Raw genomic sequence first — 57,671 nt, 5'->3', positions numbered from 1 at the left:
AGAGCCCCTATGTAGTGATCATTTCCGAATCAGATTCTGCAAAGGTTGATTCCATCTGGATGACTGCGGATACTTTATATAGTAAGGTTGTCTTTAACAGGGATATTGAGCCGTATCGTAAACAGGAAATGCTGCCTGATGATCAGCTTGTGGCAGAGAAAGCTGATACTGCTGCAATTAGTCAGGATGCTATAGCACCGGGTTCAAAAGCTGTCCCGGATAATGAGCCGCTTAAACCTGAGGTAAAAAAAGCACCCTTGAAGGATGAGCCTCCCGCAAAATTGATTGCCCGGACTGATAAGCCTGAACAGCAAGCCAAAATTCCTCCTTCAAATCTGAAACAAAATGACGGCAAGGCCGGACCAGATACATTGAAAAGCAAAGTGAATCTTAAAGTTGACTCTGCAAGTACTGATACTGCAAAGTCCAGAATCATTATTGCTTATCATAAGGCGAAAATATTTAAATCTGATCTGCAGGCAAGAGCAGATTCCATGTTTTTTAGCTATTCAGATTCAACTGTAAGGTGCTTCACGAATCCTATGATATGGGCTCAGGGCTCTCAATTGTCGGGCGATACAGTTTTTCTGCAGATGAAAAATAAAAAGCTGGATAATATGATCCTGCAGCAGAATAGTTTTATTGCGAATACGGAAGATGCGGATTCAACTAATTTTAATCAGATCAAGGGTAAATTGATTACGGGCTATTTTCTGAACAATAAGCTGAGCAGGATGTTTGTAGATGGAAATGCAGAGAGTGTTTATTATCTGAAAGAAGATACTGCATACAGCGGACTGAATCATCTGATCAGCAGCAGACTTAAGATCTTGCTGAAGGATAATAAACTACAGGGAATTACAGCGATACGTTCTGTTGAGGCCACAATTACCCCTATGGAGGAACTTAAGGAAGAGGACAGGGTGCTGAAGGGATTTATCTGGAAGCCGCGTGATCGTCCGAAGTCAAAGGAGGAAATTATTCCTGCGCTGGTGGAAGATAAATCTGACAAGCCTGCAGCAGATAAAAGTAAAAGCACAAAAGCCACAGGCGGAAAAAGTACAAAACCTGCTCAAAATGGGTCAAAGATGCCTGAAAAAGGCCCGGCAGCCACAGTTGCGCCTAAACCCTCAAATAAAACGACAACTAAAGCCGGTAAAAATTAGTAGCGGCTTTTCAGGAAGGAGATTAGCTTTTCAGTTGCTTTAGCCCGGTGACTGATGCGGTTTTTTTCATCCGCACTCATTTCTGCGAAGCTGATATCGTATCCATCAGGTTTGAAAATGGGGTCATAACCAAAACCTCCTGTACCTGTTCTGCTTTTTGTTATTCTGCCTTCAACACTGCCCTCAAAAAGAAACTCCTCACCTTCAATAATTAAAGAAATTACTGTTTTAAACCGTGCTGCACGATTTTCTGAATCGCCCAATTTGTCCAGTACCAATTGCATGTTCTGTTCAAAGTTGCGACTGCCTGAATAATGTGCAGAATCAACGCCAGGCTCACCTCCAAGGGCATCTATTTCCAGACCAGAATCATCGGCAAAGCAGTTGAGTCCGAATTTTTCATAAACGAAACGGCTCTTCTGTCCTGCATTTTCTGCAAATGTCCGTCCGGTTTCAGGAATCTCTTCAGTACAGCCAATATCCCTGAGGCTTTTGAGTTTGATCGTGCTGCCGATCATTGCCTGTATTTCTTCTACTTTATGCTGATTGTTGCTTGCAAAGACCAGTTCCATATTAAAATTCTTTCATAACAGCCCAAAACTCTTTCTTTTTTGTCACATCATTGATCATTTCATCAATACCGAATGTTGCCAGAATCTTCACATTCATGTAATTTTCAACTTTGTTTGAGCTCATGGAAGGCAAAGCGATTCGCTTCGGGTCAATGCCAAATAAAGCGATTCTGCTGCAGCTGAAATAATCTTTTAGTTCGCTGAAATTTACACTCTGATGCTTGTCAAGGTTGAGAATTGCCAGATCCCTGATTTCGAGCCCTTTGGCAGACATGATCTTAAGCAGGGTTTCTTTATGTAATCCGCTGATTTCAGTACTTTTGCTGTCGTCAATCAGAATAAGAAAATATTTATTGTTATCTCCGAGATAGGAGAAATTAATAGTTTTTTTTATTTCTTCGGCAGGAGCCTTAATTTCCTCTGCTACTGCTTCGATCTTTGGTATTTGTATCGTCTCAGGAATTTTTACCGGTTCCGGAATTGATAATTCTTCTGTTTTATCAGCAGGCTTTAGTACTTCTTTTTCCGGAAGGATATATAAGTCTTCGGTCATGAAGAATTTCAGGGCATTATTATCTTTTACCAGCAGGTTTGACATCGAAAATTTTTTAAGTCGTGCTTCTTCTGCAAACTTAAGAAAGCATCTGTTAAATTTAGTTAAATGATCGGGGCTTCTTTGTCAAAAGCTTAACTTAGGCCTTAGAATTATTGAGACATCGTTCTGATCTGAAAATGAAGGTAATTGCTTATAATTGTCTGTTTCAGCTTCAAAATGGAAGCTCTTCATTTTAATGATTGAATTGTGAATTATAACTGATAATTTTGCAATATTCAGATAATGAACAGGCTCTTTAAGGGGCTTGTGTTTTTTATAGGGAATACAAAAGATATTGCAGAGGTAATCTGCTCATAATAAGAGAATTAATAGAGATGAGAAAAACCTTAGGGATATTGACAGGACTACTTTTTTTTACCTTTGTCCAGGTAAGTGCGCAGAAGAAATCCCTTGATAAAGTTGCAGCAGTTGTTGGAAGTTCGATCATTTTACAATCAGAAATTGAATTGCAGTATGCACAATATCTTGCACAGGGAAATCCTGCAAACCCGGAGGTGAAATGCAGCATATTACAGAGTTTGCTATCACAGAAGATTCTTGGGCAGCAGGCAATAATTGACTCTGTTACGGTTACTGACGATCAGATTGATGGAGAAATAGAAAGACGTTTAAGGGCCATGACGGGCAGGGCTGGTGGGCCGGAACGTCTTGAGGAGTTTTTAGGCCGTTCATTGATCCAGTATAAGGATGAGATCAGGCCTGATATTAAGGAAATGCTTGTGGCTCAAAAAATGCAGGCTAAGATCACAGAAAATGTTGCCGTTACCCCTCTGGAGATAAAACGTTATTTCGATGCAATTCCTAAAGACAGCCTTCCTTTTTTTAATACAGAAGTAGAGATCGCAGAGATATTTTTAACTCCAAAGCTGAATAAACAGGAGAAGGAAGTGTTTCATGATAAGGCTGAAGTATTGCGTTTAAGGATCAAAAATGGTGAAGACTTCGCTACACTGGCAAGATTATATTCACAGGATCCGGGTTCGGCACGTGAAGGCGGAGATCTTGGATTTATGGATAGAACCAGTCTGGTTAAAGAATTTGCAGCAACAGCATTCAAGCTAAAACCGGGCGAGTTATCACAGGTTATCGAAACCGAATTCGGGTTCCATGTGATGCAGTTGGTTGAGCGCCGCGGTGAGCAGGTTAATGTCAGACATATCCTGATCAAAACAGAGCCTACTCCTGCAAGTCTGGAGCGTGCCAAGGCTCATGCCGACAGTATTTATCAGCAATTGATCGATAAGAAAATTGATTTTGCCGCTGCAGCTTCACTTCATTCTGATAATAATGATACCAAATACAATGGTGGAATGATGCTTAATGCAGAGAATGTTCAGAGCCGTACAACTTATATTCCCACAGATAAACTCGATCCTCAGGTATTTCTTGCTGTTGATACCATGAAGGTTGGGTCAATATCAAAGCCATTTCTTTTTACCGGTGCAGATGGTAAAAGTGGCTACCGTATTCTGAGTCTGAAATCAAAAACTGGTCCGCACAGGGCCAGCCTTGAGCAGGATTACCCCAAAATTAAGGAAGTAGCTTTTGAAGATAAGAACAACCGCACCATAAGTGAATGGTTCGAAAAGCGAAGAAAGATTACGTATATTAAAATTGATACAGAATATCAGACCTGTCCTGAGCTGAGCGGGTGGACAACTGCTAAAAATTGATAGAATGAAGACCTATAGTTCTGATGTTGAGGCCCTTGATGCACTTCACCTGTCGTATAAAAAGATAAGGGAAGAAATTTCACAGGTAATCGTTGGTCAGGATGAGGTTGTAAAATCTGTTCTTATTTCAATTTTCAGTAACGGGCACTGCCTGTTGGTAGGGGTACCCGGACTTGCGAAAACGCTTCTTGTACAAACTGTGGCACAGGTGCTCGATCTGAGCTATAACCGTATACAGTTTACACCGGATCTGATGCCCTCAGATATACTTGGCTCTGAGATTTTAGGAGAAGATCGTACATTCAAATTCATTCGTGGTCCGGTATTTTCCAATATCATTCTTGCCGATGAGATAAACCGTACCCCTCCAAAAACTCAGGCGGCACTGCTTGAAGCGATGCAGGAAAAAATTGTAACAGTTGGCGGACAAACACATCACCTGCCACAGCCTTTTTTTGTGCTTGCAACACAGAATCCGATTGAACAGGAGGGAACATATCCATTACCTGAAGCTCAGCTCGACAGGTTTATGTTTAATGTATATCTCACATATCCCACTTTTGAGGAAGAGCTGATGGTAGTTAAGAATACCACAGCAAATCGCAAGGTAGAGCTGAATAAGATATTGGATGCTAAGGAGATCAGTTATTTTCAGCAGTTGGTAAGAAATATTCCGATTACTGACAATGTACTCGAATATGCAGTGTCAATAGCAGCGAAAACCCGTCCCGGAACTGCAACAGCCAGTGATGAGGTAAACAAGTTCCTGAGCTGGGGCGCTGGTCCGAGAGCTTCTCAGTTTCTGGTTCTGGGTGCAAAATGTCATGCAGCAATTTCAGGCAAATACTCTCCCGATAAGGAAGATGTTCAGGCTGTTGCTGAGTCTATTTTAAGACATCGTATTGTAAGAAATTATAAGGCAGAAGCAGAAGGTATCAGTACTGAGCAAATCATTAAAAATCTGCTTTAATCATCCACCTTAATTTCTGACAGAAAAGCTGATTTATGCTCATCTGAATAGGCTCCGTAGGCATCTATAATTATTCCCTTATTCCCGTTTTTACTTTCAATAGCATATACTACTGCATTGTCTTCGGGGTCGCTCATGCCTTCAAACCTGTAATATTCAGTTATCCTAAGATCCTTGGCACTGTACGATTCACTTATTTTAGCACAATGCAGGCATGCATCTTCAAAGTGAAAGTCGTAGTTATATCCTCTGTTGCGTAAACCGTTTACAGCTTCAAGAAGATTGTGATAGTTATGTGGACTTGCGCTCATAGGAATTATAGGTTATGTGTTATTAACAGAATTTGTTCGGGCGTTTAAATTAAAGAGCCTGTTTTCAACCCCAGGCAGAGTTTACTGTTAATAAAATTACAAAAATCTACTGTAATTAAGATAGTTAGAGGACAAGATTTTTCCTGTTGGCTTTGTGAAGATACCGGGGTATTCAGTAATTTGTACTAAGCCTCATGTCAACTTTATTTCAAATCAGCATTTTTGCAGGCAGACAACAGGTAACAGACAACGGATAACAGATAAAGCCAACAAGAATCAATTCTCAGCCGGACTGAATATTTCCAGAATCACATTCCATTTAAACTCCTCCTGCGATTCCCAGATTCTTACGTAATAGTATTTATTTTCGGTATTATTTCGGCTAATTAATGCAGTACCATAGCTATAGGCCAGATCACTTCCTAATGCTCTGTTGGCGGCAAGTGGGATTGTTGAAATGCTGATCTTATTTTGATTCAGAAAATTTATGACTTTTTCTTTCCCGATTATGGGTTCGTATCCCTGGAGCAGAAGCCTTGTATCTTTTGCCAGAAAGTTTTCAAGAGCCATATCCTGATTCCTCAATAAAGTGTTCGAGAAGAGTTTATCAGTGGTGGTGATCATATCTTCCCTCTGTTTTAATCTGTTAGGGGATAATTGTCTGAAGAATCTGTAATTATTGGGGTCAGTAATATTCTTCTCCTGATTTTGAATTGGCTTTTGATGTGAAATACGTGTATCGAGGCTTAATTTCCACTGTCCTTTATTATTAGTATGCCAAATTGATAAATATTGCCCATAAATAGGAGATGCAGAGTTTGTTGAATAGCTAAAAGGCCCGCTTGTGAATCCCCAGTCTCCGCTGCGGGATATTTTTGCAAAGAAAGGTTCCCATTTTAATGAACCTGCATCATTACTTGTCGTTTTGTAATACAGCTGCTTTGCATTAATGGGATGAGGCCTGAAAACGATAGTTCCCTGATCAGAAACTTTTAAAATAGCTTCTACTGTTCCTTTTTCCTGAGCTTGTTTAGCAAAATAATTTTCTGCTGCTATCAGAGAATTGACCCTGCCATTACTTAACTGGCCGAAGCTCTTAAACGCCGGAGAAATAAGAATAAGTAATAAAATATATCGCTTCATCAATCTTTGACACCGTCTTTGCTGCTATACTGCTTAAACGGGATCTTTTGGCTTATATGATATTCTGTTTTAGAATATGCTGAATAACTTGCAAAATAATTAGAATAGCCGGGATCTAAAGTATAAAGTCCCGGCTAAATTGTTTAAACTCAGATCTTATTCCAGGTTGTTCCTTCTTTATTATCTTTTAACTGAATTCCTAAAGCATTTAATCCGATTCTGATCTTATCGGATGTGGCATAATCTTTATTGACTTTTGCTTCAGACCGAAGTGAAATGATAAAATCAAGTAATTGTCCCATGTCATCTGTCTGATTACTTTCTTCCTTCAGGCCAAGCACATCAAACACAAAGTTCTTCATCAGAAGTTTAAGATCTTCAAGATCCTGTGCTGTTGCGGCGGTTTTACCATCGTAAATACTGTTAATTATATGAACTGCTTCGAAAAGTTCGGCAATGAGAACCGGACTGTTAAAGTCGTCATTCATTGCAGCATAGCATCTGTCTGAAAGTCCTTTCAGGTCGATGTCAGATTTTTGCGATGGGCTTAGTTTATCCAGTAAACCGTAGGCATTCATCAGGCGTTTAAAGCCTTTATCTGAGGCTTCAAGTGCATCGTTAGAAAAGTCGAGTGTGCTTCGGTAATGTGCCTGAAGCATGAAGAAGCGTACAGACATTGGGGAGAACCCTCTTGAAAGCAGGGGATGATTACCGGTAAACAACTCGCCCGGCAGGAAACCATTGCCTTTTGACTTTGACATTCTTGCACCGTTAACAGTAAGCATATTAGTATGCATCCAGTATTTTGCAGGTTGTACATGATTACATGCCTGCGACTGTGCGATCTCATTAGTATGGTGGGTAGCGGCAAGGTCCATTCCTCCACCATGTATATCGAAGCTGTCGCCCAGATATTTACTGCTCATTGCTGAACATTCAATATGCCATCCCGGGAAACCAACACCCCAGGGTGAAGGCCAGCGCATGATGTGCTCCGGCTTCGCCTTGATCCATAAAGCGAAGTCGAGACGGCCTCTTTTTTCATTCTGACCGCCAAGTTCGCGGGTATTCTCCAAAAGTTCTTCCAGCTGTCTGTTGGTTAGTATAGTATAATTGAACTCTTTGCAATATTTCTCTACATCAAAATAAACTGTTCCATTCACTTCATAGGCATATCCGTTTTTCAGGATTTGCTTAACCATCTCGATCTGCTCAATAATATGTCCGGTAGCAGTTGGCTCAATGCTTGGAGGAAGGGCGTTGAATAAGCTCATCATGTCACGGAAGCCCAGAGTATATTTCTGGACGATTTCCATAGGCTCAAGCTGTTCAAGCTTTGCTTTTTTTGCAAACTTATCATCCCCTTCATCCATGTCGCCCTCAAGGTGGCCCGCATCAGTGATATTACGGACATACCTCACTTTATAACCTAAATGAAGAAAGTAACGGTAGATCAGGTCGAATGAGACAAATGTGCGGCAATTGCCCAGATGTACATCGCTGTAAACGGTAGGACCGCAAACATATAAGCCCACCAATGGCGGATGAAGCGGCTCAAATTTCTCTTTGGTTCTGGTAAGGGTATTATAAATGATCAGGTTATTATCCATGATGCAAACTTAAAAATTGAAAATCGATTTTTCGGGGTAAATAAAAGCTTTATTTTAATTCAAGATCGGCCCTGACCGGGTAATGATCAGACAATTTTTTATTAATAATCAGGTAGTTTCTGACCTCAAATTCTTTGGAGCTGAAAATATAATCGATCTGGAAATTCGGGAATGCCCCGTTATAAGTTATCCCGAATCCACTGCCCTTTTCACGGAAGCAGTTATTCATATCACGGGAGATGGTTTTTACAGTGTATGAGATGGGAGTATCATTGAAGTCGCCTGCAATAATATGGGGTATTGGGCTTTTTTCTGCATGTTCCTTAACCATTTTTACCTGATTACTCCTTTTAATGAAGGCTCTTTTCAGTCGGTTTCCTATTTTTTTTGACGATTCAACATCCGTATTCATCATCTCGCTGGTTACCTTTTTAAGATACTGATAATCTTCAGGCTGAAAACTTACCGATTGAAAATGAACATTGTAAACCCGAAAGGTCTTAGCCCCTTTTTTAATATCAGCAAATACAGCTTCATTCCAGTTCATCTTTTTTGCGAACTGAATATTGCCATGATTAACAATTGGAAATTTGGAGAATATGGCCATACCGATAGCTTCATATCCATTATCTGTAGAAGGTTTAAAATAATAGTGCTCAGTTTCCATTATCTGTTTGATATGCTTCCTGAAATTATATTCTCCACGTTTTCTGCTGAAGAATTCCTGAAAACAAATTACATCCGGCTGCTCTCTTCGTATAATGTCGAGGATCTGCTCTTTTGTAAACCGGTCATTATTGTCGCCAAACTGTTTGAAATTATGAACGTTATAGCTCATTACCCTTATGAAGCTCCCGGATGATTTTGGTACCATGATCGCGGTGCTTTCGCGAAAGCCGATATAGTTCAGGATAACACTCCATCCGGCAAGGATAGTAAGCCCTGAGATAAGAGCCAGTTTAGGCATTCTTAAGAGCCAGTAAATAACAAATAAAATGTTGGTGATCAGTATTGCGGGATAGGCCAGACCAAAGAATGATATAACCCAGAATTTTCCGGGATCAACATAGGAAGCCAGATAACTAAGAAGCAGCGCAAGTACAGCCAGTATGTTCACGCTTAAAACGAACTTACTGAAGAAGTGAATGCCGCTTCTCTTTTTTCTTCTTCGCCTCATTATTTCTTACTTGCCTTAAACAGTTGCTCTTTTTCAGTTTTACTCAGACTGTCATAACCTGATTTCGAAATCTTATCAAGAATGCTGTCAATAGTTGCCTGGTCAGGTTCTAAGTTATTGGCACTATTGCCCGAGCTGTTTTTAACAACCTTGAGTTTCGTTTTTCTTTTCAGAAAATTACTCAAATCGCGGCCGCTTTGCAATTGTTTAATAAATATGAATCCTGTGATAGCGCCGCCAATATGAGCAATACTTCCTCCCGGATTTCCGCCTCCCATGCCTATAATATCAAGTACGAAATAGGCAATGGCAAGATATTTGAGCTTTACAGTGCCAAAAAGCAATAATCGCAGCGTGTAGTCGGGAACCAGAGTAGCTGTAGCCACAACAATAGCCATAACACTTGCTGATGATCCCAGAAGATAGGATGAAATATTTGTGAATACCGGTATGGTATTATAGGCAATCAGATAAGTCAGTGCACCCAATAATCCTCCTGCAACATAGGTGAAGAAGAATTGACGTTTATTCAGGAAATCCATAAAGATCTGTCCCATCCAGAACATCCACAGCATATTAAAAAGTATATGAAAGAAATCGCGCTGAACAAACATATAAGTAATGACAGTCCAGAATTTCAATGGAAGATCAGACAGGGCAGAGGGCACAGAAAGTATTCTGGTAATCTGGTCGGCAATCGGGCTGCCTCCGATGCTCAGTAATTCGGCAACCGCAATTAAATTAATAAGGAGGAAAACAAGAATGTTAATCCCCATTAACAGAAATATTGGATTTCCTGATTGGAAAGCTTTGAAGTATAAGTCTTTTAACAGCGATCTATTCATAAAAATTATCCCGGCGTTTTAAGCCCCATATTTTTACTAAGATAAAACCAAAAAGGGCTCCTCCCAAATGTGCGAAGTGTGCTACTGAGTCGCCTGAGAATTGCTTTACCCCCAGGAATAGCTCAAGAAGCACATAAATGGGAATGATATATTTGGCTTTTATGGGTACAGGAATGAACATAATGAACAATTCTGCATTGGGGAAAAGCATTCCAAAGGCAATCAGTAATCCGAAAATTGCTCCCGAAGCTCCAACCATCGGTGTGAGGTAAATACCTAATAATGTTGAGGCATTTTCCTTGCTGATCAGATCCGGATTGAAGGAAATGGTTCCTTTAAATGAATCGATCAGAAATGAACCGTTATTGATTGCGCTCCCGGTTATGCTGTAAACTTCAAAACTTTGAACCAGTAACTGAAGCCCGAGTGCACCCAGTCCGGTGATCAGATAGAAGTTCAGAAAGCGTTTTGAGCCCATGATATACTCAATGGATGATCCGAAAGTATAGAGGGCAAACATATTGAACAGAATATGGAACAGCGATGAGTAATCATGCATGAACATGTATGTAATTACCTGCCAGATCCTGAAATCAGGACTGTCAAAATAATGAACCCCGAGTACCTGAGTCATCATTGGTCCGCCGAACATCAGAGTGGCTATATAGAAAATGATGTTAATGATCAGCAGATTCTTAACAACGGGCGGTATATGTGCAAGCGGGGAGTTTCCGAAATTCATGTTTTGATTATTCTGATGGTATTATTCAAATCTTTTTAAGAGTTCTTCCAGGGTAAATGTACTGATTACTGGTTTTCCGCTAAGGGATGTATTTGGCATTTCGCAGGCAAACAATTCATCTATCAGATGATTCATTTCATCAACCGATAGCTGCTGACCTGATTTAATGGCGGTATTACGGGCCAAAGCACGTGCCAGGCTTTCGCGTTTACTTATTTTCAGAGTGTTTTGGTTGTTTTTAAATCCTTCAATAAGATGTTCCAGAATTTCCACTTCGCTGATATTTGCTCCCAGATCTGCCGGAATACCTTCAATAATCACGGTGTTTTTCCCGAATTCCCTGATTTGGAAACCCAGCGATTGAATATCGCCAATCAATTCTTTGACCAGTTCAAAATCTGAAGCATTCAGAGTTACGGTTTGCGGAAATAAGCTTTGCTGGCTTGCTCCCTGACGGCTTTCAAGATGCTGCAAATAACGTTCATACAAAATTCGCTCATGTGCAGCCTGCTGATCGATCAGCATAAATCCTGATTTGATCTGTGAGATGATGAATCGGTTATGAAGCTGATATATTTGCTTGCCAACACTCTTTAATGCCTGATTATTTATTTCTGTCTGCGGATCAGCATCCAGTTCAAAATTTTGTTGTTGCGACTCAGGCTGAACAATTTCATATAATGATCCCCAGTTCTTGGTGATACTCTTTCTTTCTTCAGCACTGTTTCTCAGAAAAGGGATCCCGCTATCTTTCTTAGCTGTTTGAAATGGGTTAAAATCAGGGTTGAATGAAATTGCCGGTGGTATAATGTCTTCATGCGCTTTCGGACTGATCATACGGCTGAAGCCTGTTTCCTGGTTAAAATCCAATGTCGGACTGATATTATATCGCCCAATTGAACGTTTTACTGCAGAGCGTACGATCGCATAAATGGCTTTTTCATCCTGGTATTTGATCTCTGTTTTTGTTGGATGCACATTGATATCAATTTTAGCAGGATCGATCTCGATGAAAAGCACGTAGAGCGGAAAACTGTCGGCACTTAAAACTTCTTCATAGGCATTGATTACAGCATGATTCAGATAAGGATCTTTAATGAAACGATTATTTACAAAGAAAAACTGTTCCCCTCTGGTCTTTTTAGCAAATTCAGGTTTACCGATATAGCCCTTTAGACCAATGATAGACGTTTCTTCTTCTACCGGCACCAGTTTTTGGTTGTAGGCATTGCCAAACAGATGAATAATGCGTTGCTTTAAACTTCCTTTTGGCAGATGAAAAACTTCATTTCCGTCGTGATGAAGAGTGAAAAATATTTCCGGATTTGCCAGTGCAACGCGTTGAAACTCATCATTCAGATGGCGCATTTCCACAGCATTTCCTTTCAGAAAATTTCGTCTGGCAGGGGTATTGTAAAAAAGATTTTTAACACTGATACTGGTTCCGGGCATTGCAGATACAGGTTCCTGGCTAATGATCTCAGAACCTTCAATTCTTATATGGGTACCCAGTTCATCTTCATGGCGGCGTGTTTTTAATTCAACCTGAGCAATTGCAGCAATAGAGGCCATCGCTTCACCTCTGAATCCCATGGTTCTTATGGCAAAAAGATCTTCAGCCTGCCGGATTTTGGATGTTGCATGCCGCTCAAAACACATCCGCGCATCAGTCATACTCATCCCGCAACCATTGTCAATTACCTGAATCAATGATTTACCGGCATCTTTGATCAATACCTGTATCTTATCTGCTCCTGAATCAATTGCATTCTCTATCAGTTCTTTAAGGGCAGAAGCAGGCCTTTGCACTACCTCGCCGGCTGCAATCTGATTGGCAACGGAATCAGGTAAAAGCTGTATAATATCAGACAAATTTTTATGAATTATGACACCGCAGTGTAAGCTGTAAATATATATTAACGGAATATCCTGTACGGAATTTCATTTCAAAGATAAGGTGTTTTACTTATCGGGAGGAAGGTAAAATGAAACAGGCGATATTGTTTTAGCAATATCGCCTGTACAGTATAATTCAGAGTTTTGCCGGCTTACTCTGCAGTTTTTTGCTCTGCAATAAATTTAGTGACCTTGTTTTTTACGGGCTTTACGGTACGCAGATAGGCATAGATTGCTTTCAGATCTTCAGTTTTCATGGTCGCAAACATTCCCCATGGCATCACAGTATTAAATTCTCCTTGCTTAACATCTGCAGGTTTATATGTGCTGTCTGCATAGGTTTTAAAGCGATTAACAAAAGCCTCCTCTGTCCAGCTGCCAATCCCCGTCTCCTGATCGGGAGTGATATTCGCAGAGTGGACAGCTCCTCCGCCCGGCATGTTAAATTTATATCCTCCCGCCAGCTCCAGTCCGGGTATAGGATTACCCTGATCTTTTTGTGTATGGCATCCGCTGCAATCAGCGGCATTAAATATATAGGCTCCATAAGCTACCGCATTCCCCGGGTCAGGTCTTTTTGAAAACTGTGCCGGTTGAGGGATGGTATTGATAATGAAATTCATTGGGAAATCAGGCTCTGATTCAGGAACAACATTTTCAATGGGTTCAAGAGTACGCACATAAGCAATGATGGAATACAGATCTTCCCGGTCCATTTTCCCATAGCTTGGATGTGGCATCAGCGGGAACAGTGCTTTGCCATCTTTATTCACACCGGAGGAAATTGCCCTTAATATTTCTCCGTCAGACCAGTCTTTCAGTGCGAATGGAGTAATATTTTTTGCAAAAAATCTTCCGGGAAGCCCAAATTCCTGATTGAATTCTTCTCCGCCTTTACCAAATGTCCCCTCAATTACCGGGCCGGCAAATTTAGTCCAGTCGCGGGTCGAATGGCAGTCCATGCAATTGTTTACGCTGTTTGCAAGATATTTTCCTCTTTCTATTCGTTCTGGCGTTAGTTCAATCTTAAGTATTTCAGGCTCGCCAACATCAGGCAGCGCAAAACTTACATAGCTCAATACTCCAACTATGGCAACTATTACCAGAAGTATGACGTATTTCATTCCTTTTTTGAGTTTTTGTTTCATTTTTAACAGATATAGATAAATACTTTATGACGCGATTTTGATTCAGTTGCTTAAGTCTTGTTACTGACTGTTCTTAAGTAATTGATATTAAGTATATTAAATTAATAAAAAAATATATTAAAACACGTAAATCGGGAATTATTTTCTTGTCAGTACCTCTTTTGATAATTACAGATATTATTCCCCTGCTGTATTAATAATTGCTGATTTAACGTCATTAGAATTATATTTACCGTCTTAATTTATTCCACTTACAGCATTTAAATGATAAAAAATAGTTTTGTACTTTTTCTTGCTCTCTCACTGTTTTCATGCAGTTCTAAGAAAAAAGTCGATCTGGTGGTGCACAATGCTATAGTTTATACTGTAGATGATAAATTTTCTGTGAAAGAAGCTTTTGCTGTTAATGACGGAAAGATTCTTGAACTGGGTAGCTCAGCAGAAATATTGAAAAAGTATCAGGGTGAAATGCTTGATGCCGGAGGCAAATCAGTTTATCCCGGATTTATAGACGGGCATTCTCATTTCTATGGTTATGGAAAGGGTTTGCAGGATGCAGATCTTGTTGGTACCAAAAGCTGGGATGAGATTCTGGAGAAGCTTAAAGCATTTGGTATGGAGAATCCTGAAGGCTGGATCATTGGCAGAGGCTGGGATCAGAATGATTGGGATGTAAAGAAATTTCCGGATAATGAAAAGCTAAGTAAGTTGTTTCCTGACAGACCGGTGATTCTTACCAGAATTGACGGACACGCTGCCATTGCCAATAAGTTTGCACTTGATCTGGCCGGTGTGAAGCCGGGGCAGCAATTAATCGGAGGAGAAGTAGAAATCCTGAATGGTAAACTAACCGGAATATTGATCGATAAAGCTGAAGGTCTTGTGTTTTCCAAAGTTCCGGCGGCCACTGACAAACAGATACGTGAAGCATTGCTGGATGCACAGAAAAATTGCTTTGCTGTTGGCCTGACAACGGTTACAGATTGTGGTGTTGGTTCCGGACTTATTCCGGTAATTGAAAAATTGCAGCAGGATAATGAGCTTAAGATGCGTATGTATCCCATGCTTTCAGACAGCAGGGAAAACTATGATTACCTGTTTAAAAGAGGGGCGATTAAGACCGATCGTTTGAATGTCCGCTCTTTCAAAATATATATGGACGGTGCTTTGGGATCGCGGGGGGCTTGTCTTCTTCAGCCTTACAGCGATAAACCGGGCTATTCCGGGTTCCTGCTAAGCAATAAAGAACATTTTGAAGAAGTAGCCCGCAAAATTGCAGGGAAGGGATTCCAGATGAATACCCATGCGATCGGAGATTCTGCAAACCGCGAAATATTGAATGTTTATGCAAGAGTACTTAAAGGGAAAAATGATTTTCGCTGGCGTATTGAGCATGCACAGGTAGTTAATAAAGCAGATTTTAAGCTGTTCGGAGATAATAATATCATTCCATCTGTGCAAAGTACTCATGCCACTTCTGATATGTACTGGGCCGGCGACAGACTCGGAGCTGAACGTGTAAAAGGAGCTTATGCATTCAAGCAGCTGCTTGATCAGAATGGATGGCTTGTATTGGGTACCGATTTTCCTGTCGAAAACATTAACCCGATGTTAACTTTCTATGCAGCGGTAGTCCGTAAAGATATGAAGGGTTACCCTGCAGGGGGATATCAGATGGAAAATGCACTGAGCCGTGAAGAGGCTTTGAGGGGAATGACTATCTGGGCTGCCAGAGGTAATTTTGAGGAGAAAGAAAAGGGTAGTCTGGAAGCCGGAAAATTTGCAGATTTTGTCATTCTGGATCGCGATCTTATGAAGGCAGATGCAGCATCGCTATTCAGAACCAGAGTGCTTAAAACTTTTTTAAATGGAGAAATGGTGTATGAAAAATAGATTGACTTTGTTTATTAAGGTATTTGCTGCACCATTTATAGTCATTTTTTTGTCGCTTCAAAGCTATGCTCAGAATCATGCGCAGAATGAAGCATTTTTCAAAGAACTCATCAATGTTGAGCGTTCTACGGTTTTGTTGAATAATCAGAGTCAGCTGGTTCCGGTAAAGGAAATTCGCGACCTTAATATTGCAAGTATTAATATTGGCTCGGCCTATTCTGCAGTTTTCGATAGTTTGTTGAACAAGTATACGATGGTAACAAGCATACAGTCAACAGATTACAAAAACATGCAAAGTTTTAATGATCTAAATGAGGATCTGAAATTTTTTAATCTCATCATTATTCAGGTCACTGATCAGTCATTGCAGGATCCAAGGACCATTCCATTTCTGCTTGATTTGCAGAGGAATAAGAATCTCATCGTTTGCTTGTCGGGCGATGTGCATAGTTTGAAATTACTGGAAGCGCTTAATTCACCATTGATCTGGACAGAAACCAAGTCGCCGGTTGCTGCCCATTACCTTGCGCAGCTGATCTTTGGCGGAACTGCAGCTGTGTCAGCATTAAAACATGATGTCAGTCCGAAATATAAGTTTGGAGCCGGTTATACCACAAAATCTATCCGGATAAAGTACACAGTTCCTGAAGAGGTGGGGATTAATACAGCTGAGCTCAAAGGAATAGATGATATTGCAGCCGAAGCAATCCGTGAGAAGGCAGCTCCGGGAGCAGTAGTAATGGTGCTTATCGACGGAAAAGTAATTTATAATAAGGCGTATGGTACGCGTACTTATACCGACACAGTGCCTACGAGAATTACGGATATCTTTGATCTGGCATCTGTTACTAAAATTTCGGCTACAACTATTGCGGTAATGCGTTTGTTTGAGCAGGAAAAGCTGAAGCTGGATACAGTTGTGGGGGCATATATTCCCAAAGCCCGAAGCACGGATAAAGTGAATATTTCTGTCAGGGAGGTGATGCTTCATCAGGCAGGGTTTATACCTTTTATCCCTTTCTACAGAAATTTGAGTAATACCGATTACAGTCGTGATTCTTCTGCTGCTTATCCTACCAAAGTGGCTGATAATTATTATATCAGAAAGGATTATTTCAAAACAGTGATGTGGCCTCAGATGCTTAATTCAGCACTGGCTAATCGCGGAAAATATGTATACAGCGATCTGAGTATGTATTTTATGAAAGAAATGGTAGAAAGGCAATCCGGCAAGCATCTTGAAAAATACGTAATGGATGAGTTCTACAAGCCCCTTGGAATGAACAAGGCCGGCTTCAATCCGAGATTAAGATTTCCTAAAGAGGCAATTATACCAACTGAAGATGATCAGCTTTTCAGAAAAACTTTGCTGGAGGGATATGTTCATGATCAGGGAGCTGCCATGGTGGGAGGTGTTTCGGGGCATGCCGGACTTTTCGCCAGCAGTAATGACCTTGCCATTTTGTTTCAGATGCTGCTGAACAGGGGAAGATATGGCGACATGCAGTACTTCAAACCTGAAACAGTGGATATGTTTACTGTCAGACAATCATCTGTTAGCCGTCGCGGACTTGGATTTGATCGCTGGGATCCTGAAAGTGCTAAGGGCTATCCTTCAAGACTGGCATCTGAGGAAACCTACGGGCATACAGGCTATACCGGGACCTGTGTCTGGGTTGATCCTAAATATAACCTGGTTTATATTTTCCTGTCTAACAGGGTAAACCCCGGAGTGAGTGCCAAACTGATCGAGCTTAATATCAGAGGACGAATTCAGGACGTTATCTATGAGGCAATAAGGAAGTAATTCATTGTTTTTTTATTCATAACACGATTTGTTACATTCACTTAACATTAATACACAATTAATCAATTTACTTTGTATTCAGTAGTTGTTATTTGAAATGCAGCTGTTTTAAATCCTGAATAAATTAATTTACCAATTGGTAATATTTGCCGTATGAAAATAGGAATTGTTTGTTACCCAACTTTTGGGGGTAGTGGAGTAGTAGCCACTGAACTTGGAAAAGCTTTGGCCGATAACGGGCATCAGGTACATTTCATCACCTACAGGCAGCCGGCAAGACTGGATTTTTTTTCTGAAAATCTGTTTTACCATGAGGTGTCTGTTTCAAATTATCCTTTATTCGATTATCCTCCTTATGAGCTTGCTCTGGCAAGTAAACTGGTAGATGTTGTAAGGTTTGAGAAACTTGATCTGCTGCATGTTCACTATGCAATTCCCCATGCTTCGGCAGCATTTATGGCTAAGCAGATACTTGCAACTTATGGAATTCATATCCCTGTAGTAACTACCCTTCACGGAACAGATATCACTCTCGTTGGGAAAGATCCAACATATAAACCTGTAGTTACTTTTTCGATCAATCAGAGCGATGGTGTAACTGCTGTTTCTCAGGATCTTAAGGAAGATACCTATAAGCATTTTGAAGTAACAAAGGATATCAGGGTTATCCCGAATTTCATTGATCTTCAGCGCTTCAGTTTGAAGGCGAAAGATCATTTTAAACTTGCAATTGCACCAAATAATGAACGTATAGTAATTCATACATCCAATTTCAGGAAGGTAAAGCGAACGCAGGATGTGGTACATATTTTTGAGAAGATTCAGAAAGAGATTCCTTCAAAATTACTGATGGTTGGAGATGGCCCTGAACGGGTATACTGTGAGCAACTTTGCCGCGATCTGGAGATTTGTGAGAATGTTCGTTTCCTTGGCAAGCAGGATGCGGTTGAAGAGATATTATCGGTGTCAGACCTGTTTATTATGCCTTCAGAATCAGAAAGCTTCGGACTCGCAGCGCTTGAGGCTATGGCCTGCAAGGTGCCTGTTATTACTTCAAATGCAGGTGGATTACCTGAATTAAACATTGACGGAGTTACAGGATTTATGGATAATGTAGGCGATATTGATGCGATGGCTGCCCATGCTATTTATATTCTGAAAAATGATCAGCAGCTTGCCGCATTTAAAGAAGGGGCATTGAACAGGGCTAAGCAGTTTGATCTGAGCCTTATACTTCCTGTTTATGAGGAGTATTATCAGGAAGTGATAGATAATAGCAAGGCCTATTAATACAGCCGCCTCCCTGAATTCTAAAGATTTTGCGGGTTACAACACCATATATTTCTATGTATTTGGTTCGGGATAGATAGGATGTAAACAAAAAAAGCCTTCGCTGAGATCTCAGCGAAGGCTTTTTTTGTGATAAAATTACTAATTACTTTACTGCTGCTACAGGAGCTGCGCCACCTTGTGCAGGAATAATATTTACCATTTCTATTTCAAATACCAGTGGAGTAAATGGAGGAATACCCTGATTACCCTGCTCTCCGTAGGCCAGATTTGAAGGCAGGATTAAGGTAGCTTTACTTCCTTTATTCAATAACATTAAGCCTTCTTCAAATCCGGGGATAGAACCGTTCATTCCAACAGGCATTTTCAAGGGCTCATATGGACGCTGAGCATTAAATGTTCCTGCTTTCTTTGCAACATCAGGTAAGCTGGTGTCAAATATTTTTCCGCTTAAGAATGAACCTGTGTAGTTTACAAGAACGGTGTCGCCAGGGTTAGGTTTTGCCCCGCTGCCCTGAGTGCTGATCACATAATTTAATCCGCTTGCACTAACTGTAGTTTTCAGGCCTTTTGAAGAAACATAGGCTTTCAATTTTGCAGATTCACTTTTTTTTGCAGTCTCCATTTCAGCTTTCAGGAATTCATCAATCTTTCCGCGGAAAAGACTATCGGTTAATTTGCCTTTTGGAATTACCTTGTCAATTTTGATGGTGTAAACAAGGTATTTCTGGGTTGTGTCTGAAGACTTAGGACGCCCCATTTTTTGAACCATGGAGTCAATATTGACCTTAAAGGTTGCACTGTCTCCCTCGCTTAATAAGCTAAGTGCGGCAAAAAGGTCTCCTTTGAAGATAGATTTTTCTTTTACCAGCAATGAAGGACGGTCATAATCATAAGAACTATATAATACCGAATCATCTTCAGTTTTCTCAATAGCTTTGAATGCTACAAAGTCGCCTTCCTTGATCAGCTCACCTGATTTGTCTGTGTGGATCTTGTATAACATATCCCCCTCACCTTTTTCAAAATTGTTGCAAGCGGCTAATCCGGTAACTGCCAGTCCTAATGCGAATACTAATTTTTTCATTTGTATTATTTTTGTTTTTTAGTTGCTATGAAGCTTGCATGAGCTTGTGCTTAACTTTTTAGGGCTAAGCTCATGCAGGTTTCATTTTTTATTATTTGTTTTTAAATATCTCCGAAACTTTATGGCTCATGTTTTTTAAGAGCCACATCAATTTCATTTTGAAATATACATTTGTTTTTTGAATCAAGCTATCAGTTTAACGCTGAAAACTATTCTTTTTTATTTATTATTTAATATTTCCTGCTATTTATGTAACAGGTCATTGTATTCCGGCAAAATTATATTGAATTTTTCTCTTACCGTTTCAATTTTTTCGGAAGAGAAACCACCTGATGCATTCAGATGACCGCCGCCGCCGAAGTATTTTTTGCAGATTTCATTAGCCGGAAAATTCCCGGTGGATCTTAATGAAAGCTTCACAATATCCTGCCTTTCAATAATCAGAATGGCAAGTCTTACTCCCTGAATAGAAAGCGCATAATTAACAATTCCTTCTGTATCGCCTGTAGTAATATGAAATTGTTCGAGTTCCTTTTTTGTAATTGCAATGATCGCAGAATTGTATTCGGGCAGTACTTCCAGTTTGTTCAGGAGCACATAGCCAAGAAACCGCAATCTGTTTTCTGCAAAATTATCGTAAACCAGTTGATGAATTTTGGTGTTGTCGGCTCCGCAATCGATCAGGTCGGCAACAATATGATGAACTTTGGAAGTTGTTGAACGATAACGGAAAGAACCTGTATCGGTCATTATTCCGGTATAAAGACAGCTGGCAATATCTGCATTCAGCAGCTCTCTGTCGCCCATAATGTTTACTATAAAATCGTAAACCAGCTGCGCAGTTGCACAGGCACTGGTTGTCCATAAACGGAAGTCCTCAAATCCTTCAGGTTCCAGATGATGATCGATCAGTACTTTTTTTGCCTGAGCTTTGCGAACATATTCGCCTAACTCATCAATACGGGCAAGTGAGTTGAAGTCAAGACAAAAAATAAGATCCGCTTCAGCTACCAGTTTTTTCGATTCTTCAGGCTTCTCAGTAAAAATGTTTACCATAGAGTTATTGGGAAGCCATTGTAAAAAAACAGGATAATCGGTAGGTGTGATTACATTAACATGATGCCCTTTGAGGATCAGATAATTATATAAGCCAAGCGAAGAGCCCATAGCATCACCATCAGGTTTAGGGTGGGTGGTAATTACAATGTGTTTGGGTTCAGCTAAAAGCTTAACTAAGGGATTTAAATCTAACATGTAAGGACAAAAGAAATGCAAAGGTACCAAAATAAACGATTTGCAAAGGCTCAATTATTAAAATCCTTTAGCCTTTGATTTATTAGCCGTACTTTTGCAGCAATTTTCAAATAATAAGATGGCAACTAACAGAACTTTTACAATGATTAAGCCCGATGCTGTAGCCAATGGCCACACCGGAGCTATTTTAGATGATATTATTAAAGGTGGTTTTAAAGTAATTGCTTTAAAATATACCCGCCTGAACAAGGATATCGCAGGGCAGTTTTATGCTGTACACAGCGAGCGTCCTTTTTATAAGGATCTTGTTGATTTCATGTCTTCAGGGCCTATCGTAGCTGCAATTCTTGAAAAAGACAATGCGGTTGAAGATTTCCGCAAGCTGATTGGTGCAACTGATCCGACTAAGGCTGAAGCAGGAACTATCCGTAATAAGTATGCAAAATCTATTGATGCAAATGCCATTCATGGATCAGACTCTGACGAGAATGCACAGATAGAAGGTAACTTCTTCTTTACTGCATTCGAGCGTTTCTAATCATTACCTTTATTGTCCTGAACCTGGAATTTCCTATTGGTTCAGGACAATATTATTTAATGCCGTACAGATGAAAATATTTCAGATACGATACCTGATCTTCTTCCTGGTTATGCTGATTGTGCCACCGGCGGCTTCTTATTTTGGGGGATTTGACAGAAATATTGATTATCTGTTTTTTCTGAAGGCATTTTCCATAGCCTCATTCCTGACCGTATTATATTATCTTCTCGTAAAAAATTATACAGAGAGAAAACGCTGAACTACAGGATAATTATTTCATCGATAATACTGCTGCCTGCCCGTTCATTCATTTTCTCAATGATATTTGAACGCATCATCAGCAATTCATTTTTGATTACGGCAGATTCCATTCTGATAAATAATTTCCGGTCGCGGATGAAAATATCTTTGGTACGATTAGCAATAGCTTTCCCCATCATTTCGGGCCAGGCAGCGATCAGGGATGTTTCATCAAACTTTCTGCGCAGCTTATAAACCTGCAGCATCTGCTCGATGGCGTCTTTTAATGATCTGTCGTTAGTACGGCTCATGGCTTATTTATCTGATGTAAATTTAAGTAATTCAGCTTCTTAATGAGGCAAATCAACTGAGAATATTCCCTTTTTCTATGTCGAAGATGTTTACAGGTACATCAATCTTCCTGAATATCTCTTCAATTCTGTTTCTGCTGGTATCAGTAATGAAAATTTGTCCGAAATCTTTGTCCGATACCATTTTCATCAGTTTAGTGGTCCGTGCATCATCAAGCTTGTCGAAGATGTCGTCGAGCAGCAATAAAGGTTCAAAACCTTTATTCTTATGAAGAAAAGTATACTGGGCAAGCTTTAATGCAATAAGAAATGATTTCTGTTGTCCCTGGGAGCCAAATTTCTTGAGCACCATCCCATGAATACTGAAATTTAACTCATCCTTATGAATACCACTGGAGGTTCGTTCCAGGATCCTGTCGCGTTCCAGATTTTTTTTCAGGATTGTTTCAAAATCATCATGAAGCAATGGTGAGTCATAAACCAGTTCAACCTGCTCGGCATCTTCACATAAATAGCTGTAATGATTGTTGAAGATTCCGGTAAACTCCTGCATGAAAGCCTTTCGTTTTTCGAAGATCCTGTTGCCCGATTCAACCAGCTGATCATCATAGATTTCCATCAGGGTAGGGTCGTATTTGCCTGAGATGGCAATTTGCCTCAGAAGAGCATTTCTGTTGGTCAGGTTGCGATTATAAATGATCAGCTCATCAAGGTAATGCCCATCGGTTTGTGATATCGCATTGTCGATGAACTTCCTTCTTTCTTCGCTGCCCTCAATGATCAGGCTGATATCATTTGGTGAGATCATCACTAAGGGGAATAGCCCGATATGATCAGCAAGACGCTGATATTCCTTTTTATTGCGTTTAAATTTTTTTTTCTGTGAGCGTTTCAGACCGCAGTAGATCACTTCATCATTGTCATCTTTATGAAATGTGCCCTGGATCATGAAAAGATCTTCGCCCTGTCTGATTTGCTGGCTGTCTATCGGATTAAAATAGCTTTTGCAGAGCGAGAGATAATGAATAGCATCTAAGAGATTGGTTTTTCCGGCTCCGTTATTCCCGGTAAAGGCATTAACCGTGTCTGAGAAGCTCAGCTCAGCTTCAGAATAATTTTTAAAATTCAGTACAGATAACTTTTGGAGCCACATAATTGATTATTGAGCGGTTAAGCTCCTGGCAAATTTAGTCATTTGGCAGCTTAAAACAGTTTCTGACTTGTGAAAACACAGAGGTATTATGAAAGCTGATTTTAGCAGCAATATCCATAGCAGCCGATTTGTCATTTTAACTTGTTTAGCGTATAATTATACCTCCGGGTAGTTATTATCAAAAAAAATCAATCTCTCTGATTTAAAAGTTGATACTTAGTCTGAAAAATGTATTTTTGCGGAATTCGTTTCAGTGAGAGGGTTTATAATTTTTTAAAATATCAATGTCAAAAGATCAAAAAGAACACGTAGCAGAAGCTGAAAACCAGCTTGGTAATACAGGAAAATTCGTGCAGGAAAATGCGAAAAGCTTAGCTATAATTGGCTCAGCCATCATTGCTTTAGTACTTTTATACTTTGGATACCAGAATTTTTATCTTGCCCCGCGTGCAGAAAAAGCAGCTAATGAGATGTTCAAAGCTGAAGAGTATTTGAGTGTTGATTCTTTGAAAGATAAAGCAATCAGCGGTGATGGTTCATACCCGGGTTTTGAAAAAATTGCTGAAGAATATTCAAATACAAAATCTGCTAATCTGGCTAATGCGTATTTAGGCGGACTTTATCTTCAGAAAGGTGAATACAAAAAAGCAGCAGATGCTTTGGGTAATTATAGCAATACAGGCAGTCCGGTTATTGATCCTTTGGTTCTTGGAATGCTGGGCGATGCTTACAGCGAGCTGAAAGATTACAGTAAAGCAATCACTTATTATAAAAAGGCTGCTGACAAAAGTAAAAATTCATTCACTTCTCCGCTTTTCCTTAAAAAGTTAGGTTTAGTTTATGAGGAGCAGAAAGAATATAAATCAGCTGCTGAAGCTTATAACAAGATCAGAACAGAATTTCCTGAAAGTGTTGAAGCTTCAACAATTGATGCTTATATCGCACGTGCTGAAGCACGTTTGTAATTAAAATTTATTCAAATGCTTGTTGCAGAAATTTCTGCAACAAGCATTTATTGTTTTCAGACCATGGCAACATCATTAAAAAGTTTATCTGATTTCTCACATATTGAGGTTCCGTCTGCCAAACCCTATCGTTTCGGTATAGTTGCTGCTCAATGGAATGCAGCAGTTACCGGCCCTTTGTATGAGGGTGCATACCATGCTCTTTTGAAACATGGAGCTCTTGAGGAGAATATTACTGTTATACAGGTTCCGGGAAGCTTTGAACTGACTTCAGCAGCGGATATTCTTTTAAGCTCTAAAGCACTTGATGCTGTAATTTGTCTGGGCTGTGTAATTCAGGGAGAAACACCCCATTTTACCTTTATTTGCAATGCTGTAGCCAATGGAGTAACAAATGTTTCAATTAAACACAACAAACCGGTGATCTTTGGCGTATTAACGACAGATAATTTGCAACAGGCATTGGAAAGAGCAGGAGGTAAGCATGGGAACAAGGGAGAGGAAGCTGCTGTGACTGCCATTGTGATGGCTGCAATTGATATCCGTTAAATTTTGAATATTGCGATTATATCGATAATTTTATAAAAAAGCCAGATGAAAAAAGTACTTATAGGCGTTTTAGCCTTGTTTATAGCTACAACAGTATTGCAGTCATGTTCTTCCAGACTATGCCCTGCTTATGGCACTTATCCTAAAGCCAAGCGTTAATCCACTTCGTATTTTCTGATTCAATTTTACCTGGTGCTGACCTGAGTTTTTTCTGCGTTTGGTATCTTTGTACCCGGAATAAATACCAATTATTATGAACTGGATCGCATTGGATAGTCAGGAGCAATTAAACCAGATTAAATCTTCAGCAGGATATCATGCTATTTTCAAGCATAGCACCCGCTGTCCTGTAAGTATGATGGCCAAAAGGCGTTTTGAAATGGGCCGGGATGAAATTCCGCAGGATCTTCCCGTTTATTATCTTGACCTGATCGCATTCAGGGATGTTTCAAATGCCATTGCTGAGCAATTCAATGTTCATCATGAATCACCCCAGCTTCTGCTGATCAAAGATGGAGAATGCATTTATGAAGCATCCCATTCTGATATTACTACCGAAGAGCTTGCTGAGCAGATATCGCTGGCTTAATCCTTAAAATTAAAAGTAATATTCTGAACAAGATCGGGATGCAGGCTTTTTGCAACCGGACAATGGATTGCGGCCCTTTCCAGAATTAGTTTTTGTTTATCAGTATACCTGATATCAGGGAAGTTAAAAACAATCTGAATTTCAGATACTCTTCTTGGATCTGCTGCCATAATCTTCGTGATAGAGCAGGTAGTTCCGTCAATTTGAATTCCGTGTTCTCTTGCAGCAATCCCCATAATGGTGAACATACAGCTGCCTAATGAAGCAGAAAGCAGGTCTGTTGGAGAAAATGCTTCCGCCTTTCCCTGATTATCCAGAGGTGCATCAGTGATTATTCTGTTTCCGGAAAATACATGTGTTGCTTCAGTTCTAAGTTCACCGATATAGGTAGTTTCAATGGTTGCCATTTGATTAATCTAAAATTTTGTACTCAAAAGTAAATAAATAATGAAGATCTGATATCATTTTGATGATTGTTCATTTCCTGACATAAAAGAAGAAACACCATTATGTCAAAATACCTGATTCCTGCGCTTCAATCTGAATTCTTATTAAAAATCTGTACTTTTGTGCCATGATCGAACTACCGGTTATTCCCGTTAATCAAATGGAGCGCAAACCAAACTGGCTGCGTGTTAAACTCCCTGTGGGTAAAGAATATGCACAGGTAAGAAGTTTAGTGGATACTCATAAACTGCATACAATATGTGAAAGTGGTAATTGCCCGAATATGGGCGAATGCTGGGGGGCCGGCACTGCTACTTTTATGATATTGGGAAATATCTGCACGAGATCGTGTTCTTTTTGTGCGGTAGCAACCGGAAGACCGCTTGCCGTAGATATTGATGAGCCTAAACGTGTTGCAGATTCGGTACGATTAATGCAGGTTAAGCATTGTGTAATCACTTCGGTAGATCGTGATGACCTGAAAGACGGAGGTTCTGCAATCTGGGCCGAAACCATCAACGCTATCCGTCAGGAAAGTCCGGGAACAACTCTGGAAACCCTGCTTCCTGATTTCAGAGGTATCTGGGAAAATCTGGAACGTGTTCTTGAAACCCGCCCTGAAGTTGTATCGCATAATCTTGAAACTGTTCGCCGCCTGACTAAGGAGGTTCGTATTCAGGCTAAATATGACCGTAGTCTGGAATGCCTCCGACGTATTAATGCAGCAGGTTTAAGAACCAAATCGGGCATTATGCTTGGACTTGGAGAAACTGAAGAAGATGTATTCGAAGCAATGAGCGATCTGCTGGATGCAGGAGTTCATATTTTAACTCTTGGGCAGTATTTGCAGCCTACAAGAAATCACCATCCTGTGGTTGATTGGATAAGTCCGGAGCAATTTGAGAAATATAAGGTTCACGGACTTGAGATGGGCTTTAAGTATGTAGAAAGCGGTCCGCTGGTACGATCTTCATACCACGCAGAAAAGCATTTATTCGATTTTTAATTCGTTCGGATTATCCCTTTGAGGGACATGTGAAGTCGTGAATGACGCCAGGGATTATCCTCGTGACATATCTTGGAGGAACTGAATTCATCCCCTCCAATTCATCTCCTGCTCTTCCGTGAAGATAAACCGACAGCATAGCGGCTTTTTCAGGGGTATAAGCCTGTGCTAAAAATGCTGCGATCATTCCGGCCAGAACATCTCCCATACCGCCTACAGCCATTGCAGGATTTCCTGTGGGGTTGATCAGGATATTTCCATCGGGCAGCACGATAAAAGTGTATTGATTTTTCAGCAGAATAATAATATTAAACTCTTTTGCTTTTTTTACTGCTATTGAAATGCGGTCCCACCAGGAATCGGATGGACCGAAAAGGCGATCGAATTCTTTGACATGCGGACAGATAATGCAGTTCTCCGGTAAGTTTTTGAATAAATCAGGATTGGCAGCCAGAATATTCAGTCCATCGGCATCAATCACCATCGGAATATCTTTTAAATTCAGTACCTGCTTAAATAATTCATCTGATTCTTCATCCCTGCCTAATCCGGGTCCAATGGCGATTGAACTGTATTTACTGATGGCTGCAGTTGATTTTAATTCATTTCTTGGAATAAACATTACCTCAGGTGCATAGCTGTTCAATGCACACAGCCCTTCTTCAGGAATAGAGGCAGTGGTTAGTCCGGCGCCAGAATGCAGGCAGGCATCTGCACAAAGCAAAGCTGCTCCCATGGTTTCGGTATTGCCTGCAATGATTAAAGCGTGGCCGTAGCTACCTTTATGACTGAATGCTTTTCGAGGTTTAATGTTGCTTCGGATATCCTGTTCTTCAACAAGTTTCCATGGACCTGCCTGAGCCTGAATGTATTCCTCATCCAGGCCAATCTCAGCAACCAGAAAGCGTTCTGTGGCGTTGACTGATTCGGGAAAGAAGAAGTTAATTTTTGGCCTTTGAAAGCTGATGCATAAATCAGCCTTTAACACACAGGCATCCGGATTGATCGCACCTTCAGAGGGAAATCCGCTGGGAATATCTACTGCATAAACCTTTTTGTTAAGATTATTGAGATGGTTAATCAGTAATTTTAAAGGCCCTTCGATAGCTTTGTTCAGTCCCGAACCAATTAAAGCATCAATAATAACCTCCGCATTTTCTTCAGGGAATTCGTCACCTGTGTTGATTTCTTTGATTGAAATTCCGGTATGGTAAAGACGCTCCAGATTGGTTCTGAAATCAGGACTCTCCCTGTCAGACAGCCTGAATATCCTGACGGAAACATGCGTATAATTTTCTTGTTTCAGTAACCGGGCAATGGCTAATCCGTCGCCGCCATTATTGCCCGTGCCGCAGTAAATGCTGATTGAAGTATCCGGATCTGAAACCTCCTGCTGAAAGACCTTTACAAAAGCCAAAGAAGCCGACTCCATCAGATCAATTGAACTGATGGGTTTATTTTTGATAGTATAGGCATCGGCCTCCCTGATCTGTGAGGCGCTAAGTAGCTGGAGCATGTACTAAATTAAGAAAAAGAGTGGGTTTATTTGAAGCACAATGGGCTCTTTGTGTTTTGCAGCTGTAATTTCAGCTCGTTCCACCTTCGGCCTACCCGTTGACAGGCAGGCAGGAATGGCGGTTACATTTCCATTGCAAGAAACTTACCCGTATGACTTTCCTTTACTTTGATCAGGTCTTCCGGAACTCCTTCAAACAGAATGGTTCCTCCACCTGAACCTCCTTCAGGGCCTAAATCAATTACCCAGTCGGCCACTTTAATCACATCCAGATTATGTTCAATGACCAGAATGGTATTTCCATGATCTACCAGACGATTTAAAACACCCAGGAGCACATTAATATCTTCAAAATGTAAGCCCGTAGTCGGCTCATCAAGAATATAAAATGTATTTCCGGTATCTTTTTTGGAAAGCTCGGTGGCCAGTTTTACACGCTGGGCTTCGCCGCCGGATAAGGTTGTAGACGACTGACCTAAACGGATATAGCCCAGACCAACATCCTGCAGGGTTTTGATCTTTCTGTAAATAGAAGGGATTGGTTCGAAAAATGCCACGGCCTCTTCAATACTCATATCCAGCACATCGCTGATTGATTTTCCACGATAGCGCACCTCCAGTGTTTCGCGGTTATAGCGTTTGCCGCTGCATTCTTCACATGGAACCTGTACGTCTGGTAAGAAGTTCATTTCAATAACTTTCATGCCGGCACCCTGACAGGTTTCGCATCTTCCACCTTTTACATTGAACGAGAATCGGCCCGGCTTATAGCCTCTGATCTTGGCTTCAGGAAGCATTACGAACAAATTTCTGATATCTGAGAACACTCCGGTGTACGTGGATGGGTTAGAGCGGGGTGTTCTTCCTATCGGAGTCTGGTCGATCTCGATAACTTTGTCGATATGTTCAAGCCCTTCAATTTTTTTATAGGGCATCGGTTTTTTCTTGGCTCTGAAAAAGTGATGATTCAGAATAGGATATAATGTTTCGGCGATCAGCGTAGATTTTCCGCTACCGGAAACTCCGCTTACACAAATCAGTTTTCCCAGAGGAAATTCAACACTGACATCTTTCAGGTTATTGCCACTGGCATTCTTCAGGATCAGCGATTTCCCGTTTCCTTTTCTTCGTTCTGCAGGAACACTGATCTCCTTTTTGCCGCTGAGATAATCGTTGGTCAGGGTTTTGGCTTTGGCAAATTTCTCAGGACTGCCTTCCCCGACAACTTCGCCTCCATGTTCTCCAGCCGCAGGCCCCATGTCAATAACATGGTCGGCATGCATGATCATATCCTTATCATGCTCTACAACCAGTACGGAATTGCCGATGTCTCTTAAATTTTTTAATGCATTAATCAGCCGTGCATTATCGCGCTGATGCAGCCCAATACTCGGTTCATCCAGAATATAAAGCACATTAACGAGCTGCGAACCAATCTGTGTTGCCAGACGGATGCGTTGTGCCTCGCCACCTGAAAGGGTTTTGGCTGTGCGGTCGAGAGTCAGGTAATTTAATCCCACATCAAGCAGGAATCCAATCCTTGAACGGATCTCTTTCAGAATTTCCCTGGCAATGGTGTTTTGTCTTTCGCTTAAGCGATCCTCAATATTTTCGAACCATTTGTTCAGTGTAGCGATGTCCATGCAGGCCAGCTCGTAAATATTTTTCTGATCAACTTTGATATGAAGTGATTCTTTCTTTAAGCGGGCGCCTGAACATTCGGGGCAGGTCTTCAGAACCCTGAAATTCTCCAGGTCTTCACCAACATCCTCACCACGTTTTTCGGTTTGCTCTTCCAGCATTTTGATGATCCCGTCGAACGAGATCTGGTAATTTTGCACATTCCACTTATTGTATTCAACCGGAACGGTGATAATGTCTTCTGAACCGTTTAAGATAATATCAATGATCTCTTCGGGGATCTTTTCGAGTGGATTGGATAGTGAGAAATTATATTTTTTTGAAAGAGCTTTCAGTATCTGAAAAATCCAGGTCTCGCGGTATTCGCCCAAAGGGGCAAGTCCGCCCTGCATGATGCTTAACTTAGGATTTGGAATAACCGAATGTCTGTCGACCTCAAAAATATAGCCCAGGCCATTGCAGCGCTCGCAAGCGCCATAGGGCGAGTTAAATGAGAAGGTATTCGGTTGCGGTTCATCATAGGATATCCCTGAAACAGGATCCATGAGAAACTTACTGTAAAAGAATTCCTGATTTTCCTTATTGCTGATCTTGATAATGCCTTTTGAAACTTTAAGGGCAGACTGAATAGAATCATAGAGCCTCTTTTTATCAGCTTCGCTGACCATAAGGCGATCGATCACCATTTCAATATCATGGATTTTATAGCGGTCAACCTGCATCTTCGGACTAAGATCCATGATCTCGCCGTCGACTCTTACTTTGATATAGCCTTGTTTGCGTATCTGCTCAAACAATTCGCGGTAATGGCCTTTACGGCCTTTTACTACAGGAGCAAGGATGTTGATAGCCTGTCCGTCAAATTTTTCAAGAATGTTTTTGAGGATCTGATCCTCGGTCATGCGTTCCATTTTTTCGCCGCTCACATAGGAATAAGCTTCCCCGGTTCGGGCATAAAGCAGACGCATAAAATCATAAATCTCAGTGATGGTACCCACCGTAGATCGCGGGTTCTTACTGGTGGTTTTTTGCTCGATGGCAATTACCGGACTTAATCCTGAAATCTTATCCACATCGGGGCGTTCCATCCCACCCAGAAACTGACGGGAGTAGGCGCTGAAAGTTTCCATATATCTTCTCTGACCTTCGGCATAAATTGTATCGAAAGCCAGTGATGATTTGCCGCTGCCACTCAGTCCGGTAATAACTACCAGCTTATTGCGCGGAAAGGAAACGTCGATATTTTTTAAATTATGAACTCTGGCACCAAAAACTTCAACTTCACTTTGCTCGCCAAGGTCGGGATTAGATTTATTCATAAAGAGAATACTCGCTCAAAAAATTTATGCAAAGATGCAATTTTTTTTGTCAGAGATTATTGGTTCAGAGTCACAAAGCATTAATTGATTGCTTAACTCCGTCCCTGCCTGATTGACAGTTAGGGTATGAAGATCGGTCGAAATTGAGTAAATGAAAAAGGGCTGAATTGCTCCAGCCCTTTCCCCGGTTTATAAGGGCTTAGTTCCTTAAAATTTGCGGTGTTGCACTTCTGTTCGTCCCTTCGAAAGGGAAATCCATTTCTACCGGCGAATTGTCTTTAGCCAGAAGTCTGCTGACCCGGCTGGTATAACCGTAACGTGTTGGATTCTCAATAATCTCTTTCATTGAGATTAATTTGTAAACATAGGAAGCCGTTTCCCGGTTCAACTTCATTTTAAAATAGTTGTCCTGGTTCTGCTTGTCGATATGACGTTTCAGACTTCCTTCGCCGATATTATATGCAGCGGCTGTCAGTGTCCAGCTCCCGAATTCTTTGTACAGGGATTTCAGGTACTTTGCAGCTGCAACAGTCGACTTTTGGATATTGTGTCTCTCATCAATCCCTGAATTAACTTTCAGTCCAAAATCACGGGCAGTTTGCGGCATAAACTGCCAGTATCCTGCCGCACCTTTAGATGAAGTTCCGCTATCAAGTCCGCTTTCAACTAAGGGCATATATTTAAAATCGGATGGGATACCATATTTTTTCAAAATTGGTTCAATAATAGGGAACCATTTTTCTGCCTTTCTGTGAAGTTTGGACGTATTCAGATTCTCAAATGAATGAGCTTCAAGATATGCATACATTTTAGACCTGATCCTCTTGTCGCCAAGGGGTAAAGTCTCGTTTGCAAAACTAAGGGAGTTGAAATAAGGTTCAACTGTATTTTCGCTGTTTCGGGGCTCCAGACTAAGATTTATATAGTTATTAATATCAGCAGGAGTACTATAAATAAACAACTTGGCGATTAACAACAAGCCCAACATCACAGAACACGTAATCAAGTGTTTCTTTAGCATTTTTACCTCTCTCTTTTTATTTCAAATAGAATATTTTATGCAAAGATACAGAATATATATCTAATTATCAAACTGTTACGTTTTTGACCTGATTATAGCCCTTGTTTTGAACCTGATTTTACTGTAAATTTCTGGGTTCTTTTTCAATTTTGTTTCCCGAAGAAAAACAGCCCCGTTTCAGTAATTTTGATTAGATTTGCGGTCCTCTTTTAAAGAGATAAAAAGCGTAACATGCCATTCAAAAACAAAAGGAACAGTCGGGACGACAAATCCGAAAAGTCAAACCGGACCACGGGTTCGTCCTCAAAGAGCAATTCTTTCAGGCCTGAAAGAACAGAAGGAACGAATAATATCAAGAAAAAATTGTTTTCAGATGATTCCCGGAAGCCATTTAAGAGTGGTTTTAAGAAATCAGATGAAAAATCGGGTTCCGGTTTCTCGTCTGAGAAAAGAAATCCGGGAAGTTTCAGCAGTTCTTCTGAAGAGCGTCAGGGAAAAAGAAATTTTCGCGAAAGATCACAATCTGAATCTCCGGCAGGAGGAAGACGTAAGTTTTCTGAAGGCGGTGAGAAGAAGAACTTTGGTGATAAGCCTCAATCCGACAGAAAGGTATTTTCAGGCTCAAAAGGAGCAGATAGAAAACCATTTGCCGGACGGGATAATAAGTTTGCCGATAAGAATGCACCTAAGCGCTTCAATGATAAGCCATTTAAATCCCGTGCAGGTTCTGATAGTTCCTCATCAGAGCGTCCGAGATTCAGATCGGATGATAAGAAATGGAGCTCTGAAGAGCGTTTTGTAAATAAAAGACCCAAGAAAGCTACGGTTAAAGACGATGGACTTATTCGTCTGAACCGTTTTATTGCCAATGCAGGAATCTGTTCAAGGCGTAAAGCCGATGAGCTGATCGCTGCAGGAGTTGTTTCTGTAAACGGGGAGCCTGTAACTGAGCTTGGATTCAAAGTAGATCCGGCAAAAGATTCTATTCGTTATAACGGAGAAACACTTAAACGTGAAAAAATGGTTTATGTGCTTCTGAACAAGCCAAAAGATTATATTACTACTACTGATGATCCTCAGGAGAGAAAGACGGTGATGAATCTTGTGGAAAAGGCATCGCGCGAGCGTATCTATCCTGTAGGAAGGCTTGACCGTAATACTACCGGCCTGCTGCTGATGACAAATGATGGTGATCTTGCCGAGAAATTGTCCCACCCGAGAAATAATATAACCAAACTTTATCAGGTTGAACTGAATAAGAGTTTGTCGCAGGGCGATATGAATAAAATTGCCTTTGGTATTGAACTGGAAGATGGTGTAATTAAGCCTGATCAGGTTAGTTATGTTGCCGGTGGAAGTAAGAAGGAAGTAGGTATTCAGATCCACAGCGGGAAAAATCGTGTTGTACGGAGAATCTTCGAGAGTCTTGGCTATGAAGTTGTAAAGCTCGACCGGGTTGTTTATTCGAATCTGACCAAAAAGGATCTTCCGAGAGGCAGATGGAGATATCTGGACGAAAAGGAGATCATACAGCTTAAACACCTGATAAAATAAGATCAATTGCCTTCAGGTTTGCCTGAGGGCATTTTTATTCATATACTTCATGATCTTAACAGATACACATACCCATTTATATTACGAAACTGATCCTGAAAAACTGGACGGTTTAATGCAAAGGTGCCTGGACAATCAGGTAAGCCGTTTGTTTCTGCCCAATGTTGATTCAGAATCGGTTTCAATGGTGTTCGAACTTGCAGAACGCTATCCCGGACATTGTTTTCCTATGCTCGGACTTCATCCCTGTGATGTGAAAGATAATTTTAAGGAGGAGCTCGACATCATTTACAAAGAAATTTCAAAAAGAAAGATCTATGCGATCGGAGAGATAGGAATTGATCTTTACTGGGATAAGAGCACACTTTCTAAACAGCAGGAAGCTTTCCGTACACAGATTGAGTGGGCTAAGCAGCTGGATCTGCCAATTGTGATTCATTGCCGTGAAGCTTTTGATGAGATATTTGAGATTCTGGATGAATTAAAAGATGAGAAGCTGAGAGGGATATTCCATTGTTTTACCGGTAACCGGGAACAGGCAAACCGGGTAATCGGATTAGGGTTTTTTCTGGGAATCGGAGGGGTGCTCACCTATAAAAACTCAGGATTGGATAAGGTGGTACAGGATATTGATCTGAAACATATTGTTCTGGAGACAGATTCGCCTTATTTAACTCCGGTGCCTCACAGGGGAAAACCTAATGAAAGTTCCTATCTGGTACATATAGCTCAGAAACTGGCAGATATTAAACAGGTATCGATTGAAAAAATTGCTGAGATCAGTACAGAGAATTCAATTAAGGTATTTGGAATATAGATTTTGCTAATGGGACTTTGTACAGGAATCGGGTCTTTTATATATTTACATTCCGCAACCAATTAAAATGATTCAATGACTAACGTTCTGATTATTTATACCGGAGGGACGATCGGTATGATTAACGATCCTCAAACGGGGGTGCTTGTGCCTTTTCAATTTGAGCAGATCAAAGATCATGTCCCGGAACTTAAAAGGTTAAAATATCAGTTTAAAGTACACTCATTTGATCCTCTGATCGACTCCTCGAATATGAGTCCGGAAATCTATAAACAGATTGCCCTGCTTATTCAGAAAGAGTACGATCATTACGATGGCTTTGTAGTTCTGCATGGCTCAGATACCATGGCCTTCACGGCTTCAGCGCTTAGCTTTATGATCGAGAATCTGAGTAAGCCGGTAATTTTTACAGGCTCCCAGCTCCCCGTGAACGGTATACGTACTGATGCAAAGGAAAACCTGATTACTGCTCTGGAGATTGCGGCAGAGAAGCGGAAAGGCAGGGCAATGGTCCCGGAGGTTTGTATCTATTTCGACTATAAACTTTTCAGGGGAAACCGTTCATTTAAGTATAATTCTGAAAAATTTGAGGCATTCAGATCTCCGAATTATCCAATACTTGCAGAAGCAGGGGTATATCTTAAGTTCAGCAGAAATGCGATATTGAAACCAGGTGCTGAGCCTGTTAAATTTCATACCAGGCTCGACAGTGCTATCGGTATTCTGAAACTGTATCCCGGAATGAGTCCTGAAATAGTAAAAGCTGTGCTTTTTTCAGACTGTAAAGCAATCATCATGGAGACCTTTGGTTCGGGTAATACCTCAACTGAATGCTGGTTTCTTGAATTATTAAGAGAAGCGATCAATGCCGGAAAGCTGATTCTGAATATTTCGCAATGCAAAGTGGGAACGGTTGAGCTCGGACGTTATGAAACCAGCCGTGCACTCATGGAAATGGGTGTAATTAATGGTTATGATATGACTTTTGAAGCAGCAGTAACCAAACTGATGTATCTTTTAGGAAACGTAAAAAGCAATAAAAAAATTGCTGAATATCTTGCAACAGACCTGAGAGGTGAGCTTACGGTTTATTGATCAGGTTCTTCCAAACCCTGAGGAGTTCTTAGAACAAAGAACAGACTAAATTAACTTCTTAAAATAATTCCGTTTTTTTTAATAGGTTTATTTAATCAATCTGTTTTTTATGCAAACACCAGACTATATAGTATTCTTTGTCTACTTCATTATTGTTGCCTCTTACGGATGGTACGTTTACAAGCGCAAGAAGCACGAAAATTCAAAAGATTATTTTCTTGCGAAAGACTCCTTAACCTGGTGGGCGATCGGAGCGTCCCTGATCGCATCCAATATTTCGGCCGAGCAGTTTATTGGTATGAGCGGCTCAGGCTTTACCATGGGACTGGCGATTGCTGCCTATGAATGGCTGGCGGCGGTAACCCTGATCGTGGTTGCCGTATTTTTCATTCCGATCTATCTGAAAAATAAGATTTATACCATGCCTCAGTTCCTGACAACGAGGTATAATGATACTGTGGCCATGATTATGGCGGTGTTTTGGCTGCTTTTATACGTTATTGTCAATCTGACTTCTATTTTGTTTCTGGGAGCATTAGCAATCAGCAGTATCTCCGGGCTCGATTTCAATCTGTGTATGATCACTCTGGCGGTTTTTGCCGTGATGATTACCCTTGGAGGAATGAATGTGATTGGCTATACCGATGTGATTCAGGTAGTGATTCTGGTTCTTGGCGGATTGGTAACAACTTATCTGGCTCTGGATATGGTTGCCCAGCATTATGGATCAGCAGGTCCGCTGAATGGATTTAATCTGATGGCAAAGAATTCTTCTGACCATTTTCAAATGATATATAATAAGAACGATCCTTTTTATATGGACCTTCCCGGACTTTCAGTCCTTGTAGGAGGGATGTGGATTGTGAATCTGAATTACTGGGGTTGTAATCAGTACATTACCCAGAGGGCGCTTGGCGCAGATATTAATACCGCAAGAAGCGGGATTCTCTTCGCAGCATTTTTGAAGCTTTTAATGCCTGTAATAGTTGTACTTCCCGGAATTGCAGCCTTTGTATTGTATAAAGAAGGTGTCTTCAGTACAGAAATGACTATGAATGGCGAAGTGATGGGCGATCGCGCTTATCCGGTATTGCTTAACCTTTTGCCGGTAGGTTTAAAGGGACTTTCATTTGCCGCGCTTACCGCGGCGGTTGTAGCATCTCTTGCGGGTAAGGCAAACAGTATAGCTACCATCTTTACTCTGGATATTTATAAGAAAAAGATAAATCCTGAGGCTAATGAACATAAACAGGTGCAGATAGGAAGATGGGTTATCGTTATTTCTATGATTATGGCAGTAGTCATTGCGCCATATCTCGGGATAGATAAAAAAGGGGGCTTCCAGTACATTCAGGAATATACCGGTTTTGTTTCCCCCGGTATATTTGCCATGTTCATCCTTGGGTTTTTCTGGAAAAAGACCACATCCAATGCAGCCCTGTTCGCAACTGTGGGTGGCTTTATCATGTCAGTATTATTTAAAATATCGCCCAACTATATTGATCTCGAATTCCTGAATGCCTATGGTTTTTCCATACAAAATGCTCAGGGAATTTATGAGATCCCATTTATTGATCGTATGGGTCTGGTATTCGTGATTTGCATAGTACTGATGTATTTTATCAGTATGTATGATCATAGCCGTGGTATTAAGTCGAACGGACTTGAAATAGACAGTTCAATGTTCCGTCCTTCGGCTTCATTTACTGTAGGTGCATTGCTTGTGATTGGAATTGTTGCGGCTCTTTATGGTATTTACTGGTAGTTCTTCATATGATCTTAGATAGTGCTGAAGAAGTCCGTAAGTATCTGGTCAAAGAAGAACTGATCAATGAAGCTGAAGAAACAGAGATCAGTCGTCTGACCGGTGGGGTTTCCTGCAGAGTGTGGAAAGCCGTCAGTAATAAGGGCAGATGGGTATTGAAGCAGGCACTGGATAAACTTGAAGTGCAGGCCGACTGGTTTTCAGATGTTGAACGGATTCACCGGGAACATAAGGTAATGGAACAGATCGGATTGATTGTTCCCGACTCCAATGTGCCAAAAGTATTGCATGTAGATTATGTGAATCATATTTACATGATGACCTGTGCCGAGGAGGGAGTTCAAACCTGGAAAGATCTGATGATGCAGGGTATTTTTAATCCTGAAACAGCTAAAAGTGCAGCAATTACCTTAAGCCGGATCCATTCAAGGAGTGATAAGATTGACGAAGGTCTGAAGGCAGAGTTTAGTGATCAGAAATACTTCGATCAGCTTCGCATTGATCCTTTTCACCGGTTTTTGATCCGGAAATATCCTGAACTCTCTGTGCCAATCAATAAATTAATCAATGAGCTAACCATGCAGAAGACCTGTTTGGTTCATGGCGATTTTTCGCCAAAAAATATGCTGGTACAACAGGACGGTGAAATTGTGCTGATTGATTTTGAGGTGGCACACTGGGGGAATCCGGTATTTGACCCGGCCTATTGCTTAGGGCACCTTATGCTGAAGGCATGGCATTTGAAGAAATATGCTGAAGTCCTTCAGCTGATAAAATCATTTCTTGATCATTATTCTGGCAAGGTTCAAAATCTGCTTTGCCATTTGGGTCTGATGCTACTGGCCAGAATGGATGGAAAATCTCCGGTAAGTTATATTCAGGATGAAGAGTTGAAACAGCAGATTCGAACTAAAGCTATTGAATGGATACGGAATGAAGATCCTGAAACTGATGTCTGGCAGGCAATCAGATCACAATTCGAATAGTTTTTAATTATTGTTCAGCTTCCTGAGCGGGAGCAATTATATTTACACATGTCTAAAATTAAAGATCTAAAAGCAAGAGAAATATTCGATTCGCGAGGAAATCCGACTGTTGAAGTGGATGTATTTCTGGAATCAGGAGCAATGGGCAGGATGATGGTACCTTCGGGAGCATCTACCGGGCAGTTTGAAGCGCTGGAATTGCGCGATGGCGGCAGCCGGCACAGGGGTAAAGGGGTAAGCAAGGCGGTGGATAATGTCAATTCATCTATCAGAAATGTACTGATCGGACAGGATATTGAAGATCAGGAGAATCTGGATAATCTGATGTTAGGTCTCGACGGTACTTCAACCAAATCAAATCTTGGTGCCAATGCTATTCTGGGAGCATCATTTGCATGTGTTCATGCTGCAGCTAATGAAGTGCATACACCATTGTTCAGGCATCTTGCTGCTAAATATCTTCCTTCCGGGGATGCGGTTTCTATGCCTGTGCCAATGGTAAATATTATCAGCGGAGGCTTGCATGCCGGAAAGAATATCGATTTACAGGATTTTCTGATTATTCCTGTTTCGCCCTCAAACTATCCGGATGCATTGGAGATGATCTATAATGTGTACTGGAAAACCCGGGAAATACTGATCAAAAAAGGATATAATGCCTATCTGCTTGCCGATGAAGGTGGCTTCGGACCTGCATTGCCATCTAATGAGGCGGCTCTTGAGGTTTTGGGAGAAGTTTTCCATGCCTGTGGATATAAGCCGCGTACAGATGTGGCCATTGCTTTGGATGTTGCATCCTCTCATTTTTATGATGAAGTTAAGGGAGTATATCAGCTACATTCAGAGGGTCGTTCTTTAAGCTCTGACCAAATGATCGATATGCTGGAAAAATGGACCAAAGAACACCCGGTTATTTCCATTGAAGATGGTCTGGCAGAAAATGACTGGGAGGGATGGCAGGTTTTGACTCAGCGTCTTGGAAGCCATATTCAACTTATTGGAGATGATTTGTTTACTACCAATCAGCAGCGTTTGCAGAAAGGGTTTGATATGAAGGCAGGGAATTCCATTCTGGTTAAGATGAATCAGATCGGAACCCTGACTGAAACGGTAAATACACTCAGGATGGCAAAAAATGGGGGATTTAGTACAGTGGTTTCAGCGCGTTCAGGAGAGACTGAGGATGCTACCCTTGCTGATCTGGCAGTAGGATTGAATGGCGGACAGATCAAGATCGGTTCTGTTGCAGGATCGTCCCGTTTAGCCAAATACAATCAGTTGCTTCGGATTAATGAAGAGATTGGTAGTAATTATGCCGGTAAATCTGTTTTTAAGGCTTTTGGAATATAGTAATATACTGCAAAAAAGAAGAGGCAGAATTCTTAAGAACCCTGCCCCTTTCTTTTTTTAGTCTACGTAAGCAATACAATCGATCTGCACAAGTATACCATCGCGGCCCATTTGATCCACTCCGCAGCCGGTATAAGAACGTACCGGTGGAGGATCAGGGAAGTAGCCTCTGTAAGCCTCATTTAACGGAGCAATGTTTTTGTTGGGTTCAGCTACGGTCATGTGCACTTTAAGTACATTGGCCATAGATGATCCTGCACCTTCAAGTACTTCTTTCATGGTATCAAGCGCACTGCGTATCTGCACCTTGATGTCGCCCGGTTCAGCGCGTCTTTCGGCATACCATCCGCCTATTCCTGAAAGAAATAGCAAATGACCTGAACGGATACATCCTGATAAAACACTTGCAGGTACAGCCGGTTTTGTTCCATTGGCTGCCGGTGCTGAGACCGTAGGATTTGTATTACCTCCGCTATTGCTTCGGCGAATCACCTGCTTTTTGGGTGTCCAGCTATCTTTTTTTTGTTTTTGCTGAGCATTTGCTTCATTTGGGATTGCTGCAGCTGCTCCCGCAAGTGGGATCAGGCTGAGGCTTTTAAGAACTTTTCTGCGGTCCATTGAATATTTTTTAGATTGATTTTTGAATTTGATTAATCGACGTAGGCTATGCAGCTTACCTGGCAAAGAATGCCATCGCGGCCCATCTGGCTGGTTTTTGATCCGCTGTAAGAGCGTACAGGAGGATTCTCAGGGAAAAATTCGCTGTAAGCCTCATTTAATGCAGGTATATTTTTATTCGGATCTGCAACGGTCATCTGCACCTTAAGTACATTAGACATGGAGGATCCGGCACCCTCCAGAATCCCTTTCATGGTAGTAAGTACGCTGCGGATCTGTACCTTGATATCACCCGGTTCAGCTCTCTGGTTAGCATACCAGCCTCCGATGCCTCCGATAAAAAGAAGATGTCCCGAACGGATGCAGGAGCCAACGGGGGTCTTGATCAGCTCCTTTTTAGGATGCCATTCTTCAGCTGCCGGAGCTGTTGTTTCCTCTTCGGGTTCAAATGTTTGTTTGGCAGCACCTGCCAGAGGCAAAATGCTTAAACCTAATAGTATTTCTCTGCGATTCATAATGTATAATTATACTGAACTTATCCTCAAATAAATATAGCAAAAGCAATAATTTTGATAGACGATATCAGCATTTTTATTTGTTCTTTAAACTCATACCTGCCTGCCCTGCTAATTTTTTTATCTCATTCATAATAGCAGGTTCTATTGATTCTTTCCATTTGGCCGGCATGCCAAATGCCATTTGGGAAGTATGGCCCTCATATCCGCCTTCGCGTAATATTTCTGCTGTAGGAATATATGCCATCACATCATTGGAATAACCCATCACAAACAGATCGGGTCCCAGAATTTTTTTCATGTTGATCGCATAATCAACTACCGGTTCACCACCCAATGCAACAATCGCCTGATCTCCCAGCTTCCAGAATTGAACCGGATAAGGATAAGTACGAATGAAGACTTCCCCATTATTTGCCCGTTTAATCATGTTCAAAGCCCAGTTCTTGATGTAGCCGCTTTCTTTTGAAGCGATATTGGCAAGCTCTTCCTTTGTTGGAGCATTTTCAAGTTCAAGACTCACTTCAGAATATGCGGTTTGTAGCTTAGGTTCAAGATTTTTCATTTTTCCGTCCAGCACAGCATCTACTGCAAGGGCAAGTTCCCCGCCGTATTGTCTGGCTAATGGGACGGATTTTCTGGGTAAGGCATTTTGATTGCCGCCGCAACCCTGAAAAAATAAGGCTGTTGCTCCCGGATGTGATTTTTCAAGGGCAATCTGCGCATATCCTGCATAGTCGCCTGACCATTCATAACCATGTAATACGGTATTATGACAGGCGTATCCAAAGGCCAGTGCCAGAATTTTACCCTTTTGATCACTTACTTTGAGCACCGGAACTGCGTAATCGCTCGGACCTTTCAGGTCAGTTTGTGCATCTATTTGATTCTCAATATTATTTCTTCTGTTTACAGCAAAACGGGTAATGCCATTTTCAGATGAAATATTTACAGGCTTCATAGAACTTAGTGCTTTCCTGACGATGGATTCGATCTGAAGCTCAAACTTTTTGGTATAGCTTGTAATTCTTTGTTTTTGAGTGTCGTCCAGGGGATAAAGATCCCACAATGCATCAACAAGTACAGGTCCTGAATGAGTATGCGAGGTATTGAAAATAATCTGACTTCTTGAGAACTTAAATCTTCTTTCCAATCGGTTTCTGATCGAATCTGAGATGCTTTTAGGTATTCCCGAAAGATCGGTAGTAATGAGTACTGCCTGTTTGCCGGAAGCGTCTTCTATTACCAGGGCTTTTGCCCAAAGCTCGTGAAGTTTGCCATCCGACGGGCTTGTTCTGTGGGCAAATCCGGCCATCCACAAAGACTGTTCAGGAGTTATGATTACGCTTGAAACTCCTGCTTTCCAGCCCGCCTGATTCTTATCCTGTGCGGATGAATTTTGTACGGATAGAATAATAAATGACAGAAAAGTAATTAAAACGATAATTTTTTTCATAATGTGATAAAAACAGTTGTGCCGGTATTAGCAAAAGCAATTTAAAAATTTAATGAACAGCAGGTTCCGTTAATCTGGATTTTATGAGCAATCGTTTGGATTCTGAATTCAGCAGGTTTTAATTCTCGCAACCTTATTGAAGTACCTGCTTATACCTTATAAGGTCTGCTTCCAGCTCCCTGTATGGAACATCCTGAACATTGTAATTTTTATCAATAGCTATGGATGCGGCAATTGCTGCCGACTGACCTAAAACCATAAATACAGGCTCCATTCTTATTGATCCGAACGCGATATGGGTAGCAGAAAGACAAACCGGAACAATCAGATTATTAAGGTCAGATTTCTTGGGTACAATTGATTTATAGCTTATCGGATAAGGACCGGCGACATGAGCTTCCACATTACCTTCATTTTTTACAAATCCATTGGCATCCACATAACGTTTGATATTGTGCGAGTCCATACCATAGGCGCCCATTCCAACCGGATCCACGGCAACTACGAGACGTTCACAATTTTTTTGTGTCATCACATAATCACTGATCATGCGTCTGGCTTCCCTGATGTATAATTGTTCCTGCCAGCCGTCTTTGCTTTCATATTCATCTTTGCAGGTACCCCATTTAGAAACAGCCTCTCTTACCCTTGCCGGAATGCGCGGATGGTAAGCCAGTGTCCACATTAAACCCTGCTGGTATCTTTTATGGTGTTCAGCAATTTTTTTACGCTCTTCATAAGTAGCTTCGGGATAAGAATAATTCTGACCGATGAAATCTGTTGAGAAGCCTTTTTGATTATTGGTATCTGTTTTGCGGTTGGGCATGTCAGAATTTATCCAGGGCACCAATGGGTCGCCATAGTCATACATCTTCTCAACCGGGCCATCGGCTGCCTCATAGTTCCTGAATAATAATTCATAGTCCAGTTCTTTGTATCCTGCAGGTTTGGCAAATGGAATTCTGTTCTCCGGATGATCAGTCAGGGTCATCCGATAACAATAGGCCTGAATTTTAGTATCTCCCTTACCATCAATTCCCGGCTTCTCAGGATCAATAAATGGCAGTAACCCACTTTTCGGATCTCCTTTTCTGATGTAGGGATCAACACCATCAACGAAATTATGATATGCACCATTCATTGATATTGTTTTGCGTAGTGTTAAGCTTACCCTGTTGGCCTGAATACCGTTCAATGATTCGCCATACTGATTGTTGGATTCGCGGCCTACTGTATAATTTATTCCTGCAGCTGCCATGAGATCGCCTTCATAGCTGGCATCAATAAAGATTTTTCCTTGATAGATCTGCCCGCTTTCCATCTGAATGGAAGTTATTTTTCCTGCGGTCTTTTTCACCCCTGTTTTCCTGTTCAGACGCTGATTATAAACCAGGCTTATATTTTGCTCTTTACTGAGCATGTCTTTATATACCTTTAATGCAGCAGAAGGTTCAAATGTCCACATGGCATCTTCATGGGCTGCGCTGGTTGTTTGTCCGCCGTCTTTATAAGTTTCCCTTTTTTGCCAGATCCAGTTTTCAGGTTTTTGGTAATAGGCTTTTATATTTTGATAGAATTCACGCGATAAACCCCCGATAGCCTGTTTGTTCCCAATATCGGTCTGCCCGAGTCCTCCGGTTGTTAGTCCGCCGATTCTGTTAGTAGGCTCAATTAATACAACTTTCTTACCCATCCTTGAACTTTGGATAGCTGAACTGATCCCTGCAGATGTGCCTCCGTAAATCACGATGTCGTATTGTTGGGTAGTCTGACTTATTACCGGTTGATAAGCTCCACAGATCAAAATACAGACAAGCGCAACGGATGCAGAAAGGGACTTTAACTTAATCATGAGCATGTTTAATTTCTTCAATAGAAATAAAACTAATGAAATATTTGTGCTTTAATATCATCCTCATTAAAAAAACAGGATTCCTGGTTTGAGTCTTTTATAATGCTTTAATGAGGTAGATTGATTGAGGGTGATGATCAATCTGTAAATAGATTTTCATAATCAGAACTAGCTGTAAGAAACTAAACTGATTACAATTCTTTCAGAGATGCTTTTTCGATTCCCTGTACAGAATTTTATAGATCATCAGATTTAAAACCGATCCTTTTACGTGTTTGTGGTTTTGCTTTTCGGTCAATCAGCTCATCGAGGTAGCGGAAAACGACTTCCATATTTTTATCATGCTTATGCAGTCTGGCTTTGATTATTTCGATTTCCAATCGTAAATCAGTGTTGTCAATAAACATTTGCCGGATGCGTGTGAATATACGTATGATTTGGATGTTAGCATATTTATTGCTTTTTCGCTGTTTAAAACACTTGAGAGTATCGCTACACCCTGCCCGGTAAAGCAAAAAGGAAGATAGCGCAAGCCCATCTGATCCGAATTGGAGATCACAAATTGTGATCTCCAATTCGCAAATTCCTCTTTATTCATTTCAAACATAAAGTCTTGAGGAACCCTGGTTATATTTCTTCTTACTGCTTGTTTTAAGACCCCTGTCTCTACCTGATATAGTACGGCTAAGTCGCGGTCTATTGATTCCGTTCGCTGCGCTCACTAATTTTTGTTTTTTACGCTTTTGTTCAAGCAGGAGGGCCTGGTAAGTAAGTAAATCGGGATTAGCTGTCGCTGATCCAAGTGGGGGGGAGGTCGCAAAGAACTGATTCCGTTCGCTGCGCTCACTAATTTTTGTTTTTAGCAATTTGCTCAGGCCCTGAGGCCAGGTAACTTGCTAAAAACAAAAACCCCGACTAGGTCGGGGAATCAGTTCTTTGCGGAGAGAGAGGGATTCGAACCCTCGATACCCTTTTGAGGTATACACACTTTCCAGGCGTGCTCCTTCAACCACTCGGACACCTCTCCATAAGGGATGCAAAAGTATCAAAATTCTGTAAACATTACAGGGTTTTGGAAATTTTCGGTCTTTTGCTGCGCTGCTACCTTCGTTTTCGTGCTGAAATAATCCGCCTTTTTCGATATGTTTGCAGAAATAAATTAAGCAAGCCCTCAGAAATTGATGCTGAGTCTCGACGAGATCAAAAAGCCGATAGCCGGAGAACTGGATACTTTTGAAGCAAAGTTCAAAACGTCCATGCAAAGTTCTGTTCCGCTTCTTGATCGTATTACTCATTATATCGTAAAGCGAAAAGGCAAGCAAATCCGTCCGATGTTTGTTTTCTTTTCTGCCAGTCTTTGTGGAGGCATAACTGAGGCAACTTATCGCGGAGCGGCTCTTGTTGAACTTTTACATACTGCAACTCTTGTTCACGATGATGTGGTTGATAATTCTTATCAGCGCCGTGGATTTTTCTCGGTGAATGCGCTTTGGAAAAACAAGATTGCTGTATTGGTTGGTGATTATCTGCTTTCAAAGGGATTACTTCTTTCAATAAATAATGGCGATTTTGAGTTGCTCAGAATCGTTTCTGAAGCTGTAAAACAGATGAGTGAGGGAGAATTGCTTCAGATCGAAAAGGCAAGACGGCTGGATATTGATGAAAAAGTTTATTATGAAGTTATTCGTCAGAAAACTGCTTCTTTAATTGCCTCCTGCTGTGCATGCGGGGCTGCTTCGGCCGGCGCTGATGCAGAGACCGTTGAAAAGATGCGGCTTTTTGGTGAGAAGGTTGGAATAGCTTTTCAGATAAAAGATGATCTTTTTGATTTCGGTACAGATGATATCGGAAAGCCTCTTGGTATTGATATCAAGGAAAAAAAGATCACCCTCCCCCTGATTTATGCTTTGAATAAAGCCTCTGACTCTGAAAAGCGAAGGATTATCAATCTTGTGAAAAATCATAATGAGGAGAGTGCCAGGGTTTCAGAGATTATCGATTTTGTCAGAAATAGTGGCGGGATGGATTATGCCTATTCGCAGATGCTGCACTATCAACAGGAAGCTTTCAATATTTTAAATGAATTACCGGATCATAGCTCGCGCAAAGCGCTGGAGCAGCTTGTCCGCTTTACTACTGAACGTAAAAAATAAAAATGTCAAACGAGATTATATTCTTCGGAGGTTTCCTGCTCTTTATTGTCCTTATACTTTCAATTGACCTTGGTCTTTTTAATAAAAAAGATCATAAGGTTAGTATGAAAGAAGCTGCCATCATGAGTTTTATATGGGTGAGTTTCGCTATCGGATTTTACTTTATATTGCTTACAGAGGGTGAGATACTTCACGGCATCACTAATTTTGCGCAATTACAGGAAATTACAAGCAAACACCTCCATAATATCACTCTTATTCCGGATAATTTTGAAGCCAGTCTTGCAATATACAAGCAGAACCTTGCCCTGGAATTTCTTACAGGTTATGTCATTGAATATGCGCTTTCTGTAGATAATATTTTTGTCATGGTGCTCATATTTTCAGCATTTGGTGTTGATGAGAAATATTATCACCGGGTATTGTTCTGGGGAATTATCGGAGCGGTATTAATGAGATTCCTGTTTATCTTCATTGGATCGGGCCTGATCAATCAGTTTGGCTGGATACTTTATATTTTCGGGGCATTCCTGATTTATACCGGGGTAAGCATGTTCCTGAGCAAGGATGAAGAAGAGAAGATCGATACGGAGAATCATAAGGTAGTCAGATTTGCATCTAAATACTTCTCTGTCTACCCGGAATATGCCGGTAATAAGTTCTTCCTGAAAGTTGATGGCAAGAAAATGGTTACGCCATTATTTATTGTATTGCTTATTGTAGAATTCACTGACCTGATCTTTGCTGTCGACTCAATACCGGCCATTTTTGCGGTAACTAAAGACCCTTTTATCGTATTCTTTTCCAATATTTTCGCTATTCTGGGATTAAGGTCCATGTTCTTCCTGTTAGTTAATGTGATTCATAAATTCCATTATCTGAAAGTAGGTTTGGCATTCCTGCTGGTATTTATCGGGGTGAAGATGCTTGCACATCACTGGCTGACCTTATGGGGCTTCACTACGATGCATTCCCTGTTTATTATCCTGTTGATTTTAACTACAAGTATAGTAGCATCGTTGGTTTTCCCTAAAAAGGAGTATTAATAAAAATATTGCAATAATAGCTGCATATTCCCGGAATGCCTCGTTTTAATGCATGGGTTTCTCCTGGAGGGTGCATGTAAGTTTCATCGGTCTTATATCATATAAAAAGGAGCAATGAAAATTGCCGGAAAATCAGTTTGGAAGTCCGATACCTTCCAAACTGAGATCGTCATCGCAAGGGCTATTGTAAAATACTTTCAATACGGCTTAATTCCTCTTTTGTGAACTCATAATTGCAGATATACTGGATAATCGCTTACCTTCTCCGGCTTGCCCGGCACCAATCAATACCAGGGTAACACGCAGATTTTTTTAAAACCCTTGCCAATTCCAATTCAGTGAGATTTGCCTGTAAGCCATGCCTGGCTTTAATCCGGGCAAATTAAATGACTGCCTGCTTACCTGTATCTATTGGTTATGATTGCTATTGCTGATAAAAGCAATTTTTTTGCTATCCGGAGACCATGAAGGGGTATTGATTGTGCCCTGTCCGCCATAAACATAAGCCAAAACTTTTGGATTACCACCTGTAATTGGCATATACCGAATATATACATGTTTATATGGCGGATGCATTCCCGGCGCAACTTCCTCTTTCAGGAAAGACAGAAAAACCATTGATTTGCCATCAGGAGAAATATGAGCAAACCAGTTATTGAACTCGTCATTTGTTACTTGTTCCTGATTACTTCCATCAGGTTTCATTCTCCATATTTGCATAAGACCTGAACGAACGGAATTAAAGTAAATGTATTTCCCGTCAGGGGAATATTCCGGGCCGTCATCTAAGCCTTTTGAATCAGTGAGCCTTATTTCCGCCCCGCCTGCTGCAGGTATTTTATATACATCATATTCCCCATTGCGTTCGCCGCAAAAAACCAGGTCTTTTCCATCGGGAGACCATCCATGCAAATACGAAGGGCCGCGTGATGTAATTTGTTTAGGCGTACCGCCGGTAATCGGAACGGTATAAATAATAGACCCCCCTAATTCTTTCACCGAGCTGCTTAAACCCAGCATTGTCCCGTCGAAAGAAATTACATGATCATTATTATTACTTTTCACTTTCCCGGTATTCACAAGTTTTGGTTTGCGGGAAGCCAGATCGAAGTTATAGATCAGCCCATCGCTGCCATTATAGATCAGGCTTTTGCCATCATTTGTCCAGTTTGGAGCCTGAATTGAATTAGGCACATTATAAATAACTTCACGGTTACCTGTAGCAATTTCCATCACTTCTAAATTACTTCCCAATGTCATGGATGATCTGTTATCAGCTTCTCCTTTAACAGGAATGGTAATTTGCACATCACGGAATACGCCGGTTTCCACCACATCCTTATTATGAGATCCTACAAATAACCCTACATATACCTCCTCGCCCAAGTCAATATCAGACAATTCTTCAGTTATAAATGGCTCGCCGAACCGGGCTACTCTCATAGTGAAGATATTACCTTTTCTTTCTAATTGAATTACATCAGCATGTGTTAGTTTAGAGCGTTTCTCTTCTGTAATAGCTCCTGTTGTTCTACGAAACTGAAGGGCGGTAAGTCCGTCTCCATGTACTACCGCGTTTACATTGGCGGACTTGCCATCCAGGCTTTTACGAACCATCCAACCCACTTTACGGTGTTGTTCCACGCCATTCCATCCTACAAATGCAGCACGGGTATAAAGGATAAAATCCCCTTTCATGCGTTTCCACACATATTGAAACTCATCGTGATCAGACCAGACATTCTCGCCGGCACCTGAAATGATATACTGTTGTGTTGCGGAAATATAGGTTGCTGAACCAGGTTTTACATTGCTGCCAATGTCGTTATGGCCTTCAAAAATTCCTACCTCCTGGCAAAAAGAGTCATAACCAAATATGAAAATACAAATAATTAAACCTGCTGATCGTACATACTTTTTCATAAGTATTTTAGCTAAATAATTTAGTTCACCTACTCTCTTCAGGGTTTTCGGCGCCCCTTTCCTGCTGTAAAACATTAAAGTGAAAATACATATTCTATAAATGTGATATAAAAGTATTTTACGCTAAGTAATAGTTGTAATATTTTAAAGAAAAGGTTGTGATTTAAACGGCTTGAACTATATACAGGTTCTAATAAATTGTGGCTTTTTAGTAAGGGTTCTTTGATGAGCTGAAAGCTTTTAAATAATTTCGTTTCTTTTAATACAAGAGTATTACAACAATTTCAGGATCTCATCAACATAGGCCCGGTCATTAGCCAGACGTGGAACTTTATGCTGTCCGCCAAGCTTGCCTCTGTTCCTCATCCAGTGGTAGAAGGTTCCATCCGGCGCAAGGTGTACCAGTGGGCGGCGTAAAGCCATATCCTTGAAACGTTTTGCGTCGTAATCTGAATTTACCTCTCTTAATGTCTGGTCGAGCACATCGGTAAAGCGTTCCATATCATCAGGCTTCTGCTCAAATTCGATGATCCATTCATGTCCTCCTGCATCATTACCCTTAAAATAAATCGGACAGGCAGTGTAATCGCGGATCACGGCTCCGGTTTCCTTGCAGGCTTTACTAAGGCCTTTCTCTGCATTATCAATGATCAGTTCTTCGCCAAAGGCATTAATGAAATGTTTGGTACGGCCGGTTATCTGAATTCTGTGAGGATTAAGGCTGGTGAATTTGATGGTATCGCCAATCATGTATCGCCATAGTCCGGCATTGGTTGAAATAATCAGCGCGTAATTTTTATTCAGATCAACCTGATCGAGGCTAAGGGTTTGGGGATTCTCTTTATGAAAGTCCTCCATAGGAAGGAACTCATAATAAATACCATAGTCGAGCATCAGCAGCAGCTCCTCAGAGTTTGGCTGATCCTGTATACCGAAGAATCCTTCTGATGCATTATAGGTTTCCAGATAATACATCCTGTCTGAAGGAATCAGCTTTTTAAACTGTTCACGGTAAGGGTTGAAGTTTACGGCACCATGGAAATAAAATTCGAGATTTGGCCATACTTCAAGCAGGTTGTTCTTGCCTGTTATTTCAAGGATTCTTTTTGCAAGGACCAGGTTCCAGGTTGGTACTCCGGCAATATTGGTGACATTCACATCAATTGTTGCCTGTGCAATTTTCTCTACTTTCTCTTCGAAGTTTTCCATCAGTGTGATAGACATCTCGGGGGTCCGGTAGAATTCAGCCCAGAAAGGCAGGTTTTTTATGAGTACGGCAGAAAGATCGCCATAGCAGGAGTCTGAATTAAGCTGATTAATCTGATGGCTGCCCCCCAATACAAGACATTTTCCGGTGAAAATCCGTGTATCCGGGCGGTTATTGCAATACATTGAAAGCAAATCTTTGCCACCTTTGAAGTGGCATTCTTCCATGGATTCTTCGCTTACAGGGATGAATTTACTTCTGTCGTTTGTGGTTCCTGAAGATTTTGCGAACCATTTTATCTCTGATGGCCATAATACGTTTTGCTCGCCGGCAAGCATTTTTTCAATATAGGGTTTAAGGCTGTCGTAGGTCTGAATCGGAACTCTTTCTTTAAACTGTTCCTGATTGGCGATGCTTGAGTAGCCGTACAATTTTCCCCATTCTGTATTTTGAGCAGTTGAAATTAAGGAGTGAAACCATTCGTCCTGGACATCATAAGGATATTTTATGAAAAGCTCGATCTGATGCATCCGCTTTTTCATAATCCAGGTAAAAATGGAATTTACAATTGTCATGATTTATAATGATTTCTGCCGGATTTATAGTTTCTTCTTCCGTAACTCGAAATTTTGGCCAAGATAGAATTTTTTGGCCATTTCATTATCTGCGATCTCCTGTGGAGTACCGGTCAGCATGATCTTTCCTTCTGCAAGCAGATAAGCCCTGTCGGTAATGGAAAGGGTTTCCTGAACGTTATGGTCGGTGATCAGAATTCCGATATTTCTGAGTTTGAGTTTAGCTACAATGCTCTGAATTTCTTCAACGGCAATAGGATCAACGCCCGCAAAGGGTTCATCGAGAAGAATGAAATTTGGGTCAGCAGCCAGAGCTCTTGAAATTTCTGTACGACGACGTTCTCCACCCGAAAGCAGGTCCCCCCGGTTTTTGCGAACTTTATGCAGGCTGAATTCATCGATCAGCTGTTCAAGCTTATCTCTTTGCTCCTCCTTACTCAATCTGGTCATTTCCAGAACGGCTTTGATATTGTCTTCAACCGTCAGCTTCCTGAATACGGATGCTTCCTGTGCGAGATAACCTATACCTTTCTGTGCACGTCGGTACATAGGGTCTTCAGTAATATCCTCTTCATCTAAAAAAACATGACCTTCGTTTGGCTTGATCAGGCCCACGATCATGTAGAATGATGTAGTTTTTCCCGCACCATTGGGTCCAAGTAATCCAACAATTTCGCCTTGTGAAACATGGAAAGACACATTGTTCACAACAGTTCGCTGTTTATATTTTTTTACAAGATTTTCGGCTCTTAGTATCATTTCTGCAGGTTTGGAAGAGATGGTCGTATTCCCTTAATATTCAACTGGATCGATCGTTTCTCTTTCCATATATTCTCTTCAATGGTATAACAAATATCAAAAGCTTCTCCGGAGTTGATAAGCGGCAAATATTCCGCCAGTCCAAATCCGATACAATTATAATAAGTTAAATTGTCCTGATGCACAGACATTTTTAAATGCTTGCTTCCAACAACAGATGCTCCACCGTAAGTATAAACATTTCTGCTCAGAAATATCGGGGCCATATTCTGCGGACCGAATGGCTCAAACTGTTTCAATATTCTGAAGAACCTGGCATCAATATGGCTCAGGTCCATTTCGGCATCGATATATATGGCCTGAATCAGCAGGTCGTCACTTATCGTTCTTGAAACCACCTCTTCAAATCTTTGCCTGAATGCCGGGATGTTCTCTGTTTTCATGGTCAGACCGGCTGCATATTTATGCCCCCCGAATTGTTCGAGCAAGTCGCTGCACTCATTTAAAGCCTCGTAAAGATCGAAACCAAGTACAGACCTTGCTGAACCTGCAGCGTATCCGTTAGAATTGGTCATGACAATGGTTGGCCGGTAATACTTTTCAGTAAGTCTGGATGCAACAATGCCGATAACACCTTTATGCCACTCTTCATTATAAACAACCGTAGTTTTTCTATTGATGAGAGCGGGGTCTGTATCGATCATTGCCAGAGCCTGTTCTGTAATATTACTATCATGCTCTTTACGTTCAGTATTTTTATCGTTGATGATCTGTCCTTTTTCATAGGCAAAACTCTCATTGTCAGCAATCAGCAGATTTACAGCATGTTTGGCATCATCGATCCTGCCTGCGGCATTTATTCTCGGACCTATTGTAAACACCACATCTGTTATTGTCAGATCATCTTTCTTTCCCGAAAGGTTCATCAGTGCTGAAAGACCTTTGCAGGGACTGGTATTCAGCTTTTGTAATCCAAACCATGCCAGAACTCTGTTTTCTCCTGTAATTGGAACGATATCTGATGCAATACTAACAGCTACAAGGTCGAGGTATTCATTGACATCTCCGGCCGGGATATCATTTTTTGCTGCATATGCCTGAATCAGTTTGAATCCGATGCCGCAGCCTGAAAGTTCTTTGTACGGATAATCGCAATCGTTTCTCTTAGGATCGAGCACTGCAATGGCATTGGGTAGTATTTCTCCGGGGAGATGATGGTCGCAAATGATGAAATCGATATTTTTTTCATTGGCATAGGCAATTTTATCTACCGATTTTATTCCGCAGTCGAGTGCAATAATCAGAGAAAATCCATTTTCAAGTGCATAGTCGATCCCCTGTGTAGAGATACCATAACCCTCACGATACCGGTCGGGGATATAAAAATCTATAGCTGAATGATATTTTCTGAGAAAACTGTAAACCAGAGCTACAGAGGTAGTCCCATCAACATCATAATCGCCGTATATGAGTATTTTTTCCCCGCTTTTGATAGCCTGCCCGATTCTTAGAATTGCCCGATCCATGTCGCGCATCAGGAAGGGGTTGTGCAGCTGCTTCAGATCAGGTCTGAAGAATTTTCTGGCGTCTTCATAATTGAAGATGTTTCTTTTTACCAGAAGATCTGCAAGTACACCATCAATATGAAGAGATTCCTGCAATTCTGTAATTGCAGCAAGGTTTTCAACCTCCCGTTCCACCCACCTTTTTTGCATATCTTTGCCTAAGTAAACTGTAAAAATAGAATTTAACCTTATAATATACAAAGAACCTTGAAAGCTTTAGCCTTATACGAAGGATCATTTTCAGTAGACGCCACCAAAACATTTATACCTTTCGATCCTTCCATTCACGATCCTAAAGACCGGCCGGCATCTCTCTTTATTTACGTTCAGCCATTTCTGGTCGAAACAGGCAATGATCTGATCGTATTGGATACCGGACTTGGCTTTCACAATGAAAAGGGGGAGATGATCATTCATGAAAATATTCGTAATGCCGGGTATGATCCTGAGGATGTAAGTCTGGTTTTGATGTCGCACCTGCACTTTGATCATGCAGGAGGAATGATCAATAAATCTGATGGCAAAGTTTCATTGAGTTTTCCTAATGCCGAATATGTTATTCAGCGTGGCGAATGGGAAGCTGCATACAGTAAGCCCTCAAGATCGTACAAAACTGAGATCTTTGATTTTTTGCAAAGAAGCGGATCGGTTCATTTTATTGAAGGCAGTGGTCAGTTTAACAGAGAGATCGCTTTTGAACTGACCGGTGGGCATTGCGAGAATCATCAGGTATTTCTGATCAGAGAAGATGATCGAACAATATTCTTTGGAGCCGACATTCTTCCGGAACCCGAGCAATTACTCAGAAAATTTATTGCCAAATACGATTTTGATGGCAGAAAGGCCATGGAATTAAGGCAGGAGTATGGTAGAAGGGCTGCTGAAGAACATTGGGAATGCCTGTTTTATCATGCAAAAAGTAAAGCCATTGCCCATGTGGCCTGGGAGGATGAAGCGTTCAGGATATTATAATAAAAGATTAAGGAATAAAAACAGGCAGTTAATCCTTAAACCCTAAGCTGTCTTTATTCCTTAATCTTTATTCTTTGCTCCGGACTTAGCTTTTCTTAGCGGTCAGATTAATATTCAGTTCAAACTCATCATCAATGGCTTTGTCGCCAATATCTCCGAAGAAAGTTTTAGATCTGAACTTGATATCGTATTTCGTGCGATCGATGCGGATACCACCGGCAACCGCAACCACTACATCTTTTTGCTGTTTTACAGTGGCCTGAAAAGTTAGCGGATGAGTAATTCCTTTAATACTCAGATTGCCGCTTATGTTTAAACGATCTTTGCCGGCAGTGCTAACTTTGGTTATTTCGAATTTTGAGGCAGGATTTTTTACAGAAGAAAAGAAATCATCTGATTTCAGGTGATTAGTTACACGGGCATTGTCGGATGTAATACTCGACATATCCATCAGAAAGCTTCCGCCTTTTAATACCTTACCTGCGTAAATAAGATTACCTTCTGTAATTTTAACTGTTCCGGTATGACCACCTCCAACTTTTTTGGCAGACCAGCTTATCGTTGATCTTTCTGTGTCAACTTTGAATAAGTCATCTTTTGCAGGAGTAAATGCAAATAGTATAAATAAGCCGTTTATCAGGCATAGCGTTAAAATGTACTTTTTCATTCTTGTTTAATTAGTTTTATCCAATTTAAACTTTGGTGAAATAGTATTTCCTAAAGTCACTGCTTTATTACCAATTGCTGACATTAAGCAGACAAGCCTTTTTCTTTGCGGAAATAAATACGGAATGTGGTACCAACACCAGGCGTACTGTCTACTTCAATTTTTCCATCCATCGCTTCAATCTGAGATTTAATAATGTATAAGCCCAGTCCTTTTCCCTCAATTTTTGTATGAAATCTTTGATAGAGCCCGAACATCTTCCTGCCAAAGCGTTCCATGTCAATTCCTACTCCATTATCACTGAAGTAAAGCACAATATAATCATGTTCTGTACGCGTTTTTAAATTGATGACCAGTTGTCGATCTGGCGAATGGTACTTGATCGCATTGGTTAGCAGGTTCAGCAGAATACTATTCAGATAACGCTTTGGATAGGTGATAGTACTGCATTCAGAAAAATTTGTATCTATTTGGGCTCCAGAGTCTTTAATTTGTTTTTCAATACTCTTTAATACATGATTAAGCTCATTTTGCAGGTCAAGCGTCTCGCTTTTTATATCCTCAGTTGCTTTGCTTGCTACGATTTCTATGAGGTCGTTTAAAGTTGAATCGAGGCGTTTTACACTTTCATGAATTTTCTCTTCAATTTCTATTCTAAGGTCTTCCGGAAGATTCTCCTCTCTTTGCATTTCGGTTAGACTCAATAGATTGACAACCGGGGCACGAAGATTATGTGATGTGATATAGGCGAACTTCTCAAGTTCATTATTTGTTTTAGTAAGTGCTTTAGTAAGTTCTTCCAGCTCAATTTCTTTACTTTTCAGGATATCGATATCAAGGATAACACCAACTACATGCCTGCCTGTTTTAGTGTAAAATAATTTACTGAAGGATAACATCCATTTCCAGTAGCCCTGCCTGGTCTTTATCCTGTATGTCAAATTATTATAATTACTTTTACCACTTCTAAGTGCTGTAACTGAATCTCTTATACTTGGCTGATCGTCAGGATGAATGTTATCTAACCAACTATGATGACTAAGAAATAATTCAGGATCGACACCGATATTTCTGAACCACTTTTCGTCAAACTGAACTTCTTCTAAATCCAGATTTCTATCCCATATCCCCATTCCTGCAGCTTCTATCGCCAGCTCCAGTCTTTGTTCGGCTTCAGTTCTGTTATTTATTTCATTTACCAGGTCTTGTGTTCGTTTTTTCACGAGGCTTCGAAGCCTCCAGTTCCCGGCCAGTGCAATAACAAATAATAATGCTCCGATTCCGATTGCAATCAGAAGATTGTCAAAATGGCCCGCCTTCCTTTCGCTTTTTGAAATATATAGTAAATTGTCAATTGTAGAATTCGTTTTTACAAGTCCCAATTGTTTGTAAATAGCAAACATTGTTTCCCATCGCCCCCGGTTTATATGGCCAATATCAACGAATTCAGGCATAATGAGTTTTTGCATTTCTTTAGCCTCATAAAGTAAAGAACTGCGTGTTATTCCTCTTTCTTTTGTGCCTGGCAGACTAAGAATATAGTCTGCTATTTCTTCAGGATGCTTCATGGCATAATCCCATCCCTGAATTGTTGCTCTGTTAAAGCTTTCAACTTTCTCAGGATACTTATCGGCCATTTCTTTTGATGTAAAAAGAAGATCACCATAGAAGTCAATACCATAATCAACCGGATTAATGATTGTTACAGGATAGCCCATCTCCCGGATATACTGCGGTTCTACATTGATATATCCTGAAATTGCATCAACTTTCCCTGAAGTCAGGTCCCTGATATCCCAGCTGTGCTGCAGCACATTCATTTTTTCTTCTCTGATGCCTTCTTTTAGAAATAAGGCCTTTAGAATAGGCCAGCCCTGATCTTCTGCAGCCATAATCTTTTTGCCTGCCAGGTCGGAAGGTGTATTTATCCCGCTTTTTTCAAGACTGATAATCACATAAGGATTATGTTGGAAAATGACCGATACAACAACAACCGGTTTACCGTCAATATAGTCCTGAATTATATCCGATGCAGTTACACCAAAATCCGCATTTCCTGAAATTACCTCATTTATTACTTTGCGCTTGGCATTACCCTCAATCAGCTCTACATCAAGACCTTCATTTTTATAAAAGCCTTTAATTTGTGCAGCGTAATAGCCTGCAAACTGGAACTGATGATGCCACTTAAGCTGCAGTTTTACAGGATTCAGATTCTGAGCCTTAAGGTTAAGGGTATCCGAAAAGAACAATGTCAGAAATAATAAGCAGAAGAGTTTACGGTGAAAATTATTATTC

At 40.8% G+C, this 57,671-nt stretch carries 50 protein-coding genes and 1 tRNA gene (2 of these 51 cut by a window edge); 21 read left to right on the top strand and 30 right to left on the bottom strand.

Annotated elements, in window-relative coordinates:
* On the top strand, positions 1-1,166 hold the 3' portion of the coding sequence (locus P2W72_RS07820; RefSeq protein WP_276360532.1) for an OstA-like protein. It extends 835 nt beyond the left edge of the window; the window shows 1,166 of its 2,001 coding nt (coding positions 836-2,001); its start codon lies off the left edge, out of view; it ends in the stop codon at positions 1,164-1,166.
* Here the strand turns inward: P2W72_RS07820 and rdgB are convergent.
* Together rdgB and P2W72_RS07810 are read right to left on the bottom strand one after the other, a co-directional pair.
* The gene (gene rdgB, locus P2W72_RS07815; protein WP_276360529.1) at positions 1,163-1,738 is read right to left on the bottom strand and encodes an RdgB/HAM1 family non-canonical purine NTP pyrophosphatase; all 576 of its coding nucleotides are present in this window, start codon (positions 1,736-1,738) and stop codon (positions 1,163-1,165) included. The two genes, P2W72_RS07820 and rdgB, sit on opposite strands and share 4 nt — an antisense overlap.
* A gap of 1 nt (position 1,739) precedes the next feature.
* The gene (locus tag P2W72_RS07810; protein WP_276360526.1) at positions 1,740-2,336 is read right to left on the bottom strand and encodes a hypothetical protein; all 597 of its coding nucleotides are present in this window, start codon (positions 2,334-2,336) and stop codon (positions 1,740-1,742) included.
* A gap of 332 nt (positions 2,337-2,668) precedes the next feature.
* Here P2W72_RS07810 and P2W72_RS07805 point away from each other — a divergent pair, with 332 nt between their 5' ends.
* Positions 2,669-4,027 carry a peptidylprolyl isomerase gene (locus P2W72_RS07805; protein WP_276360523.1) on the top strand — a complete coding sequence of 453 codons (1,359 nt, stop codon included), beginning with the start codon at positions 2,669-2,671 and terminating at the stop codon, positions 4,025-4,027.
* A 4-nt stretch (positions 4,028-4,031) separates the two neighbouring features.
* Positions 4,032-4,997, top strand: a complete 966-nt coding sequence (locus tag P2W72_RS07800; RefSeq protein WP_276360521.1) for a MoxR family ATPase — start codon at positions 4,032-4,034, stop codon at positions 4,995-4,997.
* Here the strand turns inward: P2W72_RS07800 and P2W72_RS07795 are convergent.
* The 8 genes from P2W72_RS07795 to P2W72_RS07760 form a co-directional block, all read right to left on the bottom strand.
* A complete protein-coding gene (locus tag P2W72_RS07795) occupies positions 4,994-5,308 on the bottom strand; it encodes a phosphoribosylpyrophosphate synthetase (RefSeq protein ID WP_276360518.1) in 315 nt (104 codons plus the stop codon). The two genes, P2W72_RS07800 and P2W72_RS07795, sit on opposite strands and share 4 nt — an antisense overlap.
* Positions 5,309-5,584: 276 nt before the next feature.
* Complete coding sequence (locus tag P2W72_RS07790) at positions 5,585-6,451, bottom strand: hypothetical protein (RefSeq protein ID WP_276360516.1); 867 nt, start codon at positions 6,449-6,451, stop codon at positions 5,585-5,587.
* Between the two features lie 149 nt (positions 6,452-6,600).
* On the bottom strand, positions 6,601-8,061 hold the full coding sequence (cysS, locus tag P2W72_RS07785; protein WP_276360513.1) for a cysteine--tRNA ligase: 1,461 nt from the start codon (positions 8,059-8,061) through the stop codon (positions 6,601-6,603).
* Positions 8,062-8,110: 49 nt separating this feature from the next.
* A complete protein-coding gene (locus tag P2W72_RS07780) occupies positions 8,111-9,238 on the bottom strand; it encodes an endonuclease/exonuclease/phosphatase family protein (protein WP_276360511.1) in 1,128 nt (375 codons plus the stop codon).
* Positions 9,238-10,083 (bottom strand): rhomboid family intramembrane serine protease, encoded by an 846-nt coding sequence (locus tag P2W72_RS07775; RefSeq protein WP_276360508.1) that lies wholly within the window; start codon positions 10,081-10,083, stop codon positions 9,238-9,240. Before P2W72_RS07775 ends, P2W72_RS07780 begins: the two co-directional genes overlap by 1 nt.
* Positions 10,076-10,825, bottom strand: a complete 750-nt coding sequence (locus tag P2W72_RS07770; RefSeq protein WP_276360505.1) for a rhomboid family intramembrane serine protease — start codon at positions 10,823-10,825, stop codon at positions 10,076-10,078. The genes P2W72_RS07775 and P2W72_RS07770 overlap by 8 nt, the downstream gene beginning before the upstream one ends.
* A gap of 21 nt (positions 10,826-10,846) precedes the next feature.
* Complete coding sequence (mutL, locus tag P2W72_RS07765; protein ID WP_276360501.1) at positions 10,847-12,697, bottom strand: DNA mismatch repair endonuclease MutL; 1,851 nt, start codon at positions 12,695-12,697, stop codon at positions 10,847-10,849.
* A 176-nt stretch (positions 12,698-12,873) separates the two neighbouring features.
* On the bottom strand, positions 12,874-13,869 hold the full coding sequence (locus tag P2W72_RS07760) for a cytochrome c (protein WP_276360498.1): 996 nt from the start codon (positions 13,867-13,869) through the stop codon (positions 12,874-12,876).
* A 264-nt stretch (positions 13,870-14,133) separates the two neighbouring features.
* Between P2W72_RS07760 and P2W72_RS07755 the strand changes: the two genes are divergently transcribed.
* The 3 genes from P2W72_RS07755 to bshA all read left to right on the top strand — a co-directional run bounded on the left by P2W72_RS07755 (position 14,134) and on the right by bshA (position 18,859).
* Positions 14,134-15,762: an amidohydrolase gene (locus P2W72_RS07755; RefSeq protein WP_276360496.1), complete on the top strand. Its 1,629-nt coding sequence runs from the start codon at positions 14,134-14,136 to the stop codon at positions 15,760-15,762.
* Positions 15,752-17,569: a serine hydrolase gene (locus P2W72_RS07750; protein ID WP_276360494.1), complete on the top strand. Its 1,818-nt coding sequence runs from the start codon at positions 15,752-15,754 to the stop codon at positions 17,567-17,569. The genes P2W72_RS07755 and P2W72_RS07750 overlap by 11 nt, the downstream gene beginning before the upstream one ends.
* A gap of 153 nt (positions 17,570-17,722) precedes the next feature.
* A complete protein-coding gene (gene bshA, locus P2W72_RS07745; protein WP_276360491.1) occupies positions 17,723-18,859 on the top strand; it encodes an N-acetyl-alpha-D-glucosaminyl L-malate synthase BshA in 1,137 nt (378 codons plus the stop codon).
* A gap of 145 nt (positions 18,860-19,004) precedes the next feature.
* Here bshA and P2W72_RS07740 read toward each other — a convergent pair whose 3' ends face one another.
* Positions 19,005-19,946, bottom strand: a complete 942-nt coding sequence (locus tag P2W72_RS07740; RefSeq protein WP_276360489.1) for an FKBP-type peptidyl-prolyl cis-trans isomerase — start codon at positions 19,944-19,946, stop codon at positions 19,005-19,007.
* 243 nt (positions 19,947-20,189) lie between these two features.
* Positions 20,190-21,200: a DHH family phosphoesterase gene (locus P2W72_RS07735; protein WP_276360486.1), complete on the bottom strand. Its 1,011-nt coding sequence runs from the start codon at positions 21,198-21,200 to the stop codon at positions 20,190-20,192.
* A gap of 118 nt (positions 21,201-21,318) precedes the next feature.
* Between P2W72_RS07735 and P2W72_RS07730 the strand changes: the two genes are divergently transcribed.
* Together P2W72_RS07730 and P2W72_RS07725 are read left to right on the top strand one after the other, a co-directional pair.
* Positions 21,319-21,738, top strand: coding sequence for a nucleoside-diphosphate kinase (locus P2W72_RS07730; protein ID WP_276360484.1), 420 nt, complete (start codon positions 21,319-21,321; stop codon positions 21,736-21,738).
* 70 nt (positions 21,739-21,808) lie between these two features.
* Positions 21,809-22,000, top strand: coding sequence for a hypothetical protein (locus tag P2W72_RS07725; RefSeq protein ID WP_276360482.1), 192 nt, complete (start codon positions 21,809-21,811; stop codon positions 21,998-22,000).
* 1 nt (position 22,001) lies between these two features.
* Here the strand turns inward: P2W72_RS07725 and P2W72_RS07720 are convergent, their stop codons facing one another.
* Complete coding sequence (locus tag P2W72_RS07720; RefSeq protein ID WP_276360479.1) at positions 22,002-22,292, bottom strand: DUF721 domain-containing protein; 291 nt, start codon at positions 22,290-22,292, stop codon at positions 22,002-22,004.
* Positions 22,293-22,344: 52 nt separating this feature from the next.
* Positions 22,345-23,445: a DNA replication and repair protein RecF gene (gene recF / locus P2W72_RS07715; protein WP_276360475.1), complete on the bottom strand. Its 1,101-nt coding sequence runs from the start codon at positions 23,443-23,445 to the stop codon at positions 22,345-22,347.
* Positions 23,446-23,729: 284 nt separating this feature from the next.
* Here recF and P2W72_RS07710 point away from each other — a divergent pair, with 284 nt between their 5' ends.
* The 3 genes from P2W72_RS07710 to ytxJ all read left to right on the top strand — a co-directional run bounded on the left by P2W72_RS07710 (position 23,730) and on the right by ytxJ (position 25,548).
* Positions 23,730-24,410 (top strand): tetratricopeptide repeat protein, encoded by a 681-nt coding sequence (locus P2W72_RS07710; protein ID WP_276360472.1) that lies wholly within the window; start codon positions 23,730-23,732, stop codon positions 24,408-24,410.
* A gap of 63 nt (positions 24,411-24,473) precedes the next feature.
* On the top strand, positions 24,474-24,959 hold the full coding sequence (ribH, locus tag P2W72_RS07705; RefSeq protein ID WP_276360572.1) for a 6,7-dimethyl-8-ribityllumazine synthase: 486 nt from the start codon (positions 24,474-24,476) through the stop codon (positions 24,957-24,959).
* 253 nt (positions 24,960-25,212) lie between these two features.
* Complete coding sequence (gene ytxJ / locus P2W72_RS07700) at positions 25,213-25,548, top strand: bacillithiol system redox-active protein YtxJ (RefSeq protein ID WP_276360469.1); 336 nt, start codon at positions 25,213-25,215, stop codon at positions 25,546-25,548.
* On the opposite strand, the gene P2W72_RS07695 is transcribed toward ytxJ, so the two are convergent.
* Positions 25,545-25,955: an OsmC family protein gene (locus P2W72_RS07695; protein ID WP_276360466.1), complete on the bottom strand. Its 411-nt coding sequence runs from the start codon at positions 25,953-25,955 to the stop codon at positions 25,545-25,547. The two genes, ytxJ and P2W72_RS07695, sit on opposite strands and share 4 nt — an antisense overlap.
* Before the next feature lie 167 nt (positions 25,956-26,122).
* Here P2W72_RS07695 and lipA point away from each other — a divergent pair, with 167 nt between their 5' ends.
* The gene (lipA, locus tag P2W72_RS07690) at positions 26,123-27,001 is read left to right on the top strand and encodes a lipoyl synthase (RefSeq protein ID WP_276360463.1); all 879 of its coding nucleotides are present in this window, start codon (positions 26,123-26,125) and stop codon (positions 26,999-27,001) included.
* 10 nt (positions 27,002-27,011) lie between these two features.
* Here lipA and P2W72_RS07685 read toward each other — a convergent pair whose 3' ends face one another.
* The 3 genes from P2W72_RS07685 to P2W72_RS07675 all read right to left on the bottom strand — a co-directional run bounded on the left by P2W72_RS07685 (position 27,012) and on the right by P2W72_RS07675 (position 32,498).
* A complete protein-coding gene (locus P2W72_RS07685) occupies positions 27,012-28,517 on the bottom strand; it encodes an NAD(P)H-hydrate dehydratase (RefSeq protein WP_276360461.1) in 1,506 nt (501 codons plus the stop codon).
* Between the two features lie 122 nt (positions 28,518-28,639).
* Entirely contained in the window at positions 28,640-31,477 is a 2,838-nt protein-coding gene (gene uvrA, locus P2W72_RS07680; protein ID WP_276360459.1) for an excinuclease ABC subunit UvrA, read from the bottom strand.
* Between the two features lie 199 nt (positions 31,478-31,676).
* Entirely contained in the window at positions 31,677-32,498 is an 822-nt protein-coding gene (locus tag P2W72_RS07675) for a lytic transglycosylase domain-containing protein (protein ID WP_276360456.1), read from the bottom strand.
* A 231-nt stretch (positions 32,499-32,729) separates the two neighbouring features.
* Between P2W72_RS07675 and P2W72_RS07670 the strand changes: the two genes are divergently transcribed.
* The 6 genes from P2W72_RS07670 (at position 32,730) to eno (ending at position 40,065) form a co-directional block, all read left to right on the top strand.
* The gene (locus P2W72_RS07670; protein WP_276360453.1) at positions 32,730-34,052 is read left to right on the top strand and encodes a pseudouridine synthase; all 1,323 of its coding nucleotides are present in this window, start codon (positions 32,730-32,732) and stop codon (positions 34,050-34,052) included.
* A gap of 49 nt (positions 34,053-34,101) precedes the next feature.
* The gene (locus P2W72_RS07665) at positions 34,102-34,869 is read left to right on the top strand and encodes a TatD family hydrolase (protein WP_276360450.1); all 768 of its coding nucleotides are present in this window, start codon (positions 34,102-34,104) and stop codon (positions 34,867-34,869) included.
* 75 nt (positions 34,870-34,944) lie between these two features.
* Positions 34,945-35,964 (top strand): type I asparaginase, encoded by a 1,020-nt coding sequence (locus P2W72_RS07660; RefSeq protein ID WP_276360448.1) that lies wholly within the window; start codon positions 34,945-34,947, stop codon positions 35,962-35,964.
* Between the two features lie 100 nt (positions 35,965-36,064).
* The gene (locus tag P2W72_RS07655) at positions 36,065-37,729 is read left to right on the top strand and encodes a sodium/sugar symporter (protein WP_276360569.1); all 1,665 of its coding nucleotides are present in this window, start codon (positions 36,065-36,067) and stop codon (positions 37,727-37,729) included.
* Positions 37,730-37,737: 8 nt separating this feature from the next.
* Positions 37,738-38,715 carry an aminoglycoside phosphotransferase family protein gene (locus P2W72_RS07650; protein ID WP_276360445.1) on the top strand — a complete coding sequence of 326 codons (978 nt, stop codon included), beginning with the start codon at positions 37,738-37,740 and terminating at the stop codon, positions 38,713-38,715.
* 48 nt (positions 38,716-38,763) lie between these two features.
* Entirely contained in the window at positions 38,764-40,065 is a 1,302-nt protein-coding gene (gene eno, locus P2W72_RS07645; RefSeq protein WP_276360442.1) for a phosphopyruvate hydratase, read from the top strand.
* 57 nt (positions 40,066-40,122) lie between these two features.
* Here the strand turns inward: eno and P2W72_RS07640 are convergent, their stop codons facing one another.
* The 6 genes from P2W72_RS07640 to P2W72_RS07615 all read right to left on the bottom strand — a co-directional run bounded on the left by P2W72_RS07640 (position 40,123) and on the right by P2W72_RS07615 (position 45,533).
* Positions 40,123-40,683 carry a RidA family protein gene (locus tag P2W72_RS07640; protein ID WP_276360438.1) on the bottom strand — a complete coding sequence of 187 codons (561 nt, stop codon included), beginning with the start codon at positions 40,681-40,683 and terminating at the stop codon, positions 40,123-40,125.
* A 32-nt stretch (positions 40,684-40,715) separates the two neighbouring features.
* On the bottom strand, positions 40,716-41,198 hold the full coding sequence (locus tag P2W72_RS07635; protein WP_276360435.1) for a RidA family protein: 483 nt from the start codon (positions 41,196-41,198) through the stop codon (positions 40,716-40,718).
* A 76-nt stretch (positions 41,199-41,274) separates the two neighbouring features.
* A complete protein-coding gene (locus P2W72_RS07630) occupies positions 41,275-42,654 on the bottom strand; it encodes a neutral/alkaline non-lysosomal ceramidase N-terminal domain-containing protein (protein ID WP_276360431.1) in 1,380 nt (459 codons plus the stop codon).
* A 133-nt stretch (positions 42,655-42,787) separates the two neighbouring features.
* Complete coding sequence (locus P2W72_RS07625; protein ID WP_276360429.1) at positions 42,788-44,506, bottom strand: FAD-dependent oxidoreductase; 1,719 nt, start codon at positions 44,504-44,506, stop codon at positions 42,788-42,790.
* 364 nt (positions 44,507-44,870) lie between these two features.
* Entirely contained in the window at positions 44,871-45,206 is a 336-nt protein-coding gene (locus tag P2W72_RS07620) for an ORF6N domain-containing protein (protein WP_276360566.1), read from the bottom strand.
* 239 nt (positions 45,207-45,445) lie between these two features.
* Positions 45,446-45,533, bottom strand: a tRNA-Ser gene (locus P2W72_RS07615).
* A gap of 154 nt (positions 45,534-45,687) precedes the next feature.
* Here P2W72_RS07615 and P2W72_RS07610 point away from each other — a divergent pair.
* Together P2W72_RS07610 and P2W72_RS07605 are read left to right on the top strand one after the other, a co-directional pair.
* Positions 45,688-46,659: a polyprenyl synthetase family protein gene (locus tag P2W72_RS07610; protein ID WP_276360427.1), complete on the top strand. Its 972-nt coding sequence runs from the start codon at positions 45,688-45,690 to the stop codon at positions 46,657-46,659.
* A gap of 2 nt (positions 46,660-46,661) precedes the next feature.
* The gene (locus P2W72_RS07605) at positions 46,662-47,705 is read left to right on the top strand and encodes a TerC family protein (RefSeq protein ID WP_276360425.1); all 1,044 of its coding nucleotides are present in this window, start codon (positions 46,662-46,664) and stop codon (positions 47,703-47,705) included.
* Between the two features lie 408 nt (positions 47,706-48,113).
* Here P2W72_RS07605 and P2W72_RS07600 read toward each other — a convergent pair whose 3' ends face one another.
* The 4 genes from P2W72_RS07600 to recJ form a co-directional block, all read right to left on the bottom strand.
* Entirely contained in the window at positions 48,114-49,628 is a 1,515-nt protein-coding gene (locus tag P2W72_RS07600; protein ID WP_276360422.1) for a hypothetical protein, read from the bottom strand.
* 273 nt (positions 49,629-49,901) lie between these two features.
* Complete coding sequence (locus P2W72_RS07595) at positions 49,902-51,410, bottom strand: GH3 auxin-responsive promoter family protein (RefSeq protein ID WP_276360420.1); 1,509 nt, start codon at positions 51,408-51,410, stop codon at positions 49,902-49,904.
* Between the two features lie 24 nt (positions 51,411-51,434).
* A complete protein-coding gene (gene lptB / locus P2W72_RS07590) occupies positions 51,435-52,169 on the bottom strand; it encodes an LPS export ABC transporter ATP-binding protein (RefSeq protein WP_276360417.1) in 735 nt (244 codons plus the stop codon).
* A complete protein-coding gene (gene recJ / locus P2W72_RS07585) occupies positions 52,166-53,884 on the bottom strand; it encodes a single-stranded-DNA-specific exonuclease RecJ (protein WP_276360416.1) in 1,719 nt (572 codons plus the stop codon). The genes lptB and recJ overlap by 4 nt, the downstream gene beginning before the upstream one ends.
* A 57-nt stretch (positions 53,885-53,941) precedes the next feature.
* Here recJ and P2W72_RS07580 point away from each other — a divergent pair, with 57 nt between their 5' ends.
* On the top strand, positions 53,942-54,706 hold the full coding sequence (locus tag P2W72_RS07580) for an MBL fold metallo-hydrolase (protein WP_276360414.1): 765 nt from the start codon (positions 53,942-53,944) through the stop codon (positions 54,704-54,706).
* Positions 54,707-54,791: 85 nt separating this feature from the next.
* Here P2W72_RS07580 and P2W72_RS07575 read toward each other — a convergent pair whose 3' ends face one another.
* Entirely contained in the window at positions 54,792-55,373 is a 582-nt protein-coding gene (locus P2W72_RS07575) for a YceI family protein (RefSeq protein ID WP_276360411.1), read from the bottom strand.
* Between the two features lie 83 nt (positions 55,374-55,456).
* Positions 55,457-57,671, bottom strand: partial view of an ABC transporter substrate-binding protein gene (locus tag P2W72_RS07570; protein WP_276360408.1) — the 3' portion only. It continues 29 nt past the right edge of the window; the window shows 2,215 of its 2,244 coding nt (coding positions 30-2,244); the start codon falls outside the window, past its right edge; its stop codon occupies positions 55,457-55,459.

The sequence above is a fragment of the Daejeonella sp. H1SJ63 genome (assembly GCF_029360775.1).
Taxonomy (GTDB): Bacteria; Bacteroidota; Bacteroidia; order Sphingobacteriales; family Sphingobacteriaceae; genus Daejeonella.
This window is presented reverse-complemented; position numbering and strand designations above follow the sequence as displayed.

Coding starts and splice junctions, on each gene's coding strand:
- rdgB (WP_276360529.1), bottom strand. CDS start 1,738: ATGGAACTGGTCTTTGCAAGCAACAATCAGCATAAAGTAGAAGAAATA.
- P2W72_RS07810 (WP_276360526.1), bottom strand. CDS start 2,336: ATGTCAAACCTGCTGGTAAAAGATAATAATGCCCTGAAATTCTTCATG.
- P2W72_RS07805 (WP_276360523.1), top strand. CDS start 2,669: ATGAGAAAAACCTTAGGGATATTGACAGGACTACTTTTTTTTACCTTT.
- P2W72_RS07800 (WP_276360521.1), top strand. CDS start 4,032: ATGAAGACCTATAGTTCTGATGTTGAGGCCCTTGATGCACTTCACCTG.
- P2W72_RS07795 (WP_276360518.1), bottom strand. CDS start 5,308: ATGAGCGCAAGTCCACATAACTATCACAATCTTCTTGAAGCTGTAAAC.
- P2W72_RS07790 (WP_276360516.1), bottom strand. CDS start 6,451: ATGAAGCGATATATTTTATTACTTATTCTTATTTCTCCGGCGTTTAAG.
- cysS (WP_276360513.1), bottom strand. CDS start 8,061: ATGGATAATAACCTGATCATTTATAATACCCTTACCAGAACCAAAGAG.
- P2W72_RS07780 (WP_276360511.1), bottom strand. CDS start 9,238: ATGAGGCGAAGAAGAAAAAAGAGAAGCGGCATTCACTTCTTCAGTAAG.
- P2W72_RS07775 (WP_276360508.1), bottom strand. CDS start 10,083: ATGAATAGATCGCTGTTAAAAGACTTATACTTCAAAGCTTTCCAATCA.
- P2W72_RS07770 (WP_276360505.1), bottom strand. CDS start 10,825: ATGAATTTCGGAAACTCCCCGCTTGCACATATACCGCCCGTTGTTAAG.
- P2W72_RS07760 (WP_276360498.1), bottom strand. CDS start 13,869: ATGAAACAAAAACTCAAAAAAGGAATGAAATACGTCATACTTCTGGTA.
- P2W72_RS07755 (WP_276360496.1), top strand. CDS start 14,134: ATGATAAAAAATAGTTTTGTACTTTTTCTTGCTCTCTCACTGTTTTCA.
- P2W72_RS07750 (WP_276360494.1), top strand. CDS start 15,752: ATGAAAAATAGATTGACTTTGTTTATTAAGGTATTTGCTGCACCATTT.
- bshA (WP_276360491.1), top strand. CDS start 17,723: ATGAAAATAGGAATTGTTTGTTACCCAACTTTTGGGGGTAGTGGAGTA.
- P2W72_RS07740 (WP_276360489.1), bottom strand. CDS start 19,946: ATGAAAAAATTAGTATTCGCATTAGGACTGGCAGTTACCGGATTAGCC.
- P2W72_RS07735 (WP_276360486.1), bottom strand. CDS start 21,200: ATGTTAGATTTAAATCCCTTAGTTAAGCTTTTAGCTGAACCCAAACAC.
- P2W72_RS07730 (WP_276360484.1), top strand. CDS start 21,319: ATGGCAACTAACAGAACTTTTACAATGATTAAGCCCGATGCTGTAGCC.
- P2W72_RS07725 (WP_276360482.1), top strand. CDS start 21,809: ATGAAAATATTTCAGATACGATACCTGATCTTCTTCCTGGTTATGCTG.
- P2W72_RS07720 (WP_276360479.1), bottom strand. CDS start 22,292: ATGAGCCGTACTAACGACAGATCATTAAAAGACGCCATCGAGCAGATG.
- recF (WP_276360475.1), bottom strand. CDS start 23,445: ATGTGGCTCCAAAAGTTATCTGTACTGAATTTTAAAAATTATTCTGAA.
- P2W72_RS07710 (WP_276360472.1), top strand. CDS start 23,730: ATGTCAAAAGATCAAAAAGAACACGTAGCAGAAGCTGAAAACCAGCTT.
- ribH (WP_276360572.1), top strand. CDS start 24,474: ATGGCAACATCATTAAAAAGTTTATCTGATTTCTCACATATTGAGGTT.
- ytxJ (WP_276360469.1), top strand. CDS start 25,213: ATGAACTGGATCGCATTGGATAGTCAGGAGCAATTAAACCAGATTAAA.
- P2W72_RS07695 (WP_276360466.1), bottom strand. CDS start 25,955: ATGGCAACCATTGAAACTACCTATATCGGTGAACTTAGAACTGAAGCA.
- lipA (WP_276360463.1), top strand. CDS start 26,123: ATGATCGAACTACCGGTTATTCCCGTTAATCAAATGGAGCGCAAACCA.
- P2W72_RS07685 (WP_276360461.1), bottom strand. CDS start 28,517: ATGCTCCAGCTACTTAGCGCCTCACAGATCAGGGAGGCCGATGCCTAT.
- uvrA (WP_276360459.1), bottom strand. CDS start 31,477: ATGAATAAATCTAATCCCGACCTTGGCGAGCAAAGTGAAGTTGAAGTT.
- P2W72_RS07675 (WP_276360456.1), bottom strand. CDS start 32,498: ATGCTAAAGAAACACTTGATTACGTGTTCTGTGATGTTGGGCTTGTTG.
- P2W72_RS07670 (WP_276360453.1), top strand. CDS start 32,730: ATGCCATTCAAAAACAAAAGGAACAGTCGGGACGACAAATCCGAAAAG.
- P2W72_RS07665 (WP_276360450.1), top strand. CDS start 34,102: ATGATCTTAACAGATACACATACCCATTTATATTACGAAACTGATCCT.
- P2W72_RS07660 (WP_276360448.1), top strand. CDS start 34,945: ATGACTAACGTTCTGATTATTTATACCGGAGGGACGATCGGTATGATT.
- P2W72_RS07650 (WP_276360445.1), top strand. CDS start 37,738: ATGATCTTAGATAGTGCTGAAGAAGTCCGTAAGTATCTGGTCAAAGAA.
- eno (WP_276360442.1), top strand. CDS start 38,764: ATGTCTAAAATTAAAGATCTAAAAGCAAGAGAAATATTCGATTCGCGA.
- P2W72_RS07640 (WP_276360438.1), bottom strand. CDS start 40,683: ATGGACCGCAGAAAAGTTCTTAAAAGCCTCAGCCTGATCCCACTTGCG.
- P2W72_RS07635 (WP_276360435.1), bottom strand. CDS start 41,198: ATGAATCGCAGAGAAATACTATTAGGTTTAAGCATTTTGCCTCTGGCA.
- P2W72_RS07630 (WP_276360431.1), bottom strand. CDS start 42,654: ATGAAAAAAATTATCGTTTTAATTACTTTTCTGTCATTTATTATTCTA.
- P2W72_RS07625 (WP_276360429.1), bottom strand. CDS start 44,506: ATGATTAAGTTAAAGTCCCTTTCTGCATCCGTTGCGCTTGTCTGTATT.
- P2W72_RS07610 (WP_276360427.1), top strand. CDS start 45,688: ATGCTGAGTCTCGACGAGATCAAAAAGCCGATAGCCGGAGAACTGGAT.
- P2W72_RS07605 (WP_276360425.1), top strand. CDS start 46,662: ATGTCAAACGAGATTATATTCTTCGGAGGTTTCCTGCTCTTTATTGTC.
- P2W72_RS07600 (WP_276360422.1), bottom strand. CDS start 49,628: ATGAAAAAGTATGTACGATCAGCAGGTTTAATTATTTGTATTTTCATA.
- P2W72_RS07595 (WP_276360420.1), bottom strand. CDS start 51,410: ATGACAATTGTAAATTCCATTTTTACCTGGATTATGAAAAAGCGGATG.
- lptB (WP_276360417.1), bottom strand. CDS start 52,169: ATGATACTAAGAGCCGAAAATCTTGTAAAAAAATATAAACAGCGAACT.
- recJ (WP_276360416.1), bottom strand. CDS start 53,884: ATGCAAAAAAGGTGGGTGGAACGGGAGGTTGAAAACCTTGCTGCAATT.
- P2W72_RS07575 (WP_276360411.1), bottom strand. CDS start 55,373: ATGAAAAAGTACATTTTAACGCTATGCCTGATAAACGGCTTATTTATA.